This window comes from Ectopseudomonas oleovorans (assembly GCF_003052605.1).
GTDB classification, from domain to species: Bacteria; Pseudomonadota; Gammaproteobacteria; order Pseudomonadales; family Pseudomonadaceae; genus Aquipseudomonas; species Aquipseudomonas oleovorans_A.
The window spans coordinates 1-55,257 of record NZ_QASO01000026.1 but is presented as its reverse complement, the minus strand read 5'-3'; the positions used below and the strand labels follow the sequence as shown (position 1 = coordinate 55,257).

Genomic DNA, 55,257 nt, shown 5'->3' with positions numbered 1-55,257 from the left:
CGGCGGCGACGATGGCGATCTGCAGCGCCAGACCGAGCTGCAAACCGAGCGCGTTCCAGTAACCGCGCCAGAAGCCGTACTGCATACCGGCAGACATCGAGGCCACGGCACCGGCGCCCGGCGACAGGCTGATCACCCAGCAGGCGACGAAGAAAGCGAGCCAGGTTTCCAATGCCATGATGCGTACCTCGGGTAGCTGAAATCAGGAAAATAGCGCTACAGCCTACTCCTGGCGCCATGCTCAGCGCCAGCGGCGCACCGACTTCTGGAAGAACAGACTGTTGGGCACCTGCAACACGGCGCCGGAGGCATCCTCAGTGAGGTCCTGCAGGGTGGTGTAGAACAGGTTGATGGCGATGACCCTACCCTTCACACCCGGCTTGTCAGCGCTATCGATCACCTCGACCGTGTCGCCGATACGGAACGGCCCCATGGTGAAGATCAGCAGCGCACAGAACATGTTCGACAGCACGCTCCAGATGGCGAAGAACGCCACCGCGGCGACAGCAGTGAAGCCGGTCAGCGCCGTCCACAGCACGGTGGCCGAAACCCCCAGGCGCTCCAGCACCATGAGCAGTGCGCTGCCCATGATCAGCCAGCGCACCAGCCCCCGCAGCGGCTGCAGCACTTCTGGCGGCAGCAGGCTGTAACGCGCGCCGAGACGGCTGATGGCACGGGTCAGAATGCGTTGGGCAACCCACGCCAGCAGGATGATCAGCAGTACCTGGCCAGTGCGAATCAGCGGGTCGCGCCAGGCCATCAGCAAATCTAACTGTTCCATCACTCGGCTTCCTCCAGTTGCTGCTGCAACGCCTCCAGGGTTTCCAGCGCCAGCAGCCAGGCTTCCTCAAGCTCGGCCTCGCGGGTCTTGAGCTGTGCCTGTTCGGCCAGGCGCTGGCGCAGCTCATCCTTGCGCGCGGACTCGTACAGACCGCTGTCGCCCAGCTGGGTTTCGACGGCGGCGAGCTTTTCCTGCACCTTGCCCAGCTCCTGTTCGAGCTTTTCCGCCTGCTTCTTGTGCGGTGCCAGTTGCTGGCGCAACGCCGCAGCAGCCTGGCGCTGGGCGCGCTTGTCGGTCTTGTCCGCGCTACCTTCGGCCGGCGCACTCGCTGGCGCCTGACGCTGACGGTAATCGACCAGCCAGCGCGCATAGTCGTCCAGATCGCCGTCGAACGGCACCACACGGCCTTCAGCGACCAGCAGGAACTCGTCAGTGGTGCTCTTGAGGAGATGGCGATCGTGCGAGACCACCACCACGGCACCGGCGAACTCCTGCAAAGCCATGGTCAGTGCCAGGCGCATTTCCAGGTCGAGGTGGTTGGTCGGCTCATCGAGCAGCAGCAGATTGGGCTTGCCCCAGGCGATCAGCGCCAAGGCCAGACGTGCCTTCTCGCCACCGGAGAAGTTCACCACCGGCTCGTCGCAACGCGCGCCACGGAAGTCGAAGCCGCCGAGAAAATCGCGCAAGGTCTGCTCGCGCTCGCTGGGCGCCAGACGCTGCAGGTGCAGCAGCGGGCTGGCCTTGTCGTCCAGTGAATCGAGCTGATGCTGAGCGAAGTAGCCGATCACCAGGTTTTCGCCGCGGGTCAGGCTGCCACCGAGCGGCTGCAGTTCGGCCGACAGGTTCTTGATCAGCGTCGACTTGCCCGCACCATTGGGGCCGAGCAGGCCAATGCGCGCGCCGGGCACCAGGCTCAGCTTGACCTGCTGCAGCACGGTCTTGTCGCCATAACCGAGGCGACCTTCGCTGAGGCTGAGCAGTGGTGTGGAAATCTTGTCGGCCTCGCGGAAGACGAAGTCGAAGGGCGAGTCGACATGCGCCGCGCTCAGCTCTTCCATGCGCTCCAGGGCCTTGATCCGGCTCTGCGCCTGACGGGCCTTGGTGGCCTGGGCCTTGAAGCGGGCGATGTACTTTTCCATGTGCGCGCGCTGCGCCTGCTGCTTCTCGTAGGCCTGTTGCTGCTGGGCCAGACGCTCGGCACGGGTGCGCTCGAAGGCCGTGTAGCCGCCACGATAGAGGTTCAGCTTGCGCTGTTCGACATGGGCGACGTGGTCGACCACTGCATCGAGAAAATCGCGGTCATGGGAAATCAGCAGCAAGGTGCCGGGGTAGTTTTGCAGCCAGCCTTCCAGCCAGAGAATCGCGTCCAGATCCAGGTGGTTGGTCGGCTCGTCGAGCAGCAGCAGGTCGGACGGGCACATCAGCGCCTGGGCCAGGTTCAGGCGCATGCGCCAGCCACCGGAGAAGTCGCCGACGCGGCGATCCATCTGCGCGTTCTCGAACCCCAGGCCGGCCAGCAGCTTGCGCGCACGGGCATCAGCGGTATAGCCGTCGGCGCTGTCCAGCTCGCTGTGCAGGCGAGCGATGGCCGCACCATCATGCGCCTGCTCGGCGGCAGCCAGTTCGGCCTGCACGCGGCGCAGGTTGTGATCGCCGTCGAGCACGTAATCCACCGCCAGCCGATCGAGGTTGTCGACCTCCTGACGCATATGGGCGATGCGCCAATCACCGGGCAGCAGGCAATCGCCGGCATCAGGCGTCAGCTCGCCACGCAACAGGGCGAACAGGCTGGATTTACCGGCGCCATTGGCACCGATCAGGCCGGCCTTGTGACCGGCGTGCAGGGTCAGCTCGGCGCCTTCGAGAAGACGCTGCGGGCCACGCTGTAGAGTGAGGTTCTGGAGTCGGATCATAATGGCGGCGGAGTCTACCAAATCGCCCCGGAGGCCGCGTGCAGGATCTGTGGAATTTCGCCCTCGAACTCTACGCCAGAGCAGGCGTGGAACAGGCCTGTCTGGAGTTGCAGGAAACAGGCAGTGACGTTTGCCTGCTGCTGACCGGTGCCTGGTTGCAGCGGCGCGGTGTGCGCTGCCTAGATGAGCGCCTGCAGGCACTGCAGCAAGCGGCTGCCCCTTGGCAACGCGAGGTGATCGCACCCTTGCGTCAGGTACGCCAAGACTGGCGCGCGAATGCAAGCCAGGATGCGGAACTGGCAGCCTTACGTGAGCAGGTCAAGAAACTGGAACTGCAGGCCGAGCGGGTATTGCTCGATCGTTTGCAGGCACTGGCCGAGAACTGGCCAAACGAGGCAGGCGGAGACGATTGGCTGATTCGCCTGGCCGGAGGGAACAGCGCCGCGCTGCAGGTGCTACGCGGCGCCGTTGATCGCCCTTAGGACGCGCTCGGAGTATCCGGGGCGGTGGCCCCATTGGTGGTCGCAGGAGCAGCAGGGGCGGCCGCAGCAACCGCTGCGGCGACTGGCTTGGCAACTGCTGGCTTGGCCGGAGCCTTCTTCGCCGGAGACTTGGCAGCGGCTGGTTTCTTCACCGCAGCCGGCTTGCTGACCGGTTTGCTCGCGGGTTTTGCAGGCGTGGCCTTGGCAGCCGGCGTAGCAGCGGGTTTGGCGACCGGTTTACTGGCTGCTGCGGGCTTGGCCGGTGCTTTTGCTGCAGCAGGCTTGGCTGCCGGTTTGGCGGCAGCTTTCGGCGCAGCGGGTTTTGCCGCAACAGCCTTGCTGGCAGCTGGCTTAGCCGCAGGTTTGCTGGCTGCCGCCGGTTTCGCTACTGGCTTGGCGACGGGTTTGCTCGCCGGTTTGGCAGTAGCCGGTTTGGCGGCCGGAGCAGCGGCGTTGGCCTCGCGTACATCCAGCGCCTTACCAGCGGCTTCCTTCACTTTGCCTACGCCCTGTGCCAGCTTCAGGCTTTCCTGGGCATCACGCTTGAGCTGGGCGATGTAGGTGCGGGTTTCGCTCTGGCTGGCCTTGAGCGAGTCGAGCAGTTCCTCCAACTCGGCGACTGCGTCCTTGGCTTTGGCTTGCGCCTTGGCCTTGCCGGCAACAGCAGCGTCCTGCAGCTTGCTGCGAGCCTTGTGCAGTTTTTCCTGCGCCTTGCCGCGCTGCTTCTCCAGCTTGGCGAGCAGTTTCTCGGCGTCAATCAGCGCTTGCGAGCAGGCATTTTCCAGGTGCTCGAGCAGGCTGGCAGACAGTTGGTGCAGCAGGTGCAACGGGGTAGTGATGGACTTCTTCTTGGCCGACATGGCGCGCCTCCTGGCGGATGTGAACGCGCCCATACTAGACGCAGCCGCGAGGGCTCGCCATAGGCCTTTTGGCGAGCCGAGCAGATGCCGAACCGCGCTGGCATAATCGCCGAGGCCTTTTGCCGTTTCAGCGTACGCTGCGGCGCCGCGTAACCTCAACAGCCCCTAAGCATCTTGATCGGGAGACACCGTAATGAGCCGCGCCGTACTAGCCGCCCTCGCTATCTGCTGCAGCCTGGGCGTACAGGCTGACCAGCACCAGCAGGATCTGGCCTACAGCCTCGGCGTGCGTCTTGGCGAGCGCCTGCACGACGAGGTGCCAGACCTGCCGCTGAGCGAGCTGCTCGAAGGCTTGCGCCAGGCCTACGAGGGCAAGCCCCTGCGACTCGACGCAGGTCGAATCGAGCAGCTGCTGGATGAACACGAAGCGCGTATCGAAGCCTCGCCACAGCGCCACACCAAAGCCATCGAAACCGAGCAGCGCTTTCTCGCCGACCAAGGGCGCCGCCCGAACGTGCGGACGCTGGCCAATGGCGTGCTGGTGACGGAGCTCAGCCCTGGCAGCGGCCCGACGCCCACCGCTCGCAGCCGAGTACAGGTGAGCTACCGCGGCGAACTGGCGGACGGCAGCGTCTTCGACGAGAGCAGCACACCGCAGTGGTTTCGCCTGGACAGCCTGATCGGCGGCTGGCGCAGCGCACTGCTGCAAATGCCGAAAGGCGCTCACTGGCGCCTGGTGATTCCATCGGATCAGGCTTACGGGGAGGAAGGTGCGGGCGACCTGATACCGCCCTATGCGCCACTGGTGTTCGATCTACGCCTGCTCGACGTGGCCGACTGAAGGCCAGCCTGCCGGCCTGATGCCGATCCGATCAGGTTGCTGGCGCGGCCTTGCGTAGGAGCCCCGCCCCGGGGCGAAGCTTTTCAAGTGCGCTCAAGTGCGCACCGTCCGGATTCGCGGCGAGGCGCCGCTCCTACAAATTTGATGCGGCGACGCTTGACTGACTGGCGTCAGCCTGACGGCCCGGAGTGCTCCGGACCATTGCCAGCACGGGCTCAGAGCGCTTCGGCGGCCTGTTCCTGATGAGCGTTGTGCAGCACTTCAATCAGGCAGTCTTCCAACTCGAAGCGCTCGTGCAGCAACTGCCCCAGATGATTGAGCTCTGCCACCAGCGACGTGCTGTCGCGACAATCGCCATTGTCGCAGTGGTCATTGAACGCCAGCGCGACCGCCGTAATGGCTTCGATACGCGGGTAGATCTGCTTGGCCAGCTCCAGACCACGTTGGTCGTTGAAGGCCTTGGCCTCGTTGGTCAGCTGCTCGTAGACCTCGAAGTGACCAGCAGACACGTAGTCCACCAGCAACTCGCAGAAACCCTGCAGAGACTCACAGTTGATGGCTGGCGCCTGCGGCGCCTTGGTAAGGGTAGTGTAAGCCCGTACCAGTTCGCGGCGTTCACCCAGCCAGCGATCGATCAGCTGGTGAACCCCACCCCAACGTTCCTGTGCATTCTGGCAACTCTCAAGCATGATGAACCCCGCTTCCCTTATCGATAATGCCTGTTATACGTCCGCTGCCGAGACGTTTTTCTGTCAATCGGTGCTTGGCCTTGGGAAGGCAACCGCAAAATGGCATTTTTCCGGCGGTGCGTGCGAGCCAGATTATGCTCGTGGGCACCCACCATCAAGGCATCGCCGCGAGAAAGTTTCATACGAGCGTTTAATCCCGAAGCCACGACCCGCGTGGCTTCGTACAATTCGCATTCTCAATCGCGACGCAGCAGCTGGAACAGGCAGAAACCCAGCATGCCGATGAAACCGAGCAGGCTCCACTCGGGGATGCTCATGCCAAACAGCGTCCACTTCACCTCGGCACAGTCAGCGCTGCCCTGGAACACCAGGCGCACGATGTCCTGCATCGGCAGGGCTTCCATCATGAACTCGAGGCTGGGCAGGCAGGCTTCGAGCTGATCGGCCGGCACGCTCTGCAGCCAGATCTGCCGGCCAGCGGTAGCGGCGCCAGCGCCGGCGAACAGCAGTGCCAGCACCGCATAGATGCGACGACCGAGACTCCCCGGCCCATGGAGCGCAGCGATCAGGCAGACCACGCCGAACAGAATCACGCAGATTCGCTGCAGCACGCACATCGGGCAGGGTTCCAGGCCGACGACATGTTCCAGGTACAACGCAGCCGCCATCAGCAGTACGCAGCCGATGAATGCCAGGAAAAACAGGGGACGCGGGCTGGCCAAGTGCATGGTGGCTCCGGGAGGGAAATCGAGGGCAGTACGGTAGAGGAAAGCGAGGGCGCCTTTCAAGGCGCCCCATGACTCAGAGCAGGCTGTTCATCATGCCCGAACGCCCCTCCGTCCGTACGGCGAGTGCGCTGCGGCAATCAGCCGCATCCATTCAGGCCGTCACGCCCTGCGGTTGCGGCAGCGGTGGCAGGCCCTGATGCAACAGACCGAGGCTTTCCAGCAACAGCTGATTGCTGCGTTCCAACTCGCCCAATTGCGCCAGCAGACGCGCCAGCTCGGCGCAGGTTTCCGGGTGGCGCTCGAGCTTCAGACTGGCCTCGAAATAGTCTCGCGCCTTGCCCCACAACTGGTTCTGCAGGCTCAGACGGCCCAGGGTCAACAGCAGGGCAGGATCCTGCGGATGCTGCTTGAGCCAGAGTTCGGCCGTTTGCAGCTGACGCGCCGGGTCGGCACCACGCAGCACACCGTAGAAGCGTGCCAGACGGCTGTCGTAACCACGCTTGAGCGCACTGCGCAGCACTTCCTCGGCTTCTTCCTGCGCGCCCAGTCGACGCAGTTGCTCGACATAGGTGGCGATCAGCTCAGGCTCCTGACGCAGTGACGTGGACAGCTGCTGCCAGGCTTGCGTCAGCGGCTGAAGTGCAGTTTCGCCATGGCCCTGGCCAGCCAGGCCGGCATCGGCCAGGCGACCACGCCAGGTTTCGCGCTCCAGTTCGTCGAGTTCTGCGGCGGGCAGCGCCTTTTCCTTGCGCAACTCGGGCAGCAAGCCAAGTAGTGCCGACCAGTCCTGGCGCTGCAGATACAGACGCTGCAATTGTCGCAGCACCAGGTGATGGCCTGGGTGGCGCTCACGCATGGCCTGCAGGGTTTCCAGTGCCGCATCGCTGTCGCCGCGGTTACGCTGCAGTTCGGCGTGGGTTAGGGCAATCGCCAGCTCGGCCTGGGGTTGCTTGTTCAGTGCGCGTTCGAGCAATGCGTCGCTCTGCTCGTGATCGCCAAGCTTGCTGGCGGCACGAGCAGCGCCGAGGTAATACATCAATGGTTGACTGTCGGCTTCGGCGGCACGGGTCAGTTGACGCTGGGCACGCGCCCAGCGACCTTCGGCCAGGTCGAGCATGCCCTGCTCGGAAGCCAGGCGCACACGGCGGTTACGATGCAGACGCGACCAGGGGTTGGCCAGCCGTGTCGAGCTGAGCAACAAACGCAGTGTCCACTTGATCAGGTAGTACAGCACCACCACGACCACCAGCAGGCCAAGGAATGCCCACAGGCCGGACTGGTAGCGAAAGCCCTGGTAGGCGAACAGCACATAACCGCGGTCGGCCTCGATGGCCAGACTGAGCAGATACAGCCCGGCGGCAATGGCCAGCAATAACAGGAGCCAGATCAGGCGTCTCATTGCGCCTCCTCGGCCGCCGCGGCCCCCTGCCGACGTTGCGCCTGCTTGCGTTGCAGGTAGGCCTGCAGTGCATCGAGCGACTCGCTCAGATCCGGCACCTTGACCTCGATGCTGGCATCAGCCAGCTCGCCGAGGCGCTGGCGCAGCGCGCGACTGTCCGGGTTGTCCAGGTTGAAGTGGGCATCGAGGATTTCCTCGGCCTGTTTCAGCGACTGCTTGTACACATCGGTCTGACCATGCAGTGCGGCCCACTGCGCCTGTTCCAGAGCCAGCGACAGGCTCAGGCGCACCTGCGACAGGCTTTGCCCGGACAGCAGCGGACGCACGTTGCGATCGGCGTCGAACTCGATACGGAAGTACTCCGACAGCTTCTTCGCCCACTCGCTCCACCAGGCACTGCCGTCGCCTTCGGCTGCCAGGTCGGAGAGCACGTCACCCTGCCCTTCGAAGGTCGGCGCCAGTGGATTGAGGGTAGCGGCCTGCTCACGCAAGGCGCCCAGCTGCAGGAACAGGCCGACGCGGTCCGGGCGTTCGGTGGTGCGCAGGGCTTCGAGACTACGGCTGAGCTGCTCACGGGCGGCGAATGCGGCAGGGTCGTCCTGCTCGCGGAGGATTTCATCGGCGGCCAGTACCAGCGCTTCAGCGCTGGCGACGTCCTGCAGCGCAGACAATCTCAAGGTGGCCAAGCGCAGCAGGTGTTCGGCCTCGTCCAGACGCCAATCCTGGCGGCTACCATCGAGCACGCTTTCCAGGCGCTGGCTCAGACGCTGCTGATCGCTCTGCAGATTGGCCAACAGGCGACGGCGCTCGTCCAGCTCGGCCGCACTGGGCAGGGCGGACAGACGCGAGTCGAGGCGTTGGGCCAGCTCATCCACTTTCTTCGCACTGTCGTCACGGGTGCGCTGCAGGTCTTCGGCCTGCTGCAGGTCCCTGCTCTGCATTGCATGCAGTTGCCACAGGCTCCAGCCGCCAGCACCGGCGCCAGCCAGGCCAATCAGCAGGGCAAATGCGGCAAGGCCGCTACCACCGCCACTGCGTGATGCCTTAACCGGTGGCGGTGCAGGTGTGGGTTTCACGGCTTCGCTGGCCGGTTTATCTTCTGGCGTGTTCGGGGTGGATGCTTCGCTCACGTATCCGTCCTTTTAGAGGGCAGCAGCCGGAAACTGCTCCAAAGCTGCCTGCAAGGCCGCGGCACTGGCGCCGCGACAGTCCACAACGATCTGGGCACCCGCAGCGCGGGCCTGTTCGGCGACGCGCGGGCTGGGTACGAACAAGGGTAGCCGAGCCAACGCCGACCAGTCATCGCCGGCTAGCTGCAGCAGGTGTTCGAAACCCTGCCCACTGCTGACAACCAGGCCGTTCAGGCGTTCCGCTCGCACCTGTCGGCTCAGCTCGCCCGGCGCATACTGCGGCAGCACGCGGCGATACAGTGGCAGATAGTCGACGCTCACACCTTGGCTGCGCAAGCTTTCGGCGAGGAATTCTCGGCCACCTTCGCCGCGCAGGATCAGCACGCGCGGTGCAGGTGCCGCGACGGCCTGCTGCAGTGCAGGCAGAGCGAGCAGCGCTTCGCTGTCATCGCCCAAGTCGGGAAAATGTACGCCCAAGCCTTGCTCGGCGAGTACCGCAGCGGTAGCCGCGCCGACACTGAACCAGGGCAGATCAGGCGTCGGCGCCCCATGCTGCGCCAAGAGCTGCAGGCCAATTCGGGCTGCCGGCTTACTGACCACGATCACCGCGCAGTAACGCTGCAAATCGGCAAAGGCGCTGCGCTGCTCGGGTGTCTCGTCCAGTGCCTCGATGGCCAGCAGCGGCATGCAGTGGCTGACGACACCCTGCGCAGCCAGGGTCTGCGCCAGCGCCGCACAATCCTCGGCAGGACGCGTCAGCAACAGGCGCCAAGCGCTCAAGGGTGACCGGCCTCACCATAAACGGCCTGGAGAATGGCGTCAGCCCCTTGCGCCAGCAACGCCTCGGCGACACGCACACCCAGAGCCTCGGCATCGCTACTGGCGGCGCGATCTTCGGCGCGCAGCAACAGGCCGCCGTCAGGCTGGCCGACCAGGCCGCGCAGCCACAGCTGGTCATCTTCGAGCAGGGCATAGCAGGCGATAGGGACCTGGCAGCCGCCATTGAGGTGCTTGTTCAGCGCGCGCTCGGCGGTGACTCGTAGCGCGGTGTCACGGTGATGCAGCGGCGCCAGCAAGGCATGCACGTCGCTGTCGGCACTGCGGCACTCGATGCCCACGGCGCCCTGGCCACCGGCCGGCAGGCTGTCCTCGGCGCTGATCGAGCTGCGGATGCGGTCTTCGAAGCCCAGGCGAATCAGGCCGGCGGCGGCAAGGATGATGGCGTCGTACTCGCCGGCATCGAGCTTGGCCAGGCGGGTATTGACGTTGCCGCGCAGGAACTGGATTTTCAGATCGGGCCGGCGCGCCAGCAGCTGGGCCTGACGGCGTAGGCTGGAGGTGCCGACCACACTGCCGGGCGGCAGCGCATCGAGGCTGGCATAGGTGTTGGAGACGAAGGCGTCGCGCGGGTCTTCACGCTCGCAAATGCAGTACAGGCCCAGCCCTTCGGGAAAGTCCATCGGCACGTCCTTCATCGAGTGCACGGCGATGTCGGCTTCGTTTTCCAGCAGTGCGGTTTCCAGCTCCTTGACGAACAGCCCCTTGCCACCGATCTTCGCCAGCGGCGCGTCGAGCAGCTTGTCGCCGCGGCTGACCATGGGCACCAGGCTGACCTTCAGACCAGGGTGGGCCTGCTCCAGACGGGCTTTGACATACTCGGCCTGCCACAGGGCCAGGGCGCTCTTACGGGTGGCGATGCGAATTTCGCGGGACATGAGGCAATTCCAGAAAACCGATTGCCGCAAATCATAACAGGCTCGCCCGGCGCCGGCGGAAGGAGGCGGCCATAGGCCGCAGCCGGCGCGCCCTTATAGAGACTGCATCAGTTTGCGTACACCGGCCACATGACGGCGACTGACCACCAGCGAGTCGCCGTCCAGACCTTTGAGGAACAGTTGAAAGTGGCCGAGCGGGGTGCGCTGCAGGCGCTCGATGCGCTCGCGCGCCACTAGCGCATTGCGATGGATGCGCACGAAGCGATCACCGAACTCGTCTTCCAGCGCCTTCAGCGGCTCATCCAGCAGGACTTCACCACCCTCGTGACGCAGGGTGACGTATTTGTGGTCAGCGATGAAGTAGACCACGTGATCCAGTGGAATCAGCTCGATGCCCTTGCGGGTACGGGCACTGATATGGGTACGCGGGCCACCGCCAGTCTCCGCTGCGGGACGAGTCAGGGCGGCCAACTGCACACGATTGGGCCGCTCGGCCTTTTTCAGCGCTTCGCTCAGGCTCTCAGGCCGCACAGGCTTGACCAGATAGCCCACTGCACTGACCTGGAAGGCTTCCAGGGCGAACTCATCATGCGCCGTGCAAAATATCACCGCTGGCGGCGCTTCGCGCTCGCACAATTTGGCAGCCACCTGCAGGCCGTCGAGGCCGGGCATGCGGATATCCAGCAGGACCACATCCGGCTTGAGGTTATCAATCAGGGTCAGGGCTTCCTCGCCATTGCTGGCGGCGGGCTCCAGGACCCGGTACCCCTCGAGCTCACCGACCATGCGGCTCAGGCGCTCGCGGGCAAGGGGTTCGTCATCGACGATCAGGACATTCATATTGCTCTGGCTTCCTGCGTGAGTCTCGCACAAGGATAGCGTAGACAGCTGTAGTGACGGCCGTCACGGCGCTCCACGCTGAGACTCGCCCTCGGCCCAAAAAGTGCCGCCAGGCGCGCATCGATATTACTCAGCGCTTGCTGCGTTCCCCGTGACGGATGCTGCTCGCCCCGCTCTTCATACGGATTGCTGACACACAAGCTGAACACACCATCCTGGTAATCCGCCTCGACCCGCACCAGGCCGCCTTCGATACGCGGCGCGATGCCATAGATCAGCGCATTCTCCAACAGAGGCTGCAAGGTCAGCTGGGGAATCGGCAGATCCTCCGGCACACCTTCGACCTCCCACTGCAACTGTAGTCGCTCGCCGAGCCGATAGTGCTCGATCGATAGATATCGTTTCGCCAGTTCCAGTTCCTCCTTCCACGGTACCAGCGTGCCAGGTTTGGCCAGGCTGGCGCGAAACAGATCGGACAGATCCAGCACCGCCTGCTCGGCCTTGTACGGATCGAGCGTGACCAGGCTGGCGATGCTGTTGAGGCTGTTGAACAGAAAGTGCGGGCGAATCCGCGCCTGCAACGATTCGATCCGCGCGCGCAGCTCGGCCTGTTCCTGCCGACGCCATTGGCTCTGCAGATAGAAATAGCGTAGCAGCAGTGCGGACATGATCAGGCTGATCAACGCATGACGCAGATAAAGATTCACTTCACCACTGCGCGGCAGCGGCCCGCCCAGCTCGTAATAGTCGGCCACGGCCGTACAACCCAGGGTCAGCAGCACCACCAGCGCGCAGCACAGCCCCCCAGCCAACGCGGGGCGCAGACGCGCCAGCAGCGGCCGCAAGCGGCAGAGCACAGCAGCCGACAGCAGCACGATCCACTGCACGAACAGTGAAGTCAGGGCCAGGCGTACCCAGTCGAACCCCGGCGTCATCGGTTCGGCGAGCACCAATACCAATACCAGCAACTCGGCCAACAGCACCATGCTCAGCAGCGCTTCGGGCTGACACAGTTCCGGGACGAAGAAGTCGTCGATAGCGGCGTTGTATTTATTCTTGGTAGAGGATTGTCTGTGCATCGACGCAGTTTCCTTGTCGCCCTGCGAGCCGGCAAGCCAGACGGCTCCAGCCGAGCGAAATAAAGCACCGAAATGCCGCCTTCAGGGCAAAATTGTGAAGCAGCCGACAACGCCATCGAACGCCCAACGGCGAACGCGCCCCGGCGAAACGCCTGCCGACCCTGTTATTATCGACGCACTTTGTCCGCCATGCCGGCCGCCGACGCGGCCGCCCGATCCAGAGCCCGAACCAGAGCAAGTGCCATGAGCAGCGAAAAAACCAACCAATCCTGGGGCGGCCGCTTCAGCGAACCTGTCGACGCCTTCGTCGCCCGCTTCACCGCCTCGGTCGAATTCGACAAGCGCCTGTATCGCCACGACATCATGGGCTCCATCGCCCACGCCAGCATGCTGGCCAAGGTCGGCGTCCTCACCGATGCCGAGCGTGACACCATCATTGATGGGCTCAAGCAGATCCAGGGTGAGATAGAAGCCGGCCAGTTCGACTGGCGCGTCGATCTGGAAGACGTGCACATGAACATCGAAGCGCGTCTGACCGACCGCATCGGCGTTACTGGCAAGAAGCTGCACACCGGTCGTTCGCGCAACGATCAAGTGGCCACCGATATCCGCCTGTGGCTGCGCGACGAAATCGACATCATCCTCGCCGAGATCACTCGCCTGCAGCAGGGCCTGCTGGGATTGGCCGAAGCCGAAGCGGACACCATCATGCCGGGGTTCACCCACCTGCAGACCGCCCAGCCGGTGACCTTCGGTCATCATCTGCTGGCCTGGTTCGAGATGCTGTCGCGCGATTACGAACGTCTGGTCGACTGCCGCAAGCGCACCAATCGCATGCCGCTGGGCTCGGCGGCGCTGGCCGGCACCACCTACCCGATCCAGCGCGAGATCACCGCCGAACTGCTGGGCTTCGACGCCGTGGGCGGCAACTCGCTGGACGGCGTGTCGGATCGCGACTTCGCCATCGAATTCTGCGCCGCTGCCTCGCTGGCGATGATGCACCTGTCACGCTTCTCCGAAGAACTGGTGCTGTGGACCAGCGCGCAGTTCCAGTTCATCGACCTGCCGGATCGTTTCTGCACCGGCAGCTCGATCATGCCGCAGAAGAAGAACCCGGACGTGCCCGAGCTGGTGCGCGGCAAGACCGGCCGCGTGTTCGGCGCCCTGACCGGCCTGTTGACCCTGATGAAAGGCCAGCCGCTGGCCTACAACAAGGACAACCAGGAAGACAAGGAACCGCTGTTCGACGCCGCCGACACCCTGCGCGACAGCCTGCGCGCCTTTGCCGACATGGTGCCGGCGATCAAACCCAAGCGCGAGATCATGCGCGAGGCGGCGCTGCGCGGCTTCTCCACCGCCACCGACCTGGCCGATTACCTGGTACGCAAGGGCCTGCCCTTCCGCGACTGCCACGAGATCGTCGGCCATGCCGTGAAGTACGGCGTCGACAGCGGCAAGGACCTGGCCGAGATGAGCCTCGACGAGCTGCGCCAGTTCAGCGAGCAGATCGAACAGGACGTGTTCGCCGTGCTGACCCTGGAAGGCTCGGTGAATGCCCGCGACCATATCGGCGGCACGGCACCGGCTCAGGTGCGCGCAGCGGTGCTGCGTGGCCGCGAATTGCTGGCGGCTCGTTAACGCCCACGGGGGCCATCAGGGAAAAGGAATTCCCATGTTCGAATTATTGCTGCGTGGCCTGGTGTTACTCGCCGAGTTCGTACTCGAGGTCGTGGTTGGCTACATTCTGTACAGCACCGGCTGGCTGGCCCTGCGGCTACTGACGCTGGGCCGCTACCCAAGCCTGCCGCTACGTGTGGACGACCCAATGGGTTCGCGCACAGCCTGGGTCGCTGCATTCGGTTTCCTTTGCCTGGTGGGCTTGCCACTGACGTGGTTGACCCTGACCTACGGCTGACCATTCACGAGATACGCCAATGTCCCTGACCATCCGCCCCGCCACCGCTGATGACGCCGAGCTGATCCTGCGTTTCATCACCGAACTGGCCATCTATGAAAAAGCCGAGCATGAAGTGAAGACCGATGCTGCCGGCATCCGCGACAGCCTATTCGCCGACGGCAGCACGGCCCACGGCCTGATCTGCGAGCACAACGGTCAGCCCATCGGCTATGCGGTGTACTTCTTCAACTACTCCACCTGGCTGGGCAAGCACGGCCTGTACCTCGAAGACCTCTACATCAGCCCTGAAGCACGTGGCCTGGGTGCCGGCAAGGCACTGCTGCGCCATCTTGCGCAAGTGGCCGTGGCTCGCGGTTATGGCCGCTTCGAATGGTCAGTGCTGGACTGGAATACCCCCGCCATCGACTTCTACGAATCCTTCGGCGCCCGCCCGCAGAGCGAATGGACCACCTACCGCCTGACGGGTCAGGCGCTGCTGGACTTCGCCGCAGGTTCGTAGGGCAGCCGCCAATACAGAACTGGCGAGTTGCACCTGCCCCTCCCACCAGCACTGCATGGCGGCGTGACAGGCCGCACAGATGGCACTCTGGAACCCGTCACGCCGATGTTGCTACTCTGGCGCGGATCATGACGATCACCCCGACCACTCGGCTCGGGCATAGCTCACTACAAGGAAATGACATGCGCTCCCTATTCTTCTTCGACACCATGCTCACCACCACCATCATCACGGTGGTCTACTGGCTTGGCCTGCTCGGCGTACTCGTCAGCAGCATCGGCCTGATCTTCAATGGCTCTATCCTCGTGGGCCTCGCCACCCTGGTCGGCGGCGCCATCGCCGTGCGCATCTGGTGCGAATTGCTGGTCGTGATCTTCAAGATCCACGAGAATCTGCAGAAAATCGCCAACCGCGAGTGACCTGGCGCCACGGTGCCCACATGCTCCGTGGCCAACCCCTCCCCAAACATGGTGCCCCCATGAGCGAACACGACGACAACGACGAAGACTTCGCCGAGGCCACCCTGATCCAGGCCATCGAGAACCAGCTGGAAAGCGGCGAGCCGGCCGCCGCCAAGGCGGTGTACAACAAGCTGACGCTGGTCGGCTACGCGCGCGAGGAAATCCTCGAGCTGATGGCGCTGGTGCTGGCCCATGAAGTCGACGCCATGCTGCGCGAGGATCGCCCCTTCGATGGTACCTGGTACGAGCAGGCGTTACGCGCCCTGCCGGAACTGCCGGCGGAAAGCTGATTCTCACCCACCCGCAACGCGGCGATGGTCAGAGCCCGGTACATGGCTCTACACTGCAGGAGCGCCACAACAACAAGACGGAGTCACCATGAAGGCATTCACCGCTGACCTGATCGACGAGCTGGAAATCCTCGTCCTGTATAATCTGGACAACCACCAGGAGGGGCTCAAGGTGCATAACAACGCTTCATTCAAGGCGCAGGGCGCCATCACCCGTCTTTATGAAAAAGGTCTGGTCAGCCAGGCCGATGGCGGCTATCTGACCAGTCTGGGCATCGATGCTGCCGAACATGCACAAGGCCTGCTGACCATACTGTCGAACCGCCAGGCCACCTCCGCCTGATCCAAACCGCCGCCACCCTACCCGCGAATGGGATAGGCATAACGCCCCACCGCGAATCAGAGCGTCGCACAGCAGATGTGCCGCGCTCTGGGCGGTGCACCTGCGCAAGACTGCTCAGCCATGACTGTTCGGCATCGCCGGTCGCTCTTCAGCGAGCGGCATAACGGGCGATATAACGATCAGGCACTGCACTGACGGGCACGCCGCTGATAGGCTTGCCACACCCGCAGCAGAGTTCGAGCATGACGCGCACGCAGGAAATACGCCCCGATATCGATGACGGCATCGACCGCAAGGTGCTGGCACAGCTGCGCGCACGCTTTCTGCGTATCAACCAGGGCCGTCTGCAGCGCGCCATGGAAGCGTTGTCGACGCGCCAGCAACTGGTGCTCAAGCTTTTGCCGCTGCTGCTGCACGTCAATCATCCGCTGCTACCCGGCTACGTCTCGGCCAGCACACCGGCGGGCCTCAGCGGTTTCGAGCCGGATGACGACAGCCTGGCCGAAGTGCAGCGCCTGACCCGCTCCTTCGTCTACAAGCCACGTCGTGGCCAGGGCGCCGCGCCCCTGCATGGGCTGTTCCTGATGGGCAGCCTGGGCACCGTTGCGCAGGCCGAACAGAGCGATATGGACCTGTGGTTGTGCCACTCGCCCAACCTCACGGAGCAGGAACTGCAGGACCTGCGCAAGAAGTGCGACCAACTGGAAAGCTGGGCCGCCACCCAGGGCGCCGAGGTGCACGTCTTTCTGGTCGACCCGCAGCGCTTCACCCAGGGCGCGCGCGAGGCGCAACTGACCTCCGACGATTGCGGCACCACCCAGCACTATCTGCTGCTCGACGAGTTCTACCGCACCGCCATCTGGCTCGGCGGGCGCACGCCGATCTGGTGGCTGGTGCCGGTCTACGAGGAAAACCGCTACCACGACTACTGCCGCATCCTGCTGAGCAAGCGCTTCGTGCGCGCCGAAGATGTTCTCGACCTTGGTCATCTGGCACGCATTCCACCGGAAGAGTTCATCGGCGCAGGTATGTGGCAGCTGTACAAGGGCATCGAGTCGCCCTACAAGTCGGTGCTCAAGCTGTTGCTCACCGAGGTCTACGCCAGCGAGCATCCCCAGGTCGAGTGCCTGGCGCTGCGTTTCAAGCGGGCGGTGTTCGAAGGCCGCCTAAACCTCGACGAACTCGACCCCTATGTCGTCGTCTACCGTCGCCTTGAGGAATACCTCTGCGCACGCGGCGATCACGAACGGCTCGAGCTGATCCGCCGCTGCCTGTACCTGAAGGTGAACAAGAAGATCAGCCGCCCGCCAACCCGTGGTCGCGCCAAGAGCTGGCAGCGCCTGCTACTGGAGCGCCTGACTGGCGAGTGGGGCTGGCATAACCGCCAGCTCAGCGTGCTCGACAGTCGCAGCCAGTGGAAGGTGCGCCAAGTTGGCGCCGAGCGCCGCGTGCTGGTCAACGAGCTGACCTACAGCTACCGCCTCCTCTCGCAGTTTGCCCGCAGCACCGAGGCCGGCAGTTCGCTCAACAACCGCGACCTCAACGTGCTGGGCAGGCGCCTGTATGCAGCCTTCGAGCGCAAGGCCGGCAAGGTCGAATTCATCAACCCCGGCATCGCCCCGGATCTGGCCGAAGACACCCTGACCCTGGTCCAGCACCCCAGCCCTGAGGCGCCCAACGAATACCAGTGGGCGCTGTTCAACGGCAGCCTGGGCGCCCAGGAGTGGAGCGACTTTGCCCCGCTCAAGCGCTCGCGCGAACTGATCGAACTGCTCGCCTGGTGCCATCGCAACGGCGTGATCGACAGCAGCACCCGTCTGTCGCTGCACCCCGGCGCCAGCGACCTTACCGAATACGAGCTGTCCAACCTGATCGGCAGCCTGCAACAGAGCTTCCCGCTACCCCTGCAGCCCGTGGAAGAAGCCGCCCTGCTGCGTGCCAGCGTTCCCAGCCAGGTGCTGTTGCTGGTTAATGTCGGCGTCGACCCGCTCAAGCAGCACAGCCAGATGAACGTGCACATGACCACCGACCGCACCGACGCGCTGGGCTATTCCGGGGTACGCGAGAACCTGGTGCTGACCCTGGACCAGGTGGTACTCAACAGTTGGAACGAACTTCAGGTCAGCCGTTACGACGGTGCCGACGCCCTGCTCGACTGCCTGCGCGACCTGCTCAACAGCCTGCCGCCCGGCAGCACGCTCCCCAGGGTGCAGGTACGCTGCTACTGCCGCAACCGTGCACAACCCATCGCCGAACGGGTCGAAGAACTGCTGCACGACCTGCTCGACAGCTACGCCGAAGGGTACCCGTCACGCTACCTGGTGCAGGTGCGCCAGCATTATCACGTTCTGCAACTGGCCCCCGGCCAGGTCAGCCACACCGCTCTGGGTGACGTGCCGGCCCTGCTCGACCACCTGGGCGCCGAACAGGAGCGCTACAGCCCGCTGCGCCTGGATCGCCATGCACTCCAGGGCGACGACCTGGCGCTGATCTTGCCCATGGGCCGCCCACAGTGCCTGCAGGTGTTCTACCGCGTGCACGAGAGCAGCGGTGAGGCCGAGCTGACCCTGCTCGACGAGCACAACGCCCTGTGGCGCAGACGCCTGCCATTTCGCGACGAGCAAAGCCTGCTGACACCGATCCATCGCTTCCTGCAGTCACTGCTGTATCGGCGCAATGCCATGCTGCCGCTCGAGGGCGCCGACAGCCAGCCGCCGCTGGAAATTCTCTACTACCAACTGCTGCCGGCGACGCCATTACGCGCTCAGCGCCTCGAGCGCAGACCGGCGCCCGAGTCGCAGGTCAGCCACCCGTTCTACGACGTGCAGGCCATCGTCGAGCCGGGCGACGGCCGTCAACGCCATGTCACGCTGTACTGCAACCACCGCGAGTTTTCCGAACTGGAATACGGTCGTGAACTGTATCGCGCCGTGGCACAGCACATCATCGTTCAGCGTGCCGGTGGCGAACGCTACCCCTGCTACATCACCGACCTCGACCTGTCCGCCGTGCTGGCCGGACAGCGGGCGCAGACCGTGCACTACCTGCGCTACAAGAGCGAGCTGGAGAATGCTCTGAATGCGGCACTGCAGCAGGCCTGACACAGCGCTATCGATAATCCGCCGCCGACAGTGAAGCCCTGAGGGTTGCACTCGCCCGGGCACGGGCTTCCTGCATAAAAACCGGTCAGCGGTCGTACTCGCCCGCTGCTTCCGGCTGGTATTCGACTTCCAGCAATGTCAGCTTGAGCTGCTTGCCGCCCGGCGCCGGCCAGTCGATGTGTTGGCCGACGGACAGGCCAAGCAGGGCACTGCCGACTGGCGCGAGGATGCTGACCTTGCCTTCGCCACCGGCATCCTCCGGGTAGACCAGGGTCAGGTGGTAGTCCTTGCCGCTGCTCTCCTCGCGGCAGTGCACGCGCGAGTTCATGGTCACCACACCGGCCGGCACCTCATCGTGCCCCACCACTTCGGCACGATCCAGCTCGGCCTGTAGCGCTTCTGCGCCAGGGCCAAACTCGTCCAGGCTGTCGAGCAGACGCTCCAGACGCTGCAGATCGAGGCGGGTAATGGTGATGGTTGGTGTGCTGTTCATGATGCCGGGCGGACTCCTTGCGTAAACCGTAAAAAAGCAAAACCCCGCCCGAAGGCGGGGTTAAGCTGAATGTTCTGTCGAACCCTAACACAGCCGGACAAATAAACAAGACTGCTGGGTCAACGGCCCTGCTGGCGCTGTTGCAAACGCTGCTGCGCCGCCTGGCAGATCAAGCGGCGGCGGGCATTATCGGCCGCGCTCCAGTCAAGAATCTCCTGCAAGGTGCGGCCACAGCCCAGGCACTCATCGCGCTCGTCGAGGCAGCACTGGCGCCGACAGGGTGATGCCAGCGGCGCTTCGCTCGGCTCAGAGCTCATCGAACTCCAGCTCGGCGCCGCATTGCTCAAGGGTGATGCGCACCAGCATCTCGCCCAGTTGCTCGTCGCTGGTGTCACAGATCCAGCGCCCCTCGGCCTCGTCATAGTCGAAATGGAAACCACCGGAGCGCGCCGCCAGCCAGAGCTGACGAATCGGCTCCTGACGGCTGAAGATCAGCTGGCTGCCATTGTCGAAACGTACCGTCAGCACACCGGCGCTGTTCTCCAGATCGACGTCCAGACCACTGTCGTCGAAAATGTCCTCCACCGCTTGCTGGGTGGCATCGACCAGGTCGTGAAAGCGGGCTTCGCTCAGGCTCATCGGGGTGTCCTCACAAGATGCAGCGACTGCAGAAAAATTAGGCGAAAACGCAAGACCAGGCTAGCGGCCTAGGCGCAAAGGTGGCGACGGTACTCGCCCGGACTCGTTCCCGTCCAGCGACGAAATGCGCGCGCCAGCGAACCCGGCTCGCTGAAACCGACCAGAAAGGCGATTTCCGCCAGTTCCAGTGTGGGGTCGCGCAGGTAGTGCAGCACCAGTTGCTGGCGGGTTTCGTCGACCAATTGGCTGAACGACAGCCCGCCCTCACGCAAGCGCCGCTGCAAGGTCCTTGGGCTTAGCGCCAGAGCAGCGGCGATGGTCTCCAGATCAGGCCCTTGCTCCGGCAACTGGCGCGCCAGCTCCAGACGCGCGCGATCGAGCACGCTGTAGCCCTGATTGAGTCCGGCCAGCAGGCGATCGGCGTAGGCATCGAGCATGCCACGCACCTGAGCATCGGCCTGGTTCAGCGGCGCCGCGAGCAAACGCCTGGGAAAGATCAGGGCATTGTCTGGCTGGTCGAACAGCACCGGGCAACGAAAGATGCGCGCGTGCTCAGACGTATCGGCCGGCGCCGGATGCTGGAAACGTACCTCGGTCGGCGCGATGTCCAGGCCACTTATCCAGCGCCCGAAGCTCACCCAGCCGGCCAGGGTCTCCTCGCTCAGCTGACGCTGCTGCTGCGCCAGCAAGGGCTGCCAGCTATGGGCAACCAACGGTTCGCAACCAGGCCGGGCGGGCTCGTCTTCGAGCACTACCAGCCCCAGGTTGCCAACCAGCGAAGCGTAGCGCGCCTGACGGTGCAGCGCGTCAGCCAGGGTGGCGCAACTCATGATCAGGTAGCCGAGCACGCCGTAATAGCCCGGCCGTACCGACTCCCCTAGATGCAGGCCTAGGTACTGATCGCCGATCAGACGCACGCCCTCGCCCAGCAATGTCAGATAGGCACTGGCCGCGATGCGCTGATCGCGCTGACTGAGGACTTCAGGGCTCAGTTGGGCATGGGCGAGCAAGGCGTCGGGCGCTACCCCCTGACGCTGCAGGTGCTCGATCAGGCCTTGCAGGTAGGCGACCGAGACCGAGCCGGCCAGAATCGCGGGATTATCCATCGGGGCTCCTCGTTACTCTCCGCATGCTAACCCAAGCAGGCACGGACGCCTTCGGCGTATGCGCGCGAATCGAGCCGGCGCCCCGCCAGGCGGGCGCCGGGCGCATAGGCAAGGTGGCAGGGGGTCGGTATACTCCGGCGCAATTCACGCTTATTTTCAAGGACTGTCCCATGAAGCGACTGACCCTCGCGCTCCTCGCCGCCGTATGCCTGCTGGCCGGCTGCGGTCAGAAAGGCCCGCTGTACCTGCCGGGCGACGACAACGCCGGCAACAGCCGAGACCGTTTCGAACTCTGACAGGAGCTGCCCCATGGAAGCCTTCAACTACCGCGACGGTGAGCTGTTCGCGGAAGGCGTTGCCTTGTCCGCGCTGGCCCAGCGCTTCGGCACGCCCACCTACGTCTATTCCCGCGCCCATATCGAAGAGCAGTACCGCGCCTATGCCGATGCCCTGGCCGGTATGCCGCACCTGGTCTGCTTCGCGGTCAAGGCCAACTCCAACATCGGCGTGCTGAACGTGCTGGCGCGCCTCGGCGCCGGCTTCGACATCGTTTCCAGCGGTGAGCTGGAGCGCGTCCTGGCCGCCGGTGGCGAGCCGAGCCGCATCGTCTTCTCCGGCGTTGGCAAAAGCCGCGACGACATGCGCCGCGCGCTGGAAGTTGGTGTGCACTGCTTCAACGTCGAATCCAGCGTCGAACTGGAGCGCCTGCAGAAGGTTGCCGCCGAGCTGGGCGTCAAGGCGCCCGTCTCGCTGCGGGTCAACCCGGACGTGGACGCCGGTACCCACCCGTACATCTCCACCGGCCTCAAGGAAAACAAGTTCGGCATCGACATCGAGCAGGCCGAGGCAGTCTACGCCCGCGCCGCCGAGCTGCCGAACCTGGACGTGATCGGCGTCGACTGCCACATCGGCTCGCAGCTGACCACCCTCGAACCCTTCCTCGACGCCCTGGATCGCCTGCTGCTGCTGGTCGACAAGCTGGCCGCGCGCGGCATCACCATCAAGCATCTGGATCTCGGTGGTGGCCTTGGCGTGCAGTACCGCGACGAGCAGCCGCCGCTGGCCGGCGACTACATCGCCGCCGTGCGCAAGCGCCTGGCGGGCCGCGACCTGTCGCTGGTGTTCGAGCCCGGCCGCTTCATCGTCGCCAACGCTGGCGTGTTGCTGACCCAGGTGGAATACCTCAAGCACACCGAGCACAAGGACTTCGCCATCGTCGACGCGGCGATGAACGACCTGATCCGCCCGGCCCTATACCAGGCCTGGATGGACGTGTCACCGGTGCAGCCGCGTGAAGGTGAAGCACGCAACTACGACCTGGTCGGGCCGATCTGCGAGACTGGCGACTTCCTGGCCAAGGATCGTCAGTTGGCGCTGGCCGAAGGTGACCTGCTGGCCGTGCGCTCGGCAGGCGCCTATGGCTTCGTTATGAGCTCCAACTACAACACCCGCGGCCGCGCCGCCGAAGTGCTGGTGGATGGCGAACAGGCTTATGAAGTGCGTCGCCGCGAGACCGTCCAAGAGCTCTACGCCGGCGAAAGCCTGCTGCCGGCCTGAGGGCGACGTCATGCTATTGCGCTTTACCAAGATGCACGGCCTGGGCAATGACTTCATGGTCCTCGACCTGATCAGTCAGCATGCCCACGTGCAGCCGAAACATGCCAAGCAATGGGGCGACCGCCACACCGGCGTTGGCTTCGACCAGTTGCTGATCGTCGAGCCACCGAGTCACCCGGATGTCGACTTCCGTTACCGCATCTTCAACGCCGACGGCTCGGAAGTTGAGCAGTGCGGCAACGGCGCGCGCTGCTTCGCCCGCTTCGTACTGGACAAGCGCCTGACCACCAAGAAGGTCATTCGCGTCGAGACCAAGAGCGGCATCATCGAACTGCGCGTGCAGAACGACGGCCAGGTCTGCGTCAACATGGGTGCACCGCGCCTGCAGCCGGAACAGGTGCCGTTCCAGGCCGAGCAGGCCGCGCTGACCTATCGCGTCGACGTCGAGGGCCAGAGCGTCGAGCTGGCCGCGCTGTCGATGGGCAATCCGCATGCGGTGCTGCGCGTCGACAACGTCGATGACGCACCGGTGCATACGCTCGGGCCGAAGCTGGAACACCATCCGCGCTTCCCGCAGCGGGTCAATGTCGGCTTCCTCCAGGTGCTTGACCGCAAGCATGCGCGCCTGCGTGTATGGGAGCGTGGCGCCGGGGAAACCCAGGCCTGTGGCACCGGCGCCTGCGCGGCGGCCGTTGCGGCTATTCGCCAGGGCTGGATGGATTCGCCCGTGCAACTGGAACTGCCAGGCGGCAAACTGTCCATCGAATGGGCAGGCGAGGGTCAGCCGGTTATGATGACCGGGCCCGCTGCCCGCGTATACGAAGGACAGATTCGCCTATGACCGACCAGCAGGATTCGCCCAAACCGCTCGATTCGGAAACGGTCGCGGCCTATCTGCGCCTGCACCCGGAGTTCTTCATCGACCATGAAGAACTGATCCCCGAGCTGCGTATTCCGCACCAGTCCGGCAACGCCGTGTCGCTGGTAGAACGCCAGGTCAAGCTGCTGCGCGAGCGCAACATCGAGATGCGCCACCGCCTTGGCCAGTTGATGGACGTGGCGCGCGACAACGACCGCCTGTTCGACAAGACCCGCCGCCTGGTGCTGGACCTGCTCGATGCCGGCAGCCTCGAGGAAGTGGTCGGCGTGGTCGAAGACAGCCTGCGCCATGAATTCCAGGTGCCCTTCGTTGGCCTGATCCTGTTCAGCGACAACAAGCTACCGGTCGGTCGCTCGGTCAGCTCGGCCGAGGCGCATCAACAGGTCGGCGGCCTGCTCAGCGGCGGCAAGACCATCTGCGGCGTGCTGCGCCCGCATGAGCTGGAATTCCTCTTCGGCAAGGAAGACGCAGCGCAGGTTGGCTCCGCCGCCGTGGTCAGCCTCACCCACCAGGGCCTGCATGGCGTGCTGGCCATCGGCAGCGCCGACCCACAGCACTACAAAAGCTCGCTCGGCACCTTGTTCCTCAGCTATATCGCCGAAGTACTGGCACGTGTCGTGCCCGGTTTCTCCACGCCGCTGCGTTCGGTACGCTAGGTCGTGTAGGGCGGATGACGCGAAGCTCATCTACCATTGGCCCTGCTCGGAACCCCGCACGTGACACTTGAAGCCCACCTCGACGCGTACATCGAACACCTGCGCCGCGAGCGCCAGGTGTCGACGCATACCCTCGACGGCTATCGGCGTGATCTCGGCAAGGTGCGGGCATTCTGCGAAGCCGAAGGCCTGAGCGACTGGGCCGGGCTGGACACACGCAACCTGCGCCGGCTGGTCGCCCGCCTGCATCAGCAGGGCCTGGCAAGCCGCAGCCTGGCGCGCCTGCTCTCGGCCACCCGCGGCCTCTATCAATATCTGTTGCGTGAAGGCCTGTGCCGTCACGATCCGGCGACCGGCCTGAGCCCACCAAAACGCGAGCGCCGCCTTCCCCGCACCTTGGACGCCGACCGCAGCGCGCAACTGCTCGACGGCGCAGTCGAGGACGACTTCATCGCCCGCCGCGATCAGGCCATGCTCGAGCTGTTCTATTCCTCGGGCCTGCGCCTGTCCGAACTGGTCGGACTCGATCTCGACGGTCTGGACCTGCCCGCCGGTCTGGTACGCGTGCGCGGCAAAGGCAACAAGGTGCGCGAACTGCCGGTCGGCAGCATGGCGCGACAGGCACTGGAACACTGGCTGCCACTGCGCAAGCTGGCCAACCCCAACGATGGTGCCGTGTTCATCAGCCAGCAGGGCCGACGCCTGGGGCCACGCGCTGTGCAACTGCGCGTGCGCCAGGCCGGCGTGCGCGAACTGGGCCAGCACCTGCATCCACACATGCTGCGCCACAGCTTCGCCAGTCATATGCTGGAATCCTCACAGGATCTGCGCGCGGTACAGGAGCTGCTCGGTCATGCCGATATCGCCACCACGCAGATCTACACCCACCTGGACTTCCAACACCTGGCCAGTGTCTACGACCAGACCCATCCACGTGCCAAGCGCAAAGGCGGCTCCGAATGAGCATTAAACTGATCACCTTCGACCTCGACGACACCCTGTGGGACGTCACTCCGGTGATGCAGGATGCCGAAGCCGCCCTGCGCAATTGGCTGGCCCTGCATGCGCCGCGCCTGGGCGCGGTGCCGGTCGAGCATCTGTGGGCGGTCCGCAGCCGTCTGCTCGACGCCGAGCCGATGCTCAAGCATCGCCTCAGCGAGCTGCGCCGGCGCATTCTGTTTCACGCCCTGGAAGACGCCGGCTACCCGCACAGCGAGGCGCAGACGCTGGCCGAAGCAGGATTCCAGGTCTTTCTCAGCGCCCGCCATCAGGTCGAACTGTTCACCGAGGTACATCCGACGCTGGAGGCCTTGGCCGAGCGCTTCATGCTCGGGGTAATCACCAATGGCAATGCCGACGTGCGGCGCCTGGGTCTATCGGACTACTTCCAGTTCGCCCTGTGCGCCGAAGAACTGGGCATCGGCAAACCCGACCCGAAACCTTTCCGTGAAGCACTCAGCCGCGCAGGCGGCGTGGCGGCCGAGCGCGCCGTGCACATCGGCGATCATCCCAGTGACGACATTGCCGGCGCCCAGGCAGCCGGGATGCGTGCGATCTGGTTCAACCCGCAAGGGCGGGCCTGGGAGGGTGAAACCACCCCGGATGCGCAGATCGCCAGCCTGGCCGAGCTACCGGCACTGCTGAGCAGCTGGATGCGTTACTTGTAGGAGCCCGCTTGCGGGCTATCAGGACGTCGGCAAGTGGATCGCCCGCAAGCGGGCTCCTACGAGATGCCGGCGCGGGCATACTGCGCCCCCCTTGATCTGCGCCGCCCTGGATTGCCGCCAGGGCTGGCGTACCACAAAAAACCCGCCACAGGGGCGGGCTCCTTGTAGCTAGCCGTCCTCAGATGGGGCGGCTGCCGTATTTGCTGTCGGGCTTCTTGGGCGGGTCGGCGACCACGTTGGGCTCCACCTCCTGCACCTTGCCGCCACGGGCGAGGAACTCTTCCATGGCGCGGGCCAGGGCGTCGCGCTCCTTCTGCTTGGCTTCGATGCTCGGCAGCTCGTCAACCTCGACAGCCTTGGCCTTGCTCTTCTTGCTGCTGGCTACGACCTCGCCATCGCCTTCATCGTCGCCACTGTCGCCGTCATCGGCAGCAGCCAGTTCCTCACCGTCGTCCTCGTCGGCCGCTTCCAGATCATCTTGTTCCAGGTCTTCGTCGCTCATGTTCAACCTCATGACTTGCGAAAAGCAGGTTAGTTATAGCCCAGTCGCGCAGTGAACACCGCACCACCGGAAAAATTCAAATAGCCTCGCCCTGCAGGGTCGCCACCACTCGCCGAGCACCGCCATGATCGCGATGCTCGCCCAGGTAAATACCCTGCCAGGTGCCCAGCGCCAGCCGTCCCTGCTGTATCGGCAGCTGCAGTTGAACGCCCAGCAGACTGCCCTTGAAGTGCGCCGGCAAATCGTCCGGCCCTTCGTCATCGTGCTCGTAGCCCGACTCACCCTGCGGCACCAGGCGGTTGAAGAAACGCTCGAAATCGCGGCGAACTGCAGGGTCGGCGTTCTCGTTGACCGTCAGCGATGCCGAGGTGTGCTGCAGCCATAGGCTCAGCAGACCGACACGCACCTGCGCCAGTTCCGGCAATGCGCCCAGCACCTCTTCGGTCACCAGATGAAAACCGCGCTCACGCGGACGCAGACTGATGATGCGTTGCTGCCACATGCCGCTCTCACTCTCGATGGCTCCAGCGCGCGCATTCTAGCGTGCTGCCAGAAAAAACAAAGGGCGCCTAAAGGCGCCCTTGTCATTCCCGGCGAAACTCACTTCTTGCCAGTGAACTCCGGGTAGGCTTCCATGCCGCATTCGGCGATGTCCACACCCTCGTATTCCTCTTCTTCGCTGACGCGCAGGCCGATCACCGCCTTGATGATGCTCCACACGATCAGGCTGGCGATGAACACCCAGGCGAAGATGCTGACGATACCCAGCAGCTGAGCGCCCAGCGACGCGTCTTCGTTGGTCAGGCAGACGGCCAGGATGCCCCAGATGCCGACCACGCCGTGCACGGAGATGGCACCCACCGGGTCGTCGATCTTCACCTTGTCCAGACCGAGGATGGAGAACACCACCAGCGCACCACCCACGCCACCGATCAGGGTGGCCTGCAGGGCGCTCGGGGTCAGCGGCTCGGCAGTGATGGCCACCAGGCCAGCCAGCGCACCGTTCAGCGCCATGGTCAGGTCGGCCTTGCCGAACAGCAGACGGGCCACGATCAACGCGACGATCAGACCACCGGCTGCAGCCATGTTGGTGTTGGTGAACACCTGGGCCACGGCGTTGGCGTCTTCGATGGTGCTCATCTTCAGCTGCGAACCACCGTTGAAACCGAACCAGCCCATCCACAGGATGAAGGTACCGAGCGTGGCCAGCGGCAGGTTGGCACCCGGAATGGCGTTGACCTGGCCGTTCGGACCGTATTTGCCCTTACGCGCGCCCAGTAGCAGCACACCAGCCAGAGCGGCGGAAGCACCGGCCATGTGCACCACACCGGAACCAGCGAAGTCGAGGAAGCCTGCTTCGTTGAGGAAACCACCGCCCCACTTCCAGAAGCCCTGGATCGGGTAGATGAAACCGGTCATGACCACGGCGAAGGCCAGAAACGCCCACAGTTTCATGCGCTCAGCCACGGCACCGGACACGATCGACATACAGGTCGCGGCAAACACGATCTGGAAGAAGAAGTCCGAACGCGCCGAGTAGTACGGTGCATCATCTCCACCGGCCAGCACCGCTTCGCTGGTATTCTCGTCACCGATCAGGAAGCCCAGGCTTGGCAGAATGCCACCTTCCGGGCTGGAGTACATGATGTAGTAGCCAACCAGCAGATACATCACGCTGGCGGTGGCATACAGCGCCACGTTCTTGGTCAGGATCTCGGTGGTGTTCTTGGCACGCACCAGGCCGGATTCGAGCATGGCAAAACCTGCTGCCATCCACATCACCAGGGCACCACAGATCAGAAAGTAGAAGGTATCGAAGCCGTACTGCAATGCAGTCAATGCTGTGTTATCCATTTTTCACCTCTTGCCGGCGCTTTCGTTGTGCGCTGTTCGGTTGAAACGTCCGGGTTGGCTCAGGACGCGTTCCGCATGCTTTACAGGTCGTTGCCACGCTCGTTCTGGATCACCGGAACCCCTGCCGCCGCAAGGCGACCAAGCATTCCCATCACTAGGCGAGCGCGAGACCCGAAGAGGATCTGGCACAGCAGAGCGGCGAGGGCATCGCCTGCTCCGGCATTGGCCCTCGAAAACGGCGTGTGAGCAGAATTCGAGGACAAAAGGGCTCCTAGCCCTGCGAAAGTTCGCAGAGTCATGGGTTTACTCCTGGGGCGTGGGGTTCGGAGGCTTGTTAGATCGCGTCGGTATCGGTTTCGCCGGTACGAATACGGATCGCCTGTTCCAGGTTGACTACGAAAATCTTGCCGTCACCGATCTTGCCGGTGTTGGCAGCCTTGGTGATGGCCTCGATCACACGATCGAGCTGATCGTCAGCGATGGCCACGTCGATCTTCACCTTGGGCAGAAAATCGACCACATACTCGGCTCCGCGATACAGCTCGGTATGGCCTTTCTGACGGCCGAAGCCCTTGACCTCGGTGACGGTAATGCCCTGCACGCCGATCTCCGACAGTGACTCGCGCACGTCGTCCAGCTTGAACGGCTTAATGATGGCAGTGACTAGTTTCATGAAACTTTCTCCCGTGAAAGGTGGACATGCCCCAGGAATTGCGAACCCGGGCCAAGTCTAAGCGCAGTGTCTGGCTTTTGTAATGCACCGACCGCTCCAGCCTGGCGTGATCGATACCCACCAACCGCTCCCGACGAAACACTCCCCCGCTTCGCCTGCAGCACCAGAACTGCATCGGTGCATGCGTCGCTGGGGTCTAAGCAGAAAGCTTGCCAGCTCACGCAAAAGCGCTATCTATCAAGCCTTTAACAGCTTCCAGCCACGGTGACCGGCCATTCACGTCGAATGCAACGCACAAACTTGGTGCATTAGCATATTGATTAATGCTCAAAAATCGTGCAATCCGTGTTAGACCGCCCCGCCGGTGGCTGCGTGCTACACTGCCGACCGTCTGTTTACGGAACCTGATCATGCTGCCGCCGAAAGCCTTGCTCGACACTCTCAGTAGCCACGCCTCGCGTATTTTCAGCGGCGACAGCCCGCTGCCTCGCGCCGAACTGGAAGCGCAGTTCAAAACCCTGCTGCAGAGCGGCTTCAGCAAGCTCGATTTGGTCAGCCGGGAAGAGTTCGACAGCCAGATGGTGGTTCTCGCCCGCACCCGCGCTCGCCTCGAGGCGCTGGAAGCCAAGGTCGCCGAACTGGAAGCCAAGCTCACCGCCGCAGACTAAGGTTATGTTGTAGGAGCGGCTTCAGCCGCGAACAGGCTTCGCGACTGAAGCCGCTCCTATAGCAGGCCGTTGAAAAACGTAGGCGAGGCCGGCAAGACAATACCGATGGCGGCCCCGCAAAAACGGCCGAAAAAAGCACTGGGCCCGCACTCGGGTTTACGTGCTGTAAATGAGCATTTTGACTGGGCTCGCACGCGAGGCCGTTTTTAACGCAGTATTGCCAACGCAGGTAGTTTTTCAACAGCCTGATAGGCACTGCACCCCACTTGATCAAGGAGCGATCATGTCCCTGGCCATCGTTCACAGCCGCGCCCAGGTCGGCGTCGAAGCACCGGCCGTCACCGTCGAAGCGCACCTGGCCAACGGCCTACCCTCCCTGACGCTGGTGGGCCTGCCGGAGACAGCAGTCAAGGAGAGCAAGGATCGCGTGCGCAGCGCCATCCTCAATGCCGCCTTCGAGTTTCCCAGCAAACGCATCACCTTGAATCTTGCGCCTGCAGATCTGCCAAAAGACGGTGGTCGCTTCGATCTCGCCATCGCCCTGGGGATTCTCGCGGCCAGCGGCCAGGTGCCGGCTCAATCCCTGGACGAATGCGAATGCCTGGGCGAACTGGCGCTGTCCGGCGCGGTGCGTCCCGTGCAGGGCGTATTGCCGGCAGCCCTGGCCGCGCGCGCAGCCGGGCGCACCCTATTGGTGCCACAGGCCAATGCCGAAGAGGCCAGCCTGGCCTCAGGGCTGAAGGTAATCGCCGTCGAGCACCTGCTGCAGATCGCCGCGCACCTCAACGGCAGTGCTCCTCTCGAACCCTACGCCGCCCAAGGTCTGCTCAGGCAGAGCCTGCCCTATCCGGATCTGGCTGAAGTGCAGGGCCAGTTGGCCGCCAAACGTGCGTTGCTGGTGGCCGCCGCTGGCTCGCATAACCTGCTGCTCAGCGGCCCACCCGGTACCGGCAAGACGCTGCTGGCCAGCCGCCTGCCAGGCCTGCTACCTGCGCTGGACGAAAACGAGGCGCTGCAGGTAGCCGCGATCCATTCGGTGGCCAGCCATACGCCGCTGCAGCACTGGCCGCAGAGACCCTTTCGCACCCCGCACCACAGCGCCTCCGGCCCGGCATTGGTGGGTGGCGGCAGTCGCCCGCAGCCTGGCGAAATAACCTTGGCCCATATGGGCATCCTGTTCCTTGATGAGCTGCCGGAATTCGATAGGAAGGTGCTGGAAGTGCTGCGCGAACCGCTGGAAAGCGGCCATATCGTGATTGCCCGGGCACGCGACAAGGTGCGTTTCCCGGCGCGTTTTCAGCTCGTTGCCGCCATGAATCCCTGCCCTTGCGGCTACCTCGGCGACCCCAGCAACCGCTGTCGCTGTACCCCGGAGCAGATCCAGCGCTACCGCGCCAAGTTGTCGGGCCCGCTCCTTGATCGCATCGACCTGCACCTGACGGTCGCCCGCGAAACCACAGCCCTGAATGCCCCGCCGCAGGATGGCGAAAGCACTGCGCAGGCAGCAGCCAAGGTGGCGCAGGCACGTGAGCGGCAATTGCAACGCCAGGGCGTGGCCAACGCCTTTCTCGACCTACCCGGTCTGCGCCAACACTGCGCATTGAGCGACACGGATCGCCAGTGGCTGGAAAGCGCCTGCGAACGTCTCGGCCTGTCACTACGCGCCGCGCACCGAGTGCTCAAGGTGGCGCGCACGCTGGCAGATCTGGCGGAGCAGCAGCAGATCAGCCGGGAACATCTGGCCGAAGCGCTGCAGTATCGCCCCACCGCGGGATGAATCAGCGGAAGCGCTCGACCTCCTGACGCAGTTGAGCGGCTAGGCGATCCAGCTCGCGCGCGGTATCGGCCAGGTTGGCCACCACTTCACGCTGCTCGCCATTGGCCTGGGCGATGCTCTGCAGGTTGGCGCTGAGCACGGTCGCAGTGCTGCTCTGCTCGCTGGTAGCGGTGGTGATGGCGGCGAATTGCTCGCCGGCCTCGGCGCTCTGCTCACTGATCTGCGCCAGCACCGCAGCCACCTTGGCATTACGCTCCAGGCCATCCTGCATCAACTGTCGGCCGTGCTCCATGGTGGCGATGGCGCTGCTGGTCTCGCTCTGGATGCTGCCGATCATGGTGGAAATCTCGTTGGTCGCCTCACGGGTGCGTCCAGCCAGGTTGCGCACTTCATCGGCGACCACGGCAAAACCACGCCCCTGCTCGCCGGCACGCGCAGCTTCGATGGCAGCGTTGAGCGCCAGCAGGTTAGTCTGGTCGGCAATCGCGGAAGGTTTCGAGCTGGTCGGCCAGCAGCCCCGCCTCGCTGCCCAGGTGCTTTTCGCGAGTGACCAGATTGGCCTCGTTGAGTGAGCGCAGGGCAAACAGAGTGCTGACGCTGATCAGTAGCACCAGCACCAAAGCCAGCATGGCAGCCAGTTGCAGGGCTATACGAGAGCGAGGAGGATTCATGAGGACTCCAGGTGTGCGCCCATGGGCATATGGGCAGATAACTCAGGCAATTTCGATACCACCCAGCCGTCATGTGACTCGGCGAAAGGGCGCGAGGATACTTGAGCATTCAGCTCGGTCAATATCCAAGCGCCATAAGGTCGTCATTTATTATCAAAACAGCGTTACAGAGTGATGATTGATAGGTTTTATCGATCACTAAATAGATGCTGGCACTCATACCCACAGAGAGCAGCCTGGCCACACTACAGTCGGCCTGCCCGGTCTTGGATGGCCGTCAGCGCCCTGAGCGCTGGCCATGACCGTTCAGCGCAAACGCTCGACCCCGGGCAGTGCCAGCGCGGCGACCTCCGCCAGCAAGTAGTCACGCAAACGCTGCAGACGTGTCTGCGCACGATGTCCACGCGGCCACACCATATAGTAGCTGTCGCCACTGAATACCGCCGTCGGCCAGGGCACGCCTAGCCGGCCGGCATTCACGTCCTCGGCCACCATCAGCAGATCACCAATGGACACGCCATAGCCGCGTGCCGCCGCAACGATGCCCAATTCGAGCATGTCGAACAGCTGCCCGGTCTTCAGCGGCACCTGTTCGATCAGGCCTGTAGCCTGCAACCAACGCCGCCAGTCGCGGCGATCCGGCGTCGGGTGCAGTTGCTCCGCCGCGCGCAGCCGCGCCAGCGACCAGGGGCCGGCCTCAGAATCGCCGGCAGCGCACACCGGAATCAGCCACTCCTCGAACAGCAGCACGCTCTCCCACTCATCTGGAAACTGACCATCGGACAGCAGCACCGCGCAGTCGAAGGGTTCATGGCGAAAGTCGACCTTGTCCACGTCCATCCAGGCACTGGTGAGCTGCACTTCGCTGTCCGGGTTGGCCAGACGAAAGTGCGACAGGCGCGCCAACAGCCAACGCATGGTCAGGCTCGACGGTGCCTTCAGGCGCAGCACCTCATCGTCGGCGTGCAAGACAGCGCTGGCACGCTCCAGTGCATCGAAACCCTCGCTCAGCCCCGGTAGCAGGGCGCGGGCCGGATCGGTCAGGTGCAGGCTGCGACCACGGCGCTCGAACAGACGGCAAGCGAAGTACTCCTCCAGCGTGCGGATATGCCGACTCACCGCGCTCTGGGTGATGGCCAGCTCTTCGGCGGCGCGCGTGAAGGAGGCATGCCGGGCTGCGGCCTCGAAGGCGCGCAGGGCGTAAAGCGGTGGCAAACGACGAGTCACCGCATCGAACCATGAGTTTTAATCATGCCTGGCATGGCTATTTTCCTTTTGTGAGCAATCGACAAGAACCACAGAATAGCGGTCATTGCTCATTCCCCGACAGCCTGGGGATGCTTACCCTGCCGAAGTTTTACTCATCATGAAGAATTCCCTTGGCCACGAACTGGGTGCGCTGCTGCGTCTGGCCGGCCCGCTGATCTCCGCACAGCTGGCCCACGCGCTGATGATTTTCACCGACACGCTGATGATGGCCATGCTCGGCCCGCAGCAACTGGCCGGTGGCGCGCTGGGTGCCACCTGCTATTTCATTTTCTCGATTTTCTGCACCGGGGTGATCGCCGCGGTGGGCAGCCTGATCGCCATCCGCCATGGCGCGGGCGATCAGGCAGGTATCACGCGCCTGATCCAGAACGGCCTGTGGCTGGCCATGCTGCTGGGCGTAGCCAGTGCGCTGTGCCTCAACAGTCTGGGCCCGCTGCTGCCGCATCTGGGTCAGGACCCAGGCGCGGCCAGCCAGGCCATGGAGTTCCTGCGCCCACTGTCGCTGGCCCTGCCTGGCTACCTGTGCTTCATGGCGTTGCGCGGCTTCACCAGTGCCATTGGTCACCCTGGCCCGGTGATGGCCATCAGCATCGTCGGTACCATCGCCAACTTCGTCATCAACTATGCGCTGATCAAAGGCTGGTTCGGCCTGCCCAGCCTGGGCCTGAGCGGCATCGGCATGACCACTGCGCTGGTCAGCAGCGCCATGGCGCTGGCATTGGCGCTGTACATCCTGCTCTCGCCAACCTATCACCGCTACAAACTGCGGAGCGGTGTGGGCCGCCCACAAGGGACGGAAATGCGCGCCCTGCTGCGCCTGGGCCTGCCCATTGGCGGTACCTATGCCGCCGAGCAAGGGCTGTTCACCTTCGCCACCCTGTGCATGGGCGCGCTTGGCAGTGTGCAACTGGCGGCACATCAGATCGCCATGCAGACCGTGGCGCTGGCGTTCATCGTGCCGCAAGGACTGTCCTACGCGGTGACCTTCCGCGTTGGCCTGCATTACGGCGCCGGGCATCTGCACCTGTCGCGCCTCAGCGGCCATCTGGGCATGGCCCTGGGGGCGGCGTTGATGCTGCTGTTTGCCCTGCTGTTCTGGCTGCTGCCGGAGTGGATCATCGGTCTGTTCCTCGACCGTCACGACGCGGCGTTCGCCGATATCGTCACCCTCGCGGTCAGCCTGCTGGCGATCGCCGCCTGGTTCGAGCTGTTCGATGGTTTGCAGAGCATCGCCATGGGCGCGATCCGCGGGCTGAACGACGGCCGCACCACCCTGCTGATCGGTCTGACCGGCTACTGGTGCGTGGGCGCACCGCTGGCCTGGCTGCTCGCCTTCCCGCTCGGCTGGGGTGCGCAGGGTGTGTGGTGGGGGCTGGCTGCCGGCCTGGCGGTAACGGCGAGCGGTCTGGTGCTGGGCTTCCAGTGGAAGACTGCGCGCCTGCAGCGACCACCGGCGGCGCAAGGCGAGACCTGCCTGTCGTAGCTCGCATGCAAGCCGGGGTCGTGTGCGGCATATTCCCCGGCTCACGTCCGGGCCAGGATCAGCCGCCGCCGAGCAGCGGCTGGCGCAAGCCGAACACCAGAAAGCGTGCCAGCTCCGCCAGAGGTATCGCCTTGCTGATCAGGTAGCCCTGCACCTGATCGCAGCCGAACTGACGCAGCATGTCGAGCTGCTCGATGTTCTCCACCCCTTCGGCCACCACTTCGAGATTGAGGTTGTGCGCCAGATTGATCATCGCCCGCACCAATTGGCGATTCTCGGCACGCTCGCCCATACCGCCGACAAAGCTCCTGTCGATCTTCAGCAGGGTGATCGGCAGGTTATTGAGATGAACGAAAGACGAGAAACCGGTGCCGAAGTCGTCCAGCGAGAAACGCACGCCGAGCCGTCCAAGCGCCAGCATGGTCTGCTGCACCTGATCGCTGCGGCGCATCACCGCGGTTTCAGTCAACTCGAACTCCAGCCACTGCGCATCGACCCCACGTTCTTCGATCAGGCGGCTGAGGGTCGGCAGCAACTGGCTGTCCTGGAATTGGCGGAACGACAGGTTGACCGCCATATGCAGTGCCGGCAGGCCGCGCCCACGCAGCCACTGCATATCGCGCAGGGCACGGGAGATGACCCAGTAACCGAGCGGTACGATCAGCCCGGTTTCTTCGGCCAGCGGTACGAACTCATTGGGCGAGAGCAGCCCGCGCTCGCTGTGCTGCCAGCGCACCAGGGCCTCCAGGCCGACGATGCGCCCGCTCTTCAGGCACAGGCGGGGCTGATAATGCAGCTCCAGTTCGTCGCAGCGTAACGCACGGCGCAGCTCGCCTTGCAGATCGGCCTGGCTGCGTGCGCTGCGGTTCAGGCGTTCGTCATAGACATGAAACACGCAGCCTTGCTGATTCTTGGCCTGTTGCATGGCGATATGCGCGTGCCACAGCAGCGGATCGGCGCCCTCGCCCGCGCGGGCATGGGCCAGGCCAAGGCTGCAACCGATCAGCAGACTCTCGCCGTCCACCCAGTAAGGCTCACCCAATACTTCGGTGACGCGCTCGGCCAGGCGCTCCACGCGCTGCGGATCGCGGCGTGCATCGAGCAACAGCGCGAATTCGTCGCTACCCAGACGCGCAATCTGATCGCAGGGCTGCAGCAGGCTCTTGAGCCGCGCCACCACCTGCAGGATCAGGCGATCCCCAGCCTGGTAGCCGAGGGCATCGTTGGCATGACGGAAGTTGTCCAGATCGAGATGACCCAGCACCAGGCCACGGCCGCCACACTCGGCCAGGCACGCGGCGAGCAGAGTCTGGAAACCCTGGCGATTGGCGATGCCGGTCAGGGGATCCTGTTCGGCCAGGCGCTGCAGGGTGTGCTTGAGGTTGCCCTGTTCGCGCACGTAGCGCAGGCAACGGCGCAGCACGTCGAGGTTGAGGCTGCCGCGCACCAGCCAGTCGCTGACACCGACAGGTTCTTCGACTGGCTCCTCGTCGAGCAGCAGGACGATGGGCAGGGGGCACTGATGGGGATCGGGAAGACGGTCCGGGGTACTCAGCAGCAGACCGCTGGCGTGATCATCGAACAGATTGCTGGCCGCTTCCCATGACGGCGCGGTAATAAGCGGGGATGGGCTGCCCAGGGCGCTCAACTGCTCGCGCAACAATTCGGCCCAGTCCGGCGTTTCCGCCAACAGGACCAACCGCAAGGGTTCGACGAGCGTGGACAAGCAACCTCCCCCAATGACCACAAGAATGATGGCGAATCGCGTCACCTGAACGCGCCGTAATCGGCGTCTAATCAATCACATACGTGCGAAAGGTAGTGCAGATCCTGAGATATAACCAGTAAAGCGACAAGTGGCACCAGAGTACTGGAATAAAGTGATTAACCAAGTGCATGGCGATGCAATTTCGTGCGCTACGCCACAGTTCCGGACGGTCGCGGCAGAAGCCTTCGGGCCTGTTAAAATGCCCGGCCCTTTTTCTGTGAACGATCCCATGTCCCGACTGAACCCCCGGCAACAAGAGGCCGTGAACTACGTCGGCGGCCCGCTTCTGGTGCTCGCCGGTGCCGGTTCCGGCAAGACCAGCGTGATCACGCGCAAGATCGCCCATCTGGTGCAGAACTGCGGCATCCGCGCCCAGCACATCGTCGCCATGACCTTCACCAACAAGGCCGCGCGCGAGATGAAGGAGCGCGTCGGCACCCTACTCAAGGGCAGCGAGGCGCGCGGCCTGACCGTATCCACCTTCCACAACCTGGGCATGAACATCATCCGCAAGGAATACGCGCGCCTGGGCTACAAACCCGGCTTCTCGATCTTCGACGACGGCGACATCAAGGCGCTGCTCAGCGACATCATGCAGAAGGAGTATTCCGGCGACGACGGCGCCGATGAGGTGAAGAACCTCATCGACAGCTGGAAGAACGACCTGATCCTGCCCGACGAAGCCCTGGCCAAGGCGCGCAATCCCAAGGAACAGACTGCCGCCATCGTCTACCTGCACTACCAGCGCACGCTCAAAGCCTACAACGCGGTGGACTTCAACGACCTGATCCTACTGCCGGTGAAGCTTTTTCAGGAGCACGCCGACATCCTGGAGAAATGGCAGAACCGCATCCGCTACCTGCTGGTGGACGAATACCAGGACACCAACGCCAGCCAGTACCTGCTGGTGAAGCTACTGGTAGGCATGCGCAACCAGTTCACCGTGGTCGGCGACGATGACCAGTCGATCTACGCCTGGCGTGGCGCGCGCCCGGAAAACCTGATGCTGCTGAAAGAGGATTATCCGTCGCTGAAAGTGGTGATGCTGGAGCAGAACTACCGCTCCACCAGCCGTATCCTCAAATGCGCCAACGTGCTGATCGCCAACAACCCGCACGTGTTCGAGAAGCAGTTGTGGAGCGAGATGGGCATGGGCGACGAGATTCGCGTGATCCGCACCCGTAACGAAGACGCCGAGTGCGAGCGGGTGGCCCTGGAAATTCTCACCGAGCATCTGCGTACCCAGCGTCCCTACAGCGAATTCGCCATCCTCTATCGCGGCAACTACCAGGCCAAGCTGATGGAGCTGAAACTGCAGCACCACCAGATTCCCTATCGCCTCTCAGGCGGCACCAGTTTCTTCGCCCGCCAGGAGGTGAAGGACCTGATGAGTTACTTCCGCCTGCTGGTCAACCCGGACGACGACAACGCCTTCCTGCGCGTGATCAACGTGCCACGTCGGGAGATCGGCTCCGCCACTCTGGAAAAACTCGGCAACTACGCCAGCGAACGCAAGATCAGCATGTACGCCGCCGCTGGCGAGATGGGCCTCGGCGAGCATCTCGATGCGCGCTTCACCGAGCGCCTGCAGCGCTTCACCCGCTGGATGGATCGGGTGCGCCAGGAGTGCGCGCAGAACGATCCTATCGCTGCGATTCGCAGCATGGTCATGGACATCGACTACGAGAACTGGCTACGGCAGAACGCCTCCAGCGACAAGGTGGCCGACGCGCGCATGGGTAACGTCTGGTTCCTCGTCGACGCGCTGAAGAGCACCCTGGAGCGCGACGAAGACGGCGACATGACCATCGAAGACGCCATCGGCAAGCTGGTGCTGCGCGACATGCTCGAGCGCCAGCAGGAAGAGGAAGAAGGCGCCGAAGGCGTGCAGATGATGACCATGCACGCCTCCAAGGGTCTGGAGTTTCCGTCGGTGTACATCATCGGTTTCGAGGAAGAGATCCTCCCCCACCGCTCCAGCATCGAAGCCGACACCATCGAGGAGGAGCGGCGCCTGGCCTACGTCGGCATCACCCGCGCCAAGCGCAACCTGGCGCTGACCTTCGCCGCCAAGCGCAAGCAATACGGCGAGGTGATCGACTGCTCGCCGAGCCGCTTCCTCGACGAACTGCCGCCGGAAGACCTGGTGTGGGAAGGTCTGGAAGAGGCGCCGGTGGAGGTCAAGGCCGCACGCGGCAACGACGCCCTGGCCAATATGCGGGCGATGCTCAAGCGCTGAAAACCGGACCTTGCTGCCTGATGGGCCGAAGCCCACCCTACCGCGCTGAAAACCGGACCTTGCTGCCTGGTGGGCTGAAGCCCACCCTACCGCGCTGGATCGCCGCCCGGCCCACCCTACGCCTGAGCGGAGTAGGGTGGGCTTCAGCCCACCACTTCAAATGCCACAGGCACCCTCGCCATATTTGCCAGTCAGAAAGAAGATACCGTTCAGACACAGGGAGCTGGAACCATGCGCACATTCACGCTCGACCTCGATGCCCTGAGTGAGCTTATCAATGGCCGCGAACAACAGGAACACTGGCTGGATCTGGAAAGTGGCAGCGTTCTGACCCTGCCTGCGGGAGATCACTACAGCGACGAGCGCCAGCAGATCGAGCTCGATCCCGAGCGCTACAGCCAGGTGCCCAACCTCGACGTCCCCCAGCGCGTGGCCATGCGTGAATCCTTCCTGTTCACCCTTGACGATGTGCATGCCCACCCGCTGCTCAGCGCCGCGCTGACCGGCCGCAGGCCCCTGCGCGCGTTCGACTACGAGATCGAGGCCTTTCCAGCGATTTGCGAACAGTGGCAGTCCTACGAGATCAAGCAACTGCGCGAGTACGCCCTCAACTGGCTCTACGAACTGGGCATCGAGCCCGCGCCGGACAAGCCGCCGCTGGATACGCGCGGCATTCCCAGGGACATTCTGCGGCGGCTGAGCAAGAGCGCCTGAGCGCAGTGCGCCCCCGGATTGCATCCGGGCTACCAACCTGTCCAGGCGGTCAATGGGTCACGACTGTCGGGCAGGCTGCGGTTTCACTACACAATGCGGGGCATTTTGAGCGAAAATCCGCAGCTTTTCTGCTCAACCAGAGGATCGACCGTGGAGTCGTTGAAACAGAAGATTCGCAGCGAAGGCATCGTGCTGTCCGAGCACGTACTCAAGGTGGACGCCTTTCTCAACCACCAGATCGATCCGCGCCTGATGCAGGAGATCGGCCACGAGTTCGCCCAGCGTTTCGCCGGCCAGGGCATCAGCAAGATCGTCACCATCGAGGCCTCGGGCATCGCTCCGGCGGTGATGGCCGGCCTCGAGCTGGGCATTCCGGTGATCTTCGCGCGCAAGTTTCAGTCGCTGACGCTCAAGGACGACCTGCTGATCTCCAAGGTGTTCTCCTTCACCAAGCAGACCGAAAGCACCATTGCCATTTCCGCCCGTCACCTGACCGCCGCGGACCGCGTACTGGTGATCGACGACTTCCTTGCCAACGGCCATGCTGCCAAAGCGCTGATCGACCTGATCCAACAGGCCGGTGCCCAGATTGCCGGCATCGGCATCGTCATCGAGAAGTCTTTCCAGGACGGCCGCAAGTTGCTGGAAAGCGAAGGCTACCGCGTCGAATCGCTGGCTCGCGTCGCAGCACTGGAGAATGGCCAGGTACGCTTCCTCGACTGACACTGGACGCCCGAACAGCCCATCAGGCAGGCGGGCAGCCAAAACGAAGAAACCGCCCAGAGGGCGGTTTCTTCATGAAAGCGATATGCCTTACAGGCCAGACATCTTCTGAATCGCTTCGCGCAGTTCGTCATCCGTGCAGTCAGCACAGGTGCCTTTCGGCGGCATGGCGTTGATACCGGAGATGGCCTTGGCGAGGATGCCGTCTAGACCGCCCTGGTGGTCGGCACGCTCTTTCCAGGCAGCGGTGTCACCGATCTTCGGCGCGTCCAGCACACCGGTGGCGTGGCAGGCACTGCAATACTTGGCGATGATGTCGTCAGTGGTGCGTGCACCCCCCCCGGCGGATGCAGCGACGGTTTCGACGCCCTTGCACTCTTCGCCCATGATGCACACCTCGCCTACAGGCTTGAGGCGCTCGGCGATAGCTTCATCGGTCGTGGCCTGAGCAGTCACTGCCCACAGGGCCAATACGGCAGCCGGTACTGCCAGCATTTTCTTCATCAGATTCACGGTACACCCTCTTCGTGGCTAGTCACGCCCGCGGCCACGGTTTCGCGAGCGGGCGACAGTATAACGGCAAGCAGGCCAAGCCGAAACAACCTATATTGTCGCAGGGTTATTGATCAGAAGTTCGCTGGCGTCGTGGCACTGATCAAACGCGCCGGTACATCGAACGGATTGCGGAAGCGATGCGGCTTGCTGCTTTCGAAATAATAGCTGTCGCCTGGCTCGAGGATGAACACCTCGTTGCCAACGGTCAGCTCCAGCTTGCCCTCGACCAGCATGCCAGCCTCTTCGCCTTCGTGGGCGTACATTTCGTCACCCGTATCGGTGCCGGCCGGATAGGTCTCGTCGAGAAAGGAAATGGCGCGACTCGGGTGGGCCTTGCCAATCAGCTTCATGGTGATGGCGCCACTGCAGATATCGGTCAGTTCGGCGGCACGATAGACCACCTGGGTCTGGTTCTCCTGCTCCATGTCGAGCGAGAAGAATTCCACCAGCGACATGGGAATGCCGCCGAGCACCTTTTTCAGCGAACTGATCGAGGGGCTGACGCTGTTCTTCTCGATCATGGAAATGGTGCTGTTGGTGACGCCCGCCCGCTTGGCGAGTTCACGCTGGGATAGGCCTTTGAGCTTACGAATCGATTGCAGTCGAACGCCGACGTCCAATGCTGGAATCCCCCTTGGGATAAGAGACGAAAAAGTGTCCGTATCATGGCATAGCGTTCGGAATTTACAACACTTGCGTTCACCCTTCGCCTACACACCTCCCAGGAAACCCGTTAAAAGGCCGCGAGCCAGAGCCATGCAACGCAAAAATAGGGGAGGATGCAGAGTGTACGAGCTGTACATGAGCAATCCGAGCCTGTTTTTAACGCAGCATGGCCGACGCGCAGCCGTCTTTTAACGGGTTTCAGCCCCCGAGATAGAGCAGCGGTACCCGCCGCAGGTTGCAAAAAATCTGATAGGGAATGCTACCTGCCGCCATGGCCACGTCGCTGGCCAGCACCTGTTTGCCCCATAGTTCGACATGGCTGCCAAGGCCGGCCTGTGGCAAATCGGTCAGGTCCACGGTCAGCATGTCCATCGACACCCGACCGATCAGCCGGGTCAGCTGACCGTCCACCACCACTGGCGTGCCGCTCGGCGCATGGCGCGGATAGCCGTCGGCATAGCCCATGGCGACCACACCGACGCGGGTCGGCCTTTCGGCGACGAAGCGCGCGCCATAACCCACCGGCTCGCCGGCCGGCAGTTCACGCACGCTGATCACCTTCGATTCGAGCGTCATCACCGGCTGCAGGCGAGCGGCCTGCTCCTGAGCCTGCTCGAACGGCGTGGCGCCGTAGAGCATGATGCCGGGGCGCACCCAGTCACTGGGCACCTGCGGCCAGCCAAGCACGGCCGGCGAATTGCGCAAGCTGACCTCGGCGCTGAGGCCTTCGCGCGCCTGCTGGAACACCGCCAGTTGCTCACTCGTGCGCTCGCACTCGGGCTCATCGGCGCGAGCGAAGTGGCTCATCAGCACGATCTTGCCAACCTTGCCGCTGGCCAGCAGGCGCCGATAGGCGGCCTGGTACTCGGCCGGATGCAGGCCGACGCGATGCATGCCGCTGTCCAGCTTGAGCCAGACGGTCAGCGGCTTGCTCAGTTGGGCCTGCTCGATAGCCTCGATCTGCCACTGCGTATGGGCGACACACCACAGGTCATGCTGGTCGATCAGCGCCAGTTCGTCGGCCTCGAAGAAGCCTTCGAGCAGCAGGATCGGCGCCCTGATGCCGGCCTCGCGTAACGCCAGCGCTTCTTCGATGCAGGCCACGGCAAAACCATCGGCCTCGGCTTCGAGTGCCTGCGCACAGCGCACAGCGCCATGTCCGTAAGCATCGGCCTTGACCACGGCCAGGGCGCGGGCGCCGCTCAGTTCGCGGGCCAGGCGGTAGTTGTGACGCAGGGCGTCGAGGTCGATCAGGGCACGGGCGGGACGCATGGTCGTTTATCTCTCAATCATTCGCTGAGGCGACGGTTTTTCGTAGCCCGGATGAAATCCGGGGCCATGCCGGCGCAGGTTCCCGGATTGCATCCGGGCCACATGCCGGCAAATCGGCATTCAAAAAAACCCGGCGGGGGAGCCGGGTGAAAAGCCAACACAAAAAAATCCGGGAGAATTTTTTGACGTCGCTTGCGACGGCCCGGAGGGTTGCCGCCATGGATGGCAGGCAACAAAAAGCTGTGGCCGCCTCAGACGGCAGCCACCACACACATTTCCACCAGCACTTCGGGCTTGTACATCTTCGCCTCAACGCAGGCACGGGCCGGCGCATGGCCATCGGCGACCCAGGCGTCGTACTCGGCGTTGAGGCCATCGTAGTCGGCCATGTCCTTGAGGAAGATGGTCAGCGAGAGGATCTTGCTCTTGTCGCTGCCTCCCTCGGCCAGCATCTTGTCGATGTTGGCCAGGGTCTGCCGGGTCTGCTCGTGGATATCACCATCGAACTCATCGGCCAACTGGCCGGCGAGGTAAATCGTGCCGTTGTGGATCACCACTTCGCTGTAGCGTTTGGCCACATGCAGGCGCTGAATCGACATAAAGCTAAAGCTCCTTGGATTGCGAAAGCGCGAAGGCTATCAGGTGCGCAGCGGCTGCGGTGCTGCTTGCACTTCACGCGCCTTGCGCGAGTAACGCGAGATATCCAGGCCGTCGGCGCTGATCTGCGGACGCTTGTTGGCCATCAGATCGGCGAGCAGGCGACCGGAGCCGCAGGCCATGGTCCAGCCCAGGGTACCGTGGCCGGTGTTGAGGAACAGATTGCGGTAGGCGGTGGCGCCGACGATCGGGGTGCCGTCGGGCGTGGCCGGACGCAGGCCGGTCCAGAAATCGGCGCGTTGCAGGTCGCCGCCTTGCGGGTAGAGGTCGGAGGTGATCATCTCCAGGGTTTCGCGACGACGCGGATTGAGCGACAGGTCGAAACCGGCGATCTCGGCCATGCCGCCGACGCGGATGCGGCCATCGAAACGGGTGATCGCAACCTTGTAGGTCTCGTCGAGAATGGTCGAGTTCGGTGCCATGTCCGGGTTGGTGATCGGCACGGTCAGCGAGTAGCCCTTGAGCGGGTAAACCGGAGCACGAATGCCCAGCGGCTTGAGCAGTTGCGGGCTGTAGCTGCCGAGAGCGAGTACGTAGCGGTCGGCGGTTTCCAGCTTGCCGTCGATCCACACGCCATTGATGCGATCACCGACGGCGTCCAGGCGCTGGATGTTCTGGCCGAAGCGGAACTCGACGCCGAGCGCCTTGGCCATGTCCGCCAGCTTGGTGGTGAACATCTGGCAGTCGCCGGTCTGGTCGTTGGGCAGACGCAAGGCACCGGCCAGCTTGTGCTTGACGCCAGCCAGAGCCGGTTCGACGCGGGCGATACCGTCGCGGTCGAGCAGCTCGAACGGTACGCCAGAGGCTTCCAGCACGGCGATGTCCTTGGCGGCAGCATCGACCTGGGCCTGGGTGCGGAACAGCTGGGTGGTGCCGAGCTGGCGACCTTCGTAGGCGATGCCGGTCTCGGCACGCAGCTCGTCGAGGCAGTCGCGGCTGTACTCGGACAGACGCACCATGCGCTCCTTGTTGATCGCATAGCGGCTGGCAGTGCAGTTGCGCAGCATCTGCGCCATCCACAGGTACTGGTCGACGTCACCAGTGGCCTTGATCGCCAGCGGGGCGTGTTTCTGCAACAGCCACTTGATGGCTTTCAGCGGCACGCCCGGCGCAGCCCATGGCGAAGCGTAGCCCGGAGAGACCTGGCCGGCGTTGGCGAAGCTGGTTTCCAGCGCCGGGCCGTTCTGACGGTCGACCACCACCACCTCGAAGCCCTGACGGGCGAGGTAGTAAGCACTGGCGGTACCAATCACACCGCTGCCGAGAACCAGAACACGCATGTTTTTCTCCCCGCCGCGCCCAGGGCGCGTGCGTTACAGGCCATTGTTGTCGATGGGCGCAGTATAGGAAGAGCCGTGCAGTGCTTTTCACCATATACACAGCTATATTTGGCGATAATTCTTGGCAAAAAGCCGTTTTGCAGAGGCGGATTCCCCATGAGAACCCAGCACCAAAGTCGTCGTGAACTGGACAAGATCGACCGCAACATCCTGCGCATCCTGCAGGAGGATGGGCGCATCAGCTTCACCGAACTGGGCGAGCGCGTGGGGCTGTCGACCACGCCCTGCACCGAGCGCGTACGCCGCCTGGAGCGCGAAGGCATCGTCATGGGCTACCACGCCCGCCTCAATCCGCAGCACCTCAAGGCCAACCTGCTGGTGTTCGTCGAGATCAGCCTGGACTACAAGTCCGGCGACACCTTCGAGGAGTTTCGCCGTGCCGTACTCAAGCTGCCGCATGTGCTGGAGTGCCATCTGGTCTCCGGCGACTTCGACTATCTGGTGAAAGCGCGCATCAACGAGATGGCCAGCTACCGCAAGCTGCTCGGTGACATCCTGCTCAAGCTGCCGCACGTGCGCGAATCGAAGAGCTATATCGTCATGGAAGAGGTTAAGGAGAGCCTGGCGCTGCCGGTGCCGGAGTGAATCTGCAGGAGCGAGCTCTGCTCGCGAAGCTTTTACGTGGCCTGGTTCGCGAGCAGACCTCGCTCCTACGGGATGGTTGATCGTTCCCACACCCTGCCAGACGTTCTGCGTCAGCCTGCTGCACGCGGCAAGTCGTGGCGCGGAGCGCCACTGCAGGGGGCTACCACGCAGAGCGTGGGAGCCATCAGCCTAAACGAGTCGCTGGCGAGTGGTGGCGATCAGACGGTGCACCTGGCGCTCCACCGCCGGCTCGATCGGCAGTTCCGGCCCACGCCCATGCGGGCAAGGCAGACGCGGTGTGGTGCCGAACAGGCGACAGATCAGCGGGCGCTGGTCGTACACCTCGCAACCATTGGGCCCCAGGTGCACGCAGTTGTACTCGGCCAGCGCCGCGTCATGTTCGGCCTCGCTTTTCACCGGCAGGCGCGCCAGCTCCTCGGACGAAGCCGTGACCGGCCCGCAACAATCTTGGCAACCGGGCACACAGTCGAAGCGCGGGATCTGGCGGCGCAGGTGGTCGATCTTGCGGTCTGTGCAGCTCATACGCGGGCGCCTGGCAACGAAGAAGACAGTTTACCGCGCCATGCTGGCGCCTGCCCGCAGAGGGACGGATTAGCTACACGCCGATCCCCGAACGTAGCGCACGACGTCGTTCTGCTGTCCCGCGTGTTTTTTCCGCAGGCCTCTTGGCGCCGGACGGATCACGCGCTTATGCTGCGTTGAATTTTCCACACACCAAAATCAGGATTTCGCACATGAACGCCCGCGTTCACCAGCCCGTCCACAGCCCGCAACATGCCGCTTCCTATTACGCTGCCAGCGTCAATCGCCAGCAGGCCTACCCGCCCCTGGGCGGTGAGCTGCAGGTGGACGTGTGCATCGTCGGTGGCGGTTTCAGCGGCCTGAACACGGCCATCGAGCTGGCCCAGAAAGGCCTGTCGGTGGCGCTGCTGGAGGCGCGCAAGATCGGCTGGGGCGCCAGCGGGCGCAACGGCGGGCAGCTGATTCGTGGCGTCGGCCATGATGTCGAACAGTTCGAATCGGTGGTCGGCCAGGATGGCGTGCGCCAGTTCAAGCTGATGGGCCTGGAGGCGGTGGAGATCGTGCGTGATCGCGTTGCGCAGTTTCAGATCGATTGCGACCTGACCTGGGGCTACTGCGACCTGGCCAACAAACCGGCGCATATGGACGACTTCGCCGCCGACAAGGCAGAGCTGGAAAGCCTCGGCTATCGTCACGAACTGCGCATGGTGCCGAAGGAGCGCATCCACGAAGTGGTCGGCTCCGACAACTATCACGGTGCTATGATCGACATGGGCTCGGGCCACCTGCACCCGCTCAACCTGGCGCTCGGCGAAGCCGCTGCCGCCCAATCGCTCGGCGTGCAGCTGTTCGAAGACTCACCGGTGACACGCATCGACTACGGCCACGAGGTGCGCGTGCACACCGCCCAGGGCCAAGTGTGCGCCAATTACCTGGTGCTGGCCTGCAATGCCTACATCAACGGCCTCAATCCGACCCTGAGCGGCAAGGTGCTACCGGCCGGCAGCTATATCATCGCCACCGAACAACTCTCCGAAGAGCAGGCGCGGCAACTGATTCCACAGAATATGGCGCTGTGCGACCAGCGCGTGACAGTCGACTATTACCGACTCTCCGCCGACCGCCGCCTGCTGTTCGGTGGTGCCTGCCACTATTCCGGGCGTGACCCGGCCGATATCGCTGGCTACATGAAGCCGAAGATGCTCAAGGTATTCCCGCAACTGGCCAATGTGCGCATCGACTATCAATGGGGCGGGATGATCGGCATCGGCGCCAACCGCCTGCCGCAGATCGGCCGACTCAAGGATCAGCCCAACGTGTTCCACGCCCAGGCTTATGCCGGCCACGGCGTCAATGCCACGCACCTGGCCGGCAAGCTGCTCGCCGAGGCCATCGCCGGTCAGGCAAGCCGTGGCTTCGATCTGTTCGCCCAGGTACCGCACATGACCTTCCCCGGCGGCAAGCACCTGCGCTCGCCGCTGCTGGCGCTGGGCATGCTCTGGCACCGGCTGAAGGAAGTGCTCTAGCTGGCCAGCGGCATCAGGAGCGTGCCGCGCCCACTGCCTGCATCTCGCTGAAGGCACCGCGCTGACTGGCCAGGATGATGAATACCAAGGCACCGGCAGCCATCATCAGCGGCAACGCATGGCTGCTCAGCCACTGACTGACGGCGCCCGTGGCCAGCGGCCCGACCAGGCAACCCAGGCCCCACAGCTGAGCGACGTGGGCGTTGGCACGCACCAGTTCATCATCGCGGTAACGCTCGCCGATCATGATCAGCGACAGGGTGAACAGACCACCGGCGCTGGCACCGAAGGCAACGAACACCGGCCAGATCAGCGGCGTGTGCAGGAGCAACGGTATCGCCAGACTGGACAGCAGCAACACCACGCCACAACAGCGGAACAAGGTCTGCCGCGACATGCGGTCGGCCAGCCAGCCGATGGGCAGTTGCAGCGCGGCATCGCCGATCACCACCACGCTGACCATGACCAGCGCCACCTCCTGGGTGAAGCCCTGGCGCAGGCTGTAGATCGGCAACAGGGTCAGCATCATCGCCTCGAAGGCGGCGAACAGCATTACCGCCCAGGCAATCGCCGGCAACTTGCGGCAGAACACCAATAGCCCGCGCCCAGAAGCGCTATGCGCATCCACCTGGGGTGCACCGGTGCGCCCGAGCAGAATCAGCGAACCGCCGATCAGCAGACACACGCCCGTCCAGAAACCCCGGTCGGTCGCCGTGCCGAGCGCTGTCAGCAGCAACGGCCCGCTGAGCTGGCTCAGCGCATAGCCGGTGCCATAGAGCGCCACCAGACGGCCGCGCCACTTTTCCACGGCGAGCTGGTTGATCCAGCTTTCGCCGAGCACGAACACCACGGTCAGCGCCACGCCGAGGAACAGCCGCAGCCCCACCCACACCGCATAATTCTGCACCAGCGCCAGGCCAGCCACCGACAGCGCACCGAGCAACAGACACAGCTGCATCAGCACGGTGGTACCGAAACGTGCCGCCAGGCGCCCGGCCAGCGAAGCTCCGAGCAACACACCAACCGCAGGAGTGGCCGCCATCACACCAATGGCAAAAGAATCATAGCCCCAGCTTTCCAGGCGCAACGACACCAGCGGCATGGTCACGCCCAGCGCCAACCCGATGCTGATGACCGCCGAGCAGACGGCGAAGTAGGTGCCCCAACGCATTGGTGAATTCCTTGGCAGACGAGCCACTGCAAAGACAACGGCCGGGCTCCTCGGGAACCCGGCCGTAGGTTTCGGGAGCGAGATAGCCGGCAGTTTCGCTGCGTTCTCGGCCCTCTCCCCCAGCCCCTCTCCCATAAATGGGAGAGGGGAGCCGATTACCTGGCCGACGACCAGGAGATCGTCCCGGTACCGCTACAGCTTGATCCAGGTGGCCTTGATCTCGGTGTACTTGTCGAAGGCATGCAGCGACTTGTCGCGACCGTTGCCGGACTGCTTGAAACCACCGAACGGCGCGGTCATGTCACCGCCATCGTACTGGTTGATCCACACGCTGCCGGCACGCACGGCGCGGCCAACGCGATGGGCGCGGGACAGGTTGCTGGTCCAGATACCTGCCGCCAGGCCATAGATGGTGTCGTTGGCGATGGCCACGGCATCGGCCTCGTCATCGAAACCGATCACCGACAGCACCGGGCCGAAGATCTCTTCCTTGGCGATGCGCATGGCGTTGTTCACCCCGTCGAAGATGGTCGGCTCGACATAGGTGCCGCCGGTCTCCTCCATCACCCGCTTGCCGCCGGCCACCAGCTTGGCGCCGTCTTCGTGACCGGCCTGGATGTAGTTCAGCACCTGGTTCATCTGGGTGGTGTCGACCAGCGCACCGACATTGGTTGCCGGGTCCAGCGGGTTGCCCGGTTTCCAGGCCTTGATCGCCTCGACCACCATGGGCACGAACTTGTCCTTGATCGAGTTCTCCACCAGCAGGCGCGAACCGGCGGTGCAGACCTCGCCCTGGTTGAAGGCAATGGCGCTGGCAGCCGCTTCGGCAGCGGCCTGCAGGTCCGGCGCGTCAGCGAAGACGATGTTCGGGCTCTTGCCGCCTGCTTCCAGCCAGACGCGCTTCATGTTCGACTCGCCGGCGTAGATCATCAGTTGCTTGGCGATCTTGGTCGAGCCGGTGAACACCAGGGTGTCGACGTCCATGTGCAGAGCAAGGGCCTTGCCGACGGTGTGGCCGAAGCCTGGCAGCACGTTGAACACGCCCGCCGGAATGCCGGCCTCGATGGCCAACTGGGCGATGCGGATGCCGGTCAGCGGCGACTTCTCGGACGGTTTGAGAATGACCGAGTTACCGGTGGCCAACGCCGGACCGAGCTTCCAGCAGGACATCAGCAGCGGGAAGTTCCACGGTACGATGGCGGCGACCACACCCACCGGCTCGCGGGTGACCAGGCCGAGCTGGTCGTGAGGCGTGGCAGCGACCTCGTCATAGACCTTGTCGATGGCCTCGCCGCTCCAGCGGATGGCGTTGGCGGCGCTGCCGACGTCGATGCTCAGCGAGTCGCTGATCGGCTTGCCCATATCGAGGGTTTCCAACAGGGCCAACTCCTGACCGCGCTCTTCGATCAGCTCGGCGAAGCGGATCATCACCTTCTTGCGCTTGGCCGGGGCCATGCGTGACCACACACCGGATTCGAAGGTGGCGCGGGCATCCTTGACCGCCACGTCAGCGTCAGCCTGGTCACAGCTGGCCACCATGCCAAGCAGGCGGCCGTCGACCGGGCTGATGCATTCGAAGGTAGCGCCAGACTCGGCGGAGCGGTACTCGCCGTGTACGAACGCACGGGTTTCGATGGTCAGGGTCTTGGCACGCTGTTCCCAGTCGGCACGAGTCAGGCTAGTCATTCCGGCATCCTCTCAATGGGTGGAAGCGGCGCCTGCGAGGGCGCGCACTGTCAATAATTCTGCAAGGCCAGATCGCTGGCCAGATCCTGGCTGACACACTAAACCAGGGGGCTGTGGCTTTTCAATATTTTTGACACGGACCGGCAAAAGCCCTTGTCATGTGCGTTTTTTTAAACATAGACTGCTGCCACGACTTTCCCGCGAAGGCCCTGCTGGTCGCGCGGTTGCCGCCACCGAAACCATGGAACAGCCAGATGAACATCGAACAGATCGTCGACTTCGCCCAGGCTGGCACGGCCGCCGAACACTATCGCCCAGCGCCGGAAAAAGTGCTCAAGGGCGACCCCGAGCAAAGCGTGCGCAACCACTACAGCAGCCCGTGCGGTCAGTTCAGCACGGGCATCTGGGAAGGCGCCGTGGGTCAATGGACGGTGAGCTACACCGAGTACGAGTACTGCGAGATTCTCCAGGGCGTGTCCGTGCTGCGTGACGCCGACGGCAACGCCAAGACCGTACGCGCCGGCGACCGTTTCGTGATTCCTGCTGGCTTTTCCGGCACCTGGGAAGTGCTCGAAGCCTGCCGCAAGGTGTATGTGATCTTCGAGCCCAAGTAGGTTCCCGAACTCCTGTTGCTTGTCACCCTTTGGCCCGCCTTGCGCGGGCCTTTTTCTGCGCGCCCCATGCCCAGCGGCAGTGGAGCGCGCGTCGTGTAGGGCGGGTGCAACCCGCCTTGAAGGAACTGGCGGGTTTCACCCGCCCTACCCCAGCCGGCAGGCAAAAAAAGACCCGCACGCGGCGGGTCTCAGGTGCGCCCGGCCTGGTGAGCCACGGGCGCAGGTACAGCAGGAACGACTCAGGCCAGCTCGTCGAAGCACTCGGCGACGATGGCGATGCCTTTTTCCAGTTGCGCGTCAGGGATGGTGACAGGCATCAGGAAACGGATGACGTTGTAGTAGGTGCCGCACGACAGCAGGATCAGGCCCTTCTCGCGCGCCTTGGCGACGATCTTGCCGACCAACTCGGCAGCCGGCTTGTGCACGTCACCGCCCTCGAACAGCTCGATGGCGACCATCGAACCCAGGCCGCGCACGTCGCCAATCACCTTGTGTTTCTCGGCGATCTTGTTCAGGCCGGCTTTGAGCTTCTCACCCACGGCGTTGGAGCGCGCCAGCAGGTTCTCTTCGTCGAATACCTTGAGTACGGCCAGGGCCGCGGCGCAGGCGATCGGGCTGCCAGCATAGGTGCCGCCCAGGCCACCGGGAGCGATCTTGTCCATGATCTCGGCCTTGCCGCACACGCCGGAGATCGGGAAGCCGCCGCCAACGGACTTGGCGAAGGTGGTCAGATCCGGCACCACGCCCAGTTGCTCGGTGGCGAAGAAGGTGCCGGTACGGCCAGCGCCGGTCTGCACTTCGTCAGCGATCAGCAGGATGCCGTGCTGGTCGCACAGGGCGCGCAGGCGCTGCATGAAGGCCGGCGAGTTGACGTAGAAACCGCCCTCGCCCTGCACCGGCTCGATGATGATCGCAGCGATGTCCTGCGGCTGCGCGTCGTTCTTGAAGATGCGCTCGATGCTGGCGATGGACTCGTCCTCGCTCACGCCATGCAGCGGGCACGGCGCCTGGGCACGGTACACGCCAGCAGGCATCAGGCCCATGCCGGCAGAGTACGGCACGACCTTGCCGGTCAGCGACAGGGTCATCATGGTGCGGCCGTGGTAGGCGCCGGTGAAGGCGATAACGCCGGCACGACCGGTGGCGGCACGGGCGATCTTCACGGCGTTCTCCACGGCTTCGGAGCCGGAGGTGACCAGCAGGGTCTTCTTGGCGAAGTCACCCGGTACGCGCTTGGCGATCTCCTCACAAAGCTCAATGTAGGGCTCGTAGGCCAGCACCTGGAAGCAGGTGTGGGTCAGCTTGTTCAGTTGCTCCTGAACGGCAGCGATCACCTTCGGATGCAGGTGGCCGGTGTTCAGTACGGCGATGCCGCCGGCGAAGTCGATGTACTCGCGGCCTTCGACGTCCCACACAGTGGCGTTCTCGGCGCGCTCGGCGACGATCGGGTGGATCTGGCCAACACCGCGCGGAACAGCGGCGGCACGGCGTTGCAGCAGGGATTCGTTGGTCTTGCTCATGGTGTCCTCATGGTCATCCCCGGCGGGAGGTCGGCTCAGCATGCGATGATCGACTGAACCGAGCCCGCGAGGGACTCAATAGGGTTACGACTTACAACCGGGGCGCCGCACGCTCTTTCGCACCTTGCCCCGTCTTGGAAATCAGCGGATTTCCGAATCAGATTCCACCGAGGCACATGTACTTGATCTCGAGGTAATCCTCGATCCCGTACTTGGAGCCTTCACGGCCCAGGCCGGACGCCTTCACGCCGCCGAACGGCGCGACTTCGTTGGAGATCAGGCCGGTGTTGATACCCACCATGCCGTACTCCAGCGCTTCGGCCACGCGGAACACGCGGCCCAGATCACGGGCATAGAAGTAGGAAGCCAGGCCAAACTCGGTATCGTTGGCCATGGCGACCACTTCGGCCTCGTCCTTGAAGCGGAACAGCGGCGCCAGCGGGCCGAAGGTCTCTTCTTTAGCAACGGCGGCGGTTTTCGGTACGTCGAGCAGAATGGTCGGCTCGAAGAAGGTGCCACCCAGGGCGTGCGGCTTGCCGCCCAGGGCCAGCTTGGCGCCTTTGCCAACGGCGTCCTCGATGTGCTCCTGAACCTTGGCCACGGCCTTCTCGTCGATCAGCGGGCCGGTGGTGGTGCCATCTTCCAGACCATTGCCGATCTTCAGCTTGCCCACTGCCGCGATCAGCTTCTCGGCGAAGGCATCGTAGACGGCGTCCTGCACGTAGATACGGTTGGCGCAGACGCAGGTCTGGCCGTTGTTGCGGTACTTGGAGATCAGCGCGCCTTCGACGGCGGCTTCCAGATCGGCGTCATCGAAGACGATGAACGGCGCGTTGCCGCCCAGCTCCAGCGACACCTTCTTGATGTCCTGGGCGCATTCGGCCATCAGCTGGCGGCCGATTTCGGTCGAGCCAGTGAAGGACAGCTTGCGCACGATCGGGTTGCTGGTCAGCTCGCCACCCACTTCACCAGCGCTACCGGTGACCACGCTCAGCACACCTTTGGGGATACCGGCGCGCTCGGCCAGCTCGACTAGGGCCAGGGCGGAGAACGGGGTTTGCGAGGCCGGCTTGATCACCATGGTGCAACCAGCGGCCAGCGCTGGGCCTGCCTTGCGGGTGATCATCGCGGCGGGGAAGTTCCACGGGGTGATGGCGGCAGTCACACCGATCGGCTGCTTGATCACGATCAGGCGCTTGTCCGGCTGGTGACCGGGGATCACGTCACCGTAAACGCGCTTGGCCTCTTCGGCGAACCACTCGATGAAGGAGGCGGCGTAGGCGATCTCGCCCTTGGCTTCGGCCAGCGGCTTGCCCTGCTCCAGGGTCATCAGACGGCCCAGGTCATCCTGGTTTTCCATCAGCAGCTCGAACCAGCGACGCAGCTTGTTCGCACGCTCCTTGGCAGTCAGCGCACGCCAGGCCGGCAGCGCCTTCTCGGCGGCTTCGACGGCGCGGCGAGTTTCCGCACGGCCCATCTTCGGAACATGGCCGATGATCTCGCCAGTGGCCGGGTTGTTCACGGCAATGGTCTGACCGCTGTCGGCGTCCAACCACTGGCCATCGATATAAGCCTGTTGGCGCAGCAGCTGGGGGTCTTTCAGTTGCATGGCAGTCTCCTTCAGTTCCGGCGCCCTGGCGTCGGCGTAAGTCGTTGGAGTCACGGACAGAGCCCGCAAGGCCGAAAGGGGAGCCGTGCGGGGCCTGGTAATGGATTCAGAGCCGTTGAACGCGCGAGGGTTCAGAATGACCGAACACGCCGTTTGAAATCTCAAACAAATCCTAGGATCGGGCGGGATAAAGGGCAATAGGCGGCAAGGCAAAAACCGCAAAATAATGACAAAACTTCCAAAACAGCCTTTGAAACGGCTCAAAAGTGTAAAGCGCGTTCTGAATAATGCACGCCCATGCAGAATGGACGCTAACCGCCGAGATGCGTATGATTGCGCCCCGCAACGCACTCGTAGCTCAGCAGGATAGAGTACCGCCCTCCGAAGGATACTCATCGAGTTGAGAAGGGTGTCAGCTAATGGTCAAATAGACCGCCGCAACACATACGCACCTGTAGCTCAGCTGGATAGAGTATTGCCCTCCGAAGGCAAGGGTCGTGGGTTCGAATCCCGCCAGGTGCGCCATATCCCCCGTGACTTACCCCACTTGATCGGCTTCCCGTCGAAGTTGATTTTCTTGTATGCACTAAATCCGTAGCCTTAGGCAGAATGAGTACTGCACTCAGAGCCATGAAGTTATGATTATTCGTGCTGTGCCAATTCTGTGCCTAAACCGCGCCGCAATAAGTTCATACGCAGCTCGGGTCTATGGCATTTCGAGTACTGGCTTAATCTTCTCATGCAGCATAATGATTTGACTCAAGCCCACTGACGCTCAAATACGCTCATCGAGAATCCCTCGGTTCTTCGAGGCAAGCAGCAAGAAACCCAGTAGAGCCTATAGCCCGCCACGCCCCAATATCGCTTCACCACTCCGTTTCAGCGTATGCGCTCCATAGACCCCATCTTCAACTGACCTCTCCGTATCCCGGATGCTGGGCTCCCTATTTTCCCGTGGAGTTCCGTCATGATGCGTCCCGACGCCAAAGTGCAGAAGGTCTATCTCTACCCAAAGCCCGTCGACTTCCGCAAATCCATCAATGGACTGGCCGCGCTGGTCGAGCTGGACATCAAGGTGGAGGTGTTCAACCCGGTGCTGTTCGTG

The 55,257-nt window shown here is 63.6% G+C and carries 58 protein-coding genes, 1 tRNA gene and 1 pseudogene (1 of these 60 only partly in view); 26 read left to right on the top strand and 34 right to left on the bottom strand.

What is annotated here, in order from left to right; translation table 11 throughout:
* From DBO86_RS04255 to DBO86_RS04245, 3 genes are all read right to left on the bottom strand, one after another.
* Positions 1 to 178, bottom strand: partial view of a LysE family transporter gene (locus tag DBO86_RS04255; RefSeq protein WP_074857546.1) — the 5' portion only. It extends 455 nt beyond the left edge of the window; only the first 178 of its 633 coding nucleotides appear in the window; it begins with the start codon at positions 176 to 178; the stop codon falls past the left edge of the window.
* Positions 179 to 241: 63 nt separating this feature from the next.
* On the bottom strand, positions 242 to 781 hold the full coding sequence (locus DBO86_RS04250) for a mechanosensitive ion channel family protein (RefSeq protein WP_108233061.1): 540 nt from the start codon (positions 779 to 781) through the stop codon (positions 242 to 244).
* On the bottom strand, positions 781 to 2,694 hold the full coding sequence (locus DBO86_RS04245; protein ID WP_108233060.1) for an ATP-binding cassette domain-containing protein: 1,914 nt from the start codon (positions 2,692 to 2,694) through the stop codon (positions 781 to 783). The genes DBO86_RS04250 and DBO86_RS04245 overlap by 1 nt, the downstream gene beginning before the upstream one ends.
* A gap of 38 nt (positions 2,695 to 2,732) precedes the next feature.
* On the opposite strand from DBO86_RS04245, the gene DBO86_RS04240 reads away from it, so the two are divergent.
* Complete coding sequence (locus tag DBO86_RS04240; protein ID WP_074857555.1) at positions 2,733 to 3,176, top strand: TIGR02444 family protein; 444 nt, start codon at positions 2,733 to 2,735, stop codon at positions 3,174 to 3,176.
* Here DBO86_RS04240 and DBO86_RS04235 read toward each other — a convergent pair.
* Positions 3,173 to 4,036 carry an AlgP family protein gene (locus DBO86_RS04235; RefSeq protein WP_108233059.1) on the bottom strand — a complete coding sequence of 288 codons (864 nt, stop codon included), beginning with the start codon at positions 4,034 to 4,036 and terminating at the stop codon, positions 3,173 to 3,175. The genes DBO86_RS04240 and DBO86_RS04235 overlap by 4 nt on opposite strands.
* 193 nt (positions 4,037 to 4,229) lie before the next feature.
* Between DBO86_RS04235 and DBO86_RS04230 the strand changes: the two genes are divergently transcribed.
* Positions 4,230 to 4,877 (top strand): FKBP-type peptidyl-prolyl cis-trans isomerase, encoded by a 648-nt coding sequence (locus DBO86_RS04230; protein ID WP_108233058.1) that lies wholly within the window; start codon positions 4,230 to 4,232, stop codon positions 4,875 to 4,877.
* Positions 4,878 to 5,092: 215 nt separating this feature from the next.
* Here the strand turns inward: DBO86_RS04230 and rsd are convergent, their stop codons facing one another.
* The 8 genes from rsd to DBO86_RS04190 all read right to left on the bottom strand — a co-directional run bounded on the left by rsd (position 5,093) and on the right by DBO86_RS04190 (position 12,457).
* Positions 5,093 to 5,566: a sigma D regulator gene (rsd, locus tag DBO86_RS04225; protein WP_108233057.1), complete on the bottom strand. Its 474-nt coding sequence runs from the start codon at positions 5,564 to 5,566 to the stop codon at positions 5,093 to 5,095.
* A 236-nt stretch (positions 5,567 to 5,802) separates the two neighbouring features.
* Positions 5,803 to 6,294 carry a disulfide bond formation protein B gene (locus DBO86_RS04220; RefSeq protein WP_108233056.1) on the bottom strand — a complete coding sequence of 164 codons (492 nt, stop codon included), beginning with the start codon at positions 6,292 to 6,294 and terminating at the stop codon, positions 5,803 to 5,805.
* Between the two features lie 151 nt (positions 6,295 to 6,445).
* Entirely contained in the window at positions 6,446 to 7,693 is a 1,248-nt protein-coding gene (locus DBO86_RS04215) for a heme biosynthesis HemY N-terminal domain-containing protein (RefSeq protein ID WP_108233055.1), read from the bottom strand.
* Entirely contained in the window at positions 7,690 to 8,823 is a 1,134-nt protein-coding gene (locus tag DBO86_RS04210; RefSeq protein WP_108233054.1) for a uroporphyrinogen-III C-methyltransferase, read from the bottom strand. The genes DBO86_RS04215 and DBO86_RS04210 overlap by 4 nt, the downstream gene beginning before the upstream one ends.
* A gap of 12 nt (positions 8,824 to 8,835) precedes the next feature.
* A complete protein-coding gene (locus DBO86_RS04205; protein WP_108233053.1) occupies positions 8,836 to 9,603 on the bottom strand; it encodes a uroporphyrinogen-III synthase in 768 nt (255 codons plus the stop codon).
* On the bottom strand, positions 9,600 to 10,538 hold the full coding sequence (gene hemC, locus DBO86_RS04200) for a hydroxymethylbilane synthase (RefSeq protein WP_108233052.1): 939 nt from the start codon (positions 10,536 to 10,538) through the stop codon (positions 9,600 to 9,602). Before hemC ends, DBO86_RS04205 begins: the two co-directional genes overlap by 4 nt.
* A 93-nt stretch (positions 10,539 to 10,631) precedes the next feature.
* Positions 10,632 to 11,378, bottom strand: coding sequence for a LytR/AlgR family response regulator transcription factor (locus tag DBO86_RS04195; protein ID WP_003458569.1), 747 nt, complete (start codon positions 11,376 to 11,378; stop codon positions 10,632 to 10,634).
* Complete coding sequence (locus DBO86_RS04190; protein WP_017678316.1) at positions 11,375 to 12,457, bottom strand: sensor histidine kinase; 1,083 nt, start codon at positions 12,455 to 12,457, stop codon at positions 11,375 to 11,377. Before DBO86_RS04190 ends, DBO86_RS04195 begins: the two co-directional genes overlap by 4 nt.
* A 243-nt stretch (positions 12,458 to 12,700) precedes the next feature.
* Between DBO86_RS04190 and argH the strand changes: the two genes are divergently transcribed.
* The 7 genes from argH (at position 12,701) to DBO86_RS04150 (ending at position 19,069) form a co-directional block, all read left to right on the top strand.
* The gene (argH, locus tag DBO86_RS04185; RefSeq protein ID WP_108233051.1) at positions 12,701 to 14,095 is read left to right on the top strand and encodes an argininosuccinate lyase; all 1,395 of its coding nucleotides are present in this window, start codon (positions 12,701 to 12,703) and stop codon (positions 14,093 to 14,095) included.
* Between the two features lie 34 nt (positions 14,096 to 14,129).
* Positions 14,130 to 14,372 carry a hypothetical protein gene (locus DBO86_RS04180; RefSeq protein ID WP_084341067.1) on the top strand — a complete coding sequence of 81 codons (243 nt, stop codon included), beginning with the start codon at positions 14,130 to 14,132 and terminating at the stop codon, positions 14,370 to 14,372.
* 19 nt (positions 14,373 to 14,391) lie between these two features.
* Positions 14,392 to 14,874, top strand: coding sequence for a GNAT family N-acetyltransferase (locus DBO86_RS04175; RefSeq protein WP_108233050.1), 483 nt, complete (start codon positions 14,392 to 14,394; stop codon positions 14,872 to 14,874).
* Positions 14,875 to 15,056: 182 nt separating this feature from the next.
* Complete coding sequence (locus DBO86_RS04170) at positions 15,057 to 15,293, top strand: DUF4282 domain-containing protein (RefSeq protein ID WP_003458561.1); 237 nt, start codon at positions 15,057 to 15,059, stop codon at positions 15,291 to 15,293.
* A gap of 59 nt (positions 15,294 to 15,352) precedes the next feature.
* On the top strand, positions 15,353 to 15,625 hold the full coding sequence (locus tag DBO86_RS04165; protein WP_108233049.1) for a hypothetical protein: 273 nt from the start codon (positions 15,353 to 15,355) through the stop codon (positions 15,623 to 15,625).
* Between the two features lie 88 nt (positions 15,626 to 15,713).
* Entirely contained in the window at positions 15,714 to 15,968 is a 255-nt protein-coding gene (locus DBO86_RS04155; RefSeq protein WP_108233048.1) for a TIGR02647 family protein, read from the top strand.
* 242 nt (positions 15,969 to 16,210) lie between these two features.
* Positions 16,211 to 19,069, top strand: a complete 2,859-nt coding sequence (locus DBO86_RS04150) for a class I adenylate cyclase (protein WP_108233047.1) — start codon at positions 16,211 to 16,213, stop codon at positions 19,067 to 19,069.
* A gap of 85 nt (positions 19,070 to 19,154) precedes the next feature.
* Here the strand turns inward: DBO86_RS04150 and rnk are convergent, their stop codons facing one another.
* The 4 genes from rnk to DBO86_RS04130 all read right to left on the bottom strand — a co-directional run bounded on the left by rnk (position 19,155) and on the right by DBO86_RS04130 (position 21,307).
* Positions 19,155 to 19,562 (bottom strand): nucleoside diphosphate kinase regulator, encoded by a 408-nt coding sequence (gene rnk, locus DBO86_RS04145; RefSeq protein ID WP_108233046.1) that lies wholly within the window; start codon positions 19,560 to 19,562, stop codon positions 19,155 to 19,157.
* Positions 19,563 to 19,681: 119 nt separating this feature from the next.
* Positions 19,682 to 19,879, bottom strand: a complete 198-nt coding sequence (locus DBO86_RS04140) for a DUF1289 domain-containing protein (protein ID WP_090335949.1) — start codon at positions 19,877 to 19,879, stop codon at positions 19,682 to 19,684.
* Positions 19,869 to 20,201 carry an iron donor protein CyaY gene (gene cyaY, locus DBO86_RS04135; protein ID WP_108233045.1) on the bottom strand — a complete coding sequence of 111 codons (333 nt, stop codon included), beginning with the start codon at positions 20,199 to 20,201 and terminating at the stop codon, positions 19,869 to 19,871. The genes DBO86_RS04140 and cyaY overlap by 11 nt, the downstream gene beginning before the upstream one ends.
* A gap of 68 nt (positions 20,202 to 20,269) precedes the next feature.
* Positions 20,270 to 21,307, bottom strand: coding sequence for an AraC family transcriptional regulator (locus tag DBO86_RS04130; protein ID WP_084341061.1), 1,038 nt, complete (start codon positions 21,305 to 21,307; stop codon positions 20,270 to 20,272).
* 170 nt (positions 21,308 to 21,477) lie between these two features.
* Between DBO86_RS04130 and lptM the strand changes: the two genes are divergently transcribed.
* The 6 genes from lptM to DBO86_RS04100 are packed head-to-tail and all read left to right on the top strand — an operon-like array spanning position 21,478 to position 26,067.
* Positions 21,478 to 21,603: an LPS translocon maturation chaperone LptM gene (gene lptM / locus DBO86_RS04125; RefSeq protein WP_017361215.1), complete on the top strand. Its 126-nt coding sequence runs from the start codon at positions 21,478 to 21,480 to the stop codon at positions 21,601 to 21,603.
* 13 nt (positions 21,604 to 21,616) lie between these two features.
* Positions 21,617 to 22,864: a diaminopimelate decarboxylase gene (gene lysA, locus DBO86_RS04120; protein ID WP_108233044.1), complete on the top strand. Its 1,248-nt coding sequence runs from the start codon at positions 21,617 to 21,619 to the stop codon at positions 22,862 to 22,864.
* Positions 22,865 to 22,874: 10 nt separating this feature from the next.
* The gene (gene dapF / locus DBO86_RS04115) at positions 22,875 to 23,705 is read left to right on the top strand and encodes a diaminopimelate epimerase (protein WP_074857604.1); all 831 of its coding nucleotides are present in this window, start codon (positions 22,875 to 22,877) and stop codon (positions 23,703 to 23,705) included.
* Positions 23,702 to 24,400, top strand: a complete 699-nt coding sequence (locus tag DBO86_RS04110) for a DUF484 family protein (protein ID WP_108233043.1) — start codon at positions 23,702 to 23,704, stop codon at positions 24,398 to 24,400. The genes dapF and DBO86_RS04110 overlap by 4 nt, the downstream gene beginning before the upstream one ends.
* Before the next feature lie 60 nt (positions 24,401 to 24,460).
* Positions 24,461 to 25,363 (top strand): tyrosine recombinase XerC, encoded by a 903-nt coding sequence (xerC, locus tag DBO86_RS04105; RefSeq protein WP_074857609.1) that lies wholly within the window; start codon positions 24,461 to 24,463, stop codon positions 25,361 to 25,363.
* Positions 25,360 to 26,067, top strand: a complete 708-nt coding sequence (locus DBO86_RS04100; protein ID WP_074857612.1) for an HAD family hydrolase — start codon at positions 25,360 to 25,362, stop codon at positions 26,065 to 26,067. The genes xerC and DBO86_RS04100 overlap by 4 nt, the downstream gene beginning before the upstream one ends.
* Positions 26,068 to 26,245: 178 nt before the next feature.
* On the opposite strand, the gene sutA is transcribed toward DBO86_RS04100, so the two are convergent.
* From sutA to glnK, 4 genes are all read right to left on the bottom strand, one after another.
* On the bottom strand, positions 26,246 to 26,569 hold the full coding sequence (sutA, locus tag DBO86_RS04095) for a transcriptional regulator SutA (RefSeq protein WP_074861275.1): 324 nt from the start codon (positions 26,567 to 26,569) through the stop codon (positions 26,246 to 26,248).
* Positions 26,570 to 26,645: 76 nt separating this feature from the next.
* Entirely contained in the window at positions 26,646 to 27,071 is a 426-nt protein-coding gene (locus DBO86_RS04090) for a secondary thiamine-phosphate synthase enzyme YjbQ (RefSeq protein WP_108233042.1), read from the bottom strand.
* Between the two features lie 98 nt (positions 27,072 to 27,169).
* Positions 27,170 to 28,423: an ammonium transporter gene (locus tag DBO86_RS04085; RefSeq protein WP_108233041.1), complete on the bottom strand. Its 1,254-nt coding sequence runs from the start codon at positions 28,421 to 28,423 to the stop codon at positions 27,170 to 27,172.
* Between the two features lie 334 nt (positions 28,424 to 28,757).
* Positions 28,758 to 29,096, bottom strand: coding sequence for a P-II family nitrogen regulator (gene glnK / locus DBO86_RS04075; RefSeq protein WP_003096476.1), 339 nt, complete (start codon positions 29,094 to 29,096; stop codon positions 28,758 to 28,760).
* 410 nt (positions 29,097 to 29,506) lie between these two features.
* Here glnK and DBO86_RS04070 point away from each other — a divergent pair, with 410 nt between their 5' ends.
* Positions 29,507 to 29,764 (top strand): accessory factor UbiK family protein, encoded by a 258-nt coding sequence (locus DBO86_RS04070; RefSeq protein WP_108233040.1) that lies wholly within the window; start codon positions 29,507 to 29,509, stop codon positions 29,762 to 29,764.
* 283 nt (positions 29,765 to 30,047) lie between these two features.
* Entirely contained in the window at positions 30,048 to 31,541 is a 1,494-nt protein-coding gene (locus DBO86_RS04065; RefSeq protein WP_004423196.1) for a YifB family Mg chelatase-like AAA ATPase, read from the top strand.
* Position 31,542: 1 nt separating this feature from the next.
* Here the strand turns inward: DBO86_RS04065 and DBO86_RS04060 are convergent.
* The 3 genes and pseudogenes from DBO86_RS04060 to DBO86_RS04055 form a co-directional block, all read right to left on the bottom strand.
* A pseudogene (locus DBO86_RS04060) lies at positions 31,543 to 32,031 on the bottom strand (methyl-accepting chemotaxis protein); the annotation flags it as partial.
* A complete protein-coding gene (locus tag DBO86_RS25785) occupies positions 32,009 to 32,212 on the bottom strand; it encodes a hypothetical protein (RefSeq protein ID WP_146173181.1) in 204 nt (67 codons plus the stop codon). The gene DBO86_RS25785 and the pseudogene DBO86_RS04060, both read right to left, overlap by 23 nt.
* 306 nt (positions 32,213 to 32,518) lie before the next feature.
* Positions 32,519 to 33,439: a LysR substrate-binding domain-containing protein gene (locus tag DBO86_RS04055; protein ID WP_108233039.1), complete on the bottom strand. Its 921-nt coding sequence runs from the start codon at positions 33,437 to 33,439 to the stop codon at positions 32,519 to 32,521.
* A 139-nt stretch (positions 33,440 to 33,578) separates the two neighbouring features.
* Here DBO86_RS04055 and DBO86_RS04050 point away from each other — a divergent pair, with 139 nt between their 5' ends.
* Positions 33,579 to 34,964, top strand: coding sequence for a NorM family multidrug efflux MATE transporter (locus tag DBO86_RS04050; RefSeq protein WP_108233038.1), 1,386 nt, complete (start codon positions 33,579 to 33,581; stop codon positions 34,962 to 34,964).
* A 58-nt stretch (positions 34,965 to 35,022) separates the two neighbouring features.
* Here DBO86_RS04050 and DBO86_RS04045 read toward each other — a convergent pair whose 3' ends face one another.
* Positions 35,023 to 36,690, bottom strand: coding sequence for a putative bifunctional diguanylate cyclase/phosphodiesterase (locus tag DBO86_RS04045; protein ID WP_108233037.1), 1,668 nt, complete (start codon positions 36,688 to 36,690; stop codon positions 35,023 to 35,025).
* Between the two features lie 271 nt (positions 36,691 to 36,961).
* Between DBO86_RS04045 and rep the strand changes: the two genes are divergently transcribed.
* The 3 genes from rep (at position 36,962) to DBO86_RS04030 (ending at position 40,408) form a co-directional block, all read left to right on the top strand.
* Positions 36,962 to 38,971, top strand: coding sequence for a DNA helicase Rep (rep, locus tag DBO86_RS04040; RefSeq protein ID WP_004423180.1), 2,010 nt, complete (start codon positions 36,962 to 36,964; stop codon positions 38,969 to 38,971).
* A 231-nt stretch (positions 38,972 to 39,202) separates the two neighbouring features.
* On the top strand, positions 39,203 to 39,685 hold the full coding sequence (locus DBO86_RS04035) for a UPF0158 family protein (RefSeq protein ID WP_108233036.1): 483 nt from the start codon (positions 39,203 to 39,205) through the stop codon (positions 39,683 to 39,685).
* A 150-nt stretch (positions 39,686 to 39,835) separates the two neighbouring features.
* Entirely contained in the window at positions 39,836 to 40,408 is a 573-nt protein-coding gene (locus tag DBO86_RS04030) for a xanthine phosphoribosyltransferase (protein ID WP_074860357.1), read from the top strand.
* Positions 40,409 to 40,498: 90 nt separating this feature from the next.
* Here the strand turns inward: DBO86_RS04030 and DBO86_RS04025 are convergent, their stop codons facing one another.
* From DBO86_RS04025 to dadA, 5 genes are all read right to left on the bottom strand, one after another.
* Positions 40,499 to 40,921, bottom strand: coding sequence for a c-type cytochrome (locus DBO86_RS04025; protein ID WP_004423169.1), 423 nt, complete (start codon positions 40,919 to 40,921; stop codon positions 40,499 to 40,501).
* Between the two features lie 113 nt (positions 40,922 to 41,034).
* Positions 41,035 to 41,583: a cupin domain-containing protein gene (locus DBO86_RS04020; protein WP_004423167.1), complete on the bottom strand. Its 549-nt coding sequence runs from the start codon at positions 41,581 to 41,583 to the stop codon at positions 41,035 to 41,037.
* Positions 41,584 to 41,827: 244 nt separating this feature from the next.
* A complete protein-coding gene (gene alr, locus DBO86_RS04015; RefSeq protein ID WP_108233035.1) occupies positions 41,828 to 42,901 on the bottom strand; it encodes an alanine racemase in 1,074 nt (357 codons plus the stop codon).
* A 251-nt stretch (positions 42,902 to 43,152) separates the two neighbouring features.
* Positions 43,153 to 43,500: a RidA family protein gene (locus DBO86_RS04010; RefSeq protein WP_004423160.1), complete on the bottom strand. Its 348-nt coding sequence runs from the start codon at positions 43,498 to 43,500 to the stop codon at positions 43,153 to 43,155.
* 39 nt (positions 43,501 to 43,539) lie between these two features.
* Positions 43,540 to 44,838: a D-amino acid dehydrogenase gene (gene dadA, locus DBO86_RS04005; RefSeq protein ID WP_108233034.1), complete on the bottom strand. Its 1,299-nt coding sequence runs from the start codon at positions 44,836 to 44,838 to the stop codon at positions 43,540 to 43,542.
* Positions 44,839 to 44,994: 156 nt separating this feature from the next.
* Here dadA and dadR point away from each other — a divergent pair, with 156 nt between their 5' ends.
* Positions 44,995 to 45,483 (top strand): transcriptional regulator DadR, encoded by a 489-nt coding sequence (gene dadR, locus DBO86_RS04000; RefSeq protein ID WP_092379294.1) that lies wholly within the window; start codon positions 44,995 to 44,997, stop codon positions 45,481 to 45,483.
* 189 nt (positions 45,484 to 45,672) lie between these two features.
* Here the strand turns inward: dadR and DBO86_RS03995 are convergent, their stop codons facing one another.
* Positions 45,673 to 46,026 carry a YkgJ family cysteine cluster protein gene (locus tag DBO86_RS03995; RefSeq protein WP_108233033.1) on the bottom strand — a complete coding sequence of 118 codons (354 nt, stop codon included), beginning with the start codon at positions 46,024 to 46,026 and terminating at the stop codon, positions 45,673 to 45,675.
* 212 nt (positions 46,027 to 46,238) lie between these two features.
* Here DBO86_RS03995 and DBO86_RS03990 point away from each other — a divergent pair, with 212 nt between their 5' ends.
* The gene (locus tag DBO86_RS03990; protein ID WP_108233032.1) at positions 46,239 to 47,552 is read left to right on the top strand and encodes an NAD(P)/FAD-dependent oxidoreductase; all 1,314 of its coding nucleotides are present in this window, start codon (positions 46,239 to 46,241) and stop codon (positions 47,550 to 47,552) included.
* Positions 47,553 to 47,565: 13 nt separating this feature from the next.
* Here the strand turns inward: DBO86_RS03990 and DBO86_RS03985 are convergent, their stop codons facing one another.
* Positions 47,566 to 48,723, bottom strand: a complete 1,158-nt coding sequence (locus tag DBO86_RS03985) for an MFS transporter (RefSeq protein WP_108233031.1) — start codon at positions 48,721 to 48,723, stop codon at positions 47,566 to 47,568.
* A gap of 192 nt (positions 48,724 to 48,915) precedes the next feature.
* The gene (locus tag DBO86_RS03980) at positions 48,916 to 50,409 is read right to left on the bottom strand and encodes an aldehyde dehydrogenase (protein WP_108233030.1); all 1,494 of its coding nucleotides are present in this window, start codon (positions 50,407 to 50,409) and stop codon (positions 48,916 to 48,918) included.
* Between the two features lie 254 nt (positions 50,410 to 50,663).
* Between DBO86_RS03980 and DBO86_RS03975 the strand changes: the two genes are divergently transcribed.
* Positions 50,664 to 51,023, top strand: coding sequence for a cupin domain-containing protein (locus tag DBO86_RS03975; RefSeq protein ID WP_084342397.1), 360 nt, complete (start codon positions 50,664 to 50,666; stop codon positions 51,021 to 51,023).
* A 239-nt stretch (positions 51,024 to 51,262) separates the two neighbouring features.
* Here the strand turns inward: DBO86_RS03975 and gabT are convergent, their stop codons facing one another.
* Positions 51,263 to 52,543: a 4-aminobutyrate--2-oxoglutarate transaminase gene (gene gabT, locus DBO86_RS03970; protein WP_108233029.1), complete on the bottom strand. Its 1,281-nt coding sequence runs from the start codon at positions 52,541 to 52,543 to the stop codon at positions 51,263 to 51,265.
* A 157-nt stretch (positions 52,544 to 52,700) separates the two neighbouring features.
* The gene (gene gabD / locus DBO86_RS03965) at positions 52,701 to 54,152 is read right to left on the bottom strand and encodes an NADP-dependent succinate-semialdehyde dehydrogenase (RefSeq protein WP_108233028.1); all 1,452 of its coding nucleotides are present in this window, start codon (positions 54,150 to 54,152) and stop codon (positions 52,701 to 52,703) included.
* 448 nt (positions 54,153 to 54,600) lie between these two features.
* On the opposite strand from gabD, the gene DBO86_RS03960 reads away from it, so the two are divergent.
* A tRNA-Arg gene (locus DBO86_RS03960) sits at positions 54,601 to 54,677 on the top strand.
* 442 nt (positions 54,678 to 55,119) lie between these two features.
* Positions 55,120 to 55,257: IS66 family insertion sequence element accessory protein TnpB (gene tnpB, locus DBO86_RS27025; protein ID WP_341865931.1), on the top strand; the 138-nt coding region annotated here is incomplete at its 3' end.

Bases quoted from the DNA above. Each gene is read 5' to 3' on its own strand.
- DBO86_RS04250 (WP_108233061.1), bottom strand. From the start codon at position 781: ATGGAACAGTTAGATTTGCTGATGGCCTGGCGCGACCCGCTGATTCGC.
- DBO86_RS04245 (WP_108233060.1), bottom strand. From the start codon at position 2,694: ATGATCCGACTCCAGAACCTCACTCTACAGCGTGGCCCGCAGCGTCTT.
- DBO86_RS04235 (WP_108233059.1), bottom strand. From the start codon at position 4,036: ATGTCGGCCAAGAAGAAGTCCATCACTACCCCGTTGCACCTGCTGCAC.
- DBO86_RS04230 (WP_108233058.1), top strand. From the start codon at position 4,230: ATGAGCCGCGCCGTACTAGCCGCCCTCGCTATCTGCTGCAGCCTGGGC.
- rsd (WP_108233057.1), bottom strand. From the start codon at position 5,566: ATGCTTGAGAGTTGCCAGAATGCACAGGAACGTTGGGGTGGGGTTCAC.
- DBO86_RS04220 (WP_108233056.1), bottom strand. From the start codon at position 6,294: ATGCACTTGGCCAGCCCGCGTCCCCTGTTTTTCCTGGCATTCATCGGC.
- DBO86_RS04215 (WP_108233055.1), bottom strand. From the start codon at position 7,693: ATGAGACGCCTGATCTGGCTCCTGTTATTGCTGGCCATTGCCGCCGGG.
- hemC (WP_108233052.1), bottom strand. From the start codon at position 10,538: ATGTCCCGCGAAATTCGCATCGCCACCCGTAAGAGCGCCCTGGCCCTG.
- DBO86_RS04195 (WP_003458569.1), bottom strand. From the start codon at position 11,378: ATGAATGTCCTGATCGTCGATGACGAACCCCTTGCCCGCGAGCGCCTG.
- DBO86_RS04190 (WP_017678316.1), bottom strand. From the start codon at position 12,457: ATGCACAGACAATCCTCTACCAAGAATAAATACAACGCCGCTATCGAC.
- argH (WP_108233051.1), top strand. From the start codon at position 12,701: ATGAGCAGCGAAAAAACCAACCAATCCTGGGGCGGCCGCTTCAGCGAA.
- DBO86_RS04180 (WP_084341067.1), top strand. From the start codon at position 14,130: ATGTTCGAATTATTGCTGCGTGGCCTGGTGTTACTCGCCGAGTTCGTA.
- DBO86_RS04175 (WP_108233050.1), top strand. From the start codon at position 14,392: ATGTCCCTGACCATCCGCCCCGCCACCGCTGATGACGCCGAGCTGATC.
- DBO86_RS04170 (WP_003458561.1), top strand. From the start codon at position 15,057: ATGCGCTCCCTATTCTTCTTCGACACCATGCTCACCACCACCATCATC.
- DBO86_RS04165 (WP_108233049.1), top strand. From the start codon at position 15,353: ATGAGCGAACACGACGACAACGACGAAGACTTCGCCGAGGCCACCCTG.
- DBO86_RS04155 (WP_108233048.1), top strand. From the start codon at position 15,714: ATGAAGGCATTCACCGCTGACCTGATCGACGAGCTGGAAATCCTCGTC.
- DBO86_RS04150 (WP_108233047.1), top strand. From the start codon at position 16,211: ATGACGCGCACGCAGGAAATACGCCCCGATATCGATGACGGCATCGAC.
- rnk (WP_108233046.1), bottom strand. From the start codon at position 19,562: ATGAACAGCACACCAACCATCACCATTACCCGCCTCGATCTGCAGCGT.
- DBO86_RS04140 (WP_090335949.1), bottom strand. From the start codon at position 19,879: ATGAGCTCTGAGCCGAGCGAAGCGCCGCTGGCATCACCCTGTCGGCGC.
- cyaY (WP_108233045.1), bottom strand. From the start codon at position 20,201: ATGAGCCTGAGCGAAGCCCGCTTTCACGACCTGGTCGATGCCACCCAG.
- DBO86_RS04130 (WP_084341061.1), bottom strand. From the start codon at position 21,307: ATGGATAATCCCGCGATTCTGGCCGGCTCGGTCTCGGTCGCCTACCTG.
- lptM (WP_017361215.1), top strand. From the start codon at position 21,478: ATGAAGCGACTGACCCTCGCGCTCCTCGCCGCCGTATGCCTGCTGGCC.
- lysA (WP_108233044.1), top strand. From the start codon at position 21,617: ATGGAAGCCTTCAACTACCGCGACGGTGAGCTGTTCGCGGAAGGCGTT.
- dapF (WP_074857604.1), top strand. From the start codon at position 22,875: ATGCTATTGCGCTTTACCAAGATGCACGGCCTGGGCAATGACTTCATG.
- DBO86_RS04110 (WP_108233043.1), top strand. From the start codon at position 23,702: ATGACCGACCAGCAGGATTCGCCCAAACCGCTCGATTCGGAAACGGTC.
- DBO86_RS04100 (WP_074857612.1), top strand. From the start codon at position 25,360: ATGAGCATTAAACTGATCACCTTCGACCTCGACGACACCCTGTGGGAC.
- sutA (WP_074861275.1), bottom strand. From the start codon at position 26,569: ATGAGCGACGAAGACCTGGAACAAGATGATCTGGAAGCGGCCGACGAG.
- DBO86_RS04090 (WP_108233042.1), bottom strand. From the start codon at position 27,071: ATGTGGCAGCAACGCATCATCAGTCTGCGTCCGCGTGAGCGCGGTTTT.
- DBO86_RS04085 (WP_108233041.1), bottom strand. From the start codon at position 28,423: ATGGATAACACAGCATTGACTGCATTGCAGTACGGCTTCGATACCTTC.
- glnK (WP_003096476.1), bottom strand. From the start codon at position 29,096: ATGAAACTAGTCACTGCCATCATTAAGCCGTTCAAGCTGGACGACGTG.
- DBO86_RS04070 (WP_108233040.1), top strand. From the start codon at position 29,507: ATGCTGCCGCCGAAAGCCTTGCTCGACACTCTCAGTAGCCACGCCTCG.
- DBO86_RS04065 (WP_004423196.1), top strand. From the start codon at position 30,048: ATGTCCCTGGCCATCGTTCACAGCCGCGCCCAGGTCGGCGTCGAAGCA.
- DBO86_RS25785 (WP_146173181.1), bottom strand. From the start codon at position 32,212: ATGAATCCTCCTCGCTCTCGTATAGCCCTGCAACTGGCTGCCATGCTG.
- DBO86_RS04050 (WP_108233038.1), top strand. From the start codon at position 33,579: ATGAAGAATTCCCTTGGCCACGAACTGGGTGCGCTGCTGCGTCTGGCC.
- rep (WP_004423180.1), top strand. From the start codon at position 36,962: ATGTCCCGACTGAACCCCCGGCAACAAGAGGCCGTGAACTACGTCGGC.
- DBO86_RS04035 (WP_108233036.1), top strand. From the start codon at position 39,203: ATGCGCACATTCACGCTCGACCTCGATGCCCTGAGTGAGCTTATCAAT.
- alr (WP_108233035.1), bottom strand. From the start codon at position 42,901: ATGCGTCCCGCCCGTGCCCTGATCGACCTCGACGCCCTGCGTCACAAC.
- DBO86_RS04010 (WP_004423160.1), bottom strand. From the start codon at position 43,500: ATGTCGATTCAGCGCCTGCATGTGGCCAAACGCTACAGCGAAGTGGTG.
- dadA (WP_108233034.1), bottom strand. From the start codon at position 44,838: ATGCGTGTTCTGGTTCTCGGCAGCGGTGTGATTGGTACCGCCAGTGCT.
- dadR (WP_092379294.1), top strand. From the start codon at position 44,995: ATGAGAACCCAGCACCAAAGTCGTCGTGAACTGGACAAGATCGACCGC.
- DBO86_RS03995 (WP_108233033.1), bottom strand. From the start codon at position 46,026: ATGAGCTGCACAGACCGCAAGATCGACCACCTGCGCCGCCAGATCCCG.
- DBO86_RS03990 (WP_108233032.1), top strand. From the start codon at position 46,239: ATGAACGCCCGCGTTCACCAGCCCGTCCACAGCCCGCAACATGCCGCT.
- DBO86_RS03985 (WP_108233031.1), bottom strand. From the start codon at position 48,723: ATGCGTTGGGGCACCTACTTCGCCGTCTGCTCGGCGGTCATCAGCATC.
- DBO86_RS03980 (WP_108233030.1), bottom strand. From the start codon at position 50,409: ATGACTAGCCTGACTCGTGCCGACTGGGAACAGCGTGCCAAGACCCTG.
- DBO86_RS03975 (WP_084342397.1), top strand. From the start codon at position 50,664: ATGAACATCGAACAGATCGTCGACTTCGCCCAGGCTGGCACGGCCGCC.
- gabT (WP_108233029.1), bottom strand. From the start codon at position 52,543: ATGAGCAAGACCAACGAATCCCTGCTGCAACGCCGTGCCGCCGCTGTT.
- gabD (WP_108233028.1), bottom strand. From the start codon at position 54,152: ATGCAACTGAAAGACCCCCAGCTGCTGCGCCAACAGGCTTATATCGAT.